Raw genomic sequence first — 57,069 nt, forward strand, 5'->3', positions numbered from 1 at the left:
AACTACGTACCTTAAGAGCGCTGAAGCGCAACTACGTACCTTAAGAGCGCTGAAGCGCAACTACGTACCTTAAGAGCGCTGAAGCGCAACTACGTACCTGTAGCTTTACTTATTCTTATTGAACGACTGTTTGCCAAACCCAAGACAAAGCAATCGATCGCCCTCAGCGACATTTGGGTCATTCTGTAAATAATCCCCCAACCACTCGCAACTCCGAGCAATAATATTATTTAGCTCCAAATTCTCCACAGGTAACAGAATTACAGTCCGATCCCTGCTAGCAAAACCCAGAGTTTTGCTGTCAGAACTAAAAGTAACGCTCAACACCCGATCGCTCGATTCCAAAGTCTTCGATAGCAGCGCCTTCTTGCCGTCAAAATTCCACAGCTTAACAGTATTTCCCGCACTCGCTGCCGCAATCAATTTGCCGTCTGCGCTGAAACTCACGCTTTCCACAGTATCGCTGTGGTTGAGTTTTTCAGTTAAATTAGCTGTCTTACCATCAAAAGCCCACAAGTAAACTTTTTTGTCAGCACAACCAGCAGCAATAGTCTTACCATCTGGACTGAAACTGACATTTCTTACACTGTCTGCGTGATCGAGAGATTTCAGCATCTTCGCCGATGTACCGTTAAATTGCCAGAGGTAAACTCTCTTTTCTCCAGCCATTTCAGCATCATTTTGTGTTTCACTTGCTTTATTCTCAGCAGCGGTAGCAGTAGCAATTGTTTTGCCGTCAGGGCTGAAACTAACGCTAATTACTGGATTGCTGTGATCGAGTTTTGCAAGCATTGTTGCTTTAGTACCGTTCCAGCGCCAGAGATACAATTTGCGATCGGCACTGGCGGCGGCAATTATCTTGCCATCTGGACTAAAACTCACGCTTCTCACAAGGCCACTATGACGCAGGGTATCTAACAGTTTCCCGTTTAAACTCCAGACTTTCACGGTTTTGTCATCGCTGGCAGAAGCCACAGTTTTATTGTCTGGCGAAAAGCTCGTCCAGGTAACAGAATCCTTGTGGTCTGTTAAGGTTTTGATTAAACTCCCATCAGGGCGCCAAAGTCTTACCGTATTGTCGCCACTAGCAGATGCAATTGTTTTGCCGTCCCCACTAAAACTGACTTTATAAACCCAATCTCCATGCCCGGATAAAATCTTATTCAACGGAGTGCTGTTTGGTTGCCAAAGTTTCACCATCTTGTCCTTGCTGGCGGAAGCAATCGTGCCGTCGCTGCTGAAAGTTACGGCCCTCACGTCGTCTTGATGTCCTCGAAAAGTGTTGAGCAAATTGCCGCTGCGACTCCAAATTTTTACGGTATCGTCGGCGCTGCCTGTAACTATTTTTTCGCCGTCGCGACTGAAACTCGCGCTGACAACTCCGTCGTTGTGTCCTTTGAGAGTTTTGATTTCCTCACCCTTTCGATTCCAAATTTTGGCTGTGGTGTCGGCACTGGCTGAGACGATTTGTTGGCTGTCGGGACTGAACTTCACGCTGTAAACAATGTCAGAATGTTTGGTTAATGTTTTGGGATTAATTTGAAATTTCTGGGTTTTACCTTTGCGATTCCAAAGTTTGATAGTTTTGTCAACACTTGCGGTCGCAATTGTTTTGCCGTCGGGGCTGAAACTGACGCCGAGCACCCAGTCTTTGTGTTTGGTTAAGGTTTGCAGCAATTTTTTTGTTTCCAGGTTCCAGATTTTGACGGTGTTGTCGTGACTCCCGGAAGCTAGGGTTTTGCCGTCGGGGCTGAAACTGACGCTGGTAACAATTTTGGTGTGGCCGGATAAAGTTACGATCGCACTTTTGTCGTTATCCACTTGCCAAATTTTAATTGTGCGATCGGCGCCACCAGTTGCGATCGTTTTCCCATCCGGGCTAAAACTAACACTCGTCACGCTATCGCCGTGCTTGAAAGTCTTTAATAACTTACCTTCTTTGCTCCACAATTTAACCGTTTTGTCAGCACTTGCCGAAGCAACTGAATTGCCATCTGGACTCACACTCACATCCAAAACAAACTTGCTGTGCTGCTCAAAACGGTTGCGTTCTTGCACCCCCGAAACTGCTTGTCTGAGCCTCTCAGCAATCTTATTTTTAGTATCCACAGGCAGCGCCGTACTTTTCAGAGAATCGCGACCGATTTTGATACTATTTTCCAACACTCCTAATTGATTTTTTTCATTAGAAAGCACCAAAGCCTCCGATGCGGAATTTAGGGCATCAGTCCGACTTGTTTCTGCTTCTTGCCGCGCGCTTTCTGCTAATTTTGCTTGCTCGAATCCTATCCAAGAAACACCTCCGAGTACCAGCACTCCTAGAATCGCCGCCCGCAATTGCCATCTCCGAGTTTGATAAAGTTGAGCTTCCGCTTGGTGCTGTTTGTCTCTAGCTAAGCGCTGGTTGTCTCTAGCTTCCGACAGCAAAGCATCTCGCTCTCTGTCTTTACGAATTTGTTCAATTTCATCTCGGTTAATTTGGTTTTGCTTGCGTAGTTCCTCAAATTCTGCTTTTTTATCTAATTCCTGCTGCTGGCGGATGAAGCTAACTAGATAGTCGTGAACGAGCTGATAAAGCTCTGCCGGCAGTTCAGTCCACCGAAAAACTAAACCGGATTTGACTAACAGTTCTAAGACTAAATCTAATTTATCAGTGGCTGCAAATATCGCTAGATCGGAGGCTAATTCGGCGCGGGTTTTCAGGGGGCGAATCTCATCTTCATCTGTGAGAAAATACAATATTCGGCGAGCAGCCCCTTCATTTTCTGGCCCGCAATCTTTGATGACTTCTTCGAGAAATCTTTCGACTAATTTTTGTTGGGGACTGTTGCCCAGTTCCTGATATTGAGTTAAAGTTCTAATGTCCTCTTGTTGGAGTTGAGCGCCCACAAGTTGCAGTTCGATCGGGCGGACTTCTCCCAATTCTCCAGCTAAATCTTTGACTAATTCTTCGATCAGCTCCGGTTCTAAGTAAAACTGCGATCGTTCAGTTAAAGTGCGAATTACCGCTCGCGCATCGCCCTGGGAAAAATTACCCAAATAAAACAGAATATCTTTGCTGAGAACGTCCGCCAAAATATCATTGTTGATAAATTTTGTTGGGTTTTTGGGTCGGGAAAATTCCAGCAAATAGTGCAGGTAATCTTCCCGCAAAGACAGGACGACTTTTAAATACTTGATTGTCAAGCATTCCCGCAAAAAATCAAAGAATATCTGTCTTTCCGCAGGCTCTTTCCACACGAAAAAGAATTCTTCAAATTGGTCAAATATCAGAACAGTTACTAGATGTTCTGAGTTTGTTTGCAACTCTTTGATGATTTTCTCATATTCGATCGCCTGTTTTTCGACAATTACTTCTACAGGCTGTGACTGCTCAATCCGATCCTGATTTACTCCAACCGAGCCGCCGTTAAATTCCTGCCGCAGATTGCCGTTGGCTGCGCCTGCTGCGCTCAAATCTCCCGAAGCCGATCCCGGTACTGCATCGAAAATGTCGCGATCGAATATTTCAGCTTTCCCGGCAGATAACTGTCTGGTCAATTCCCGCGGCCAGTTGTTGTAAACTTGCAGCACTACAGGCAAAACAGTCCGCATTTCGATCTTTTTTTGCTTGAGAGCCGGCACTAATCCCCCGGTGACAATTGAACTTTTGCCAACTCCAGACTGACCGTAAATTACTGTCAGTTTGTCCGGGGTATTGTTCATCCTATATATCAAGCGATTGAGGTCTGCTTCTCTACCGGAAGCGGTAATTTCGTCAGCAATAGTAGGAGCGGCGGCAACTGTTTCGGCGGGATTAATCGCTTCTCTGTGTGGCTGCAATTTTCCGGCTCCAATAAAAGCTCGGAAGCGATACGTATGTTCTACCGCTCGATAATCTTGCTTAAGCTGAAATGCTTTGAGATATTCTCCCCGCTGAAAATAGAATCCTCGCAGCATTTCTAAAACCCGCAAATACAGTTGCGGGTTGTAGCAAGGTTCGGTTTGCGATCGAGCTAGCTCTAAATGTGCGATCGCCTCCTCAATCTCGCCCAACTCGCTCTGAGCCTCTGCTAAAATTAACAGATATAAGCCTAGATGCTGCGATGTTAGAGGCGTTGCGTGTCCCGTCGCTTCAAATTTTGAGTTGAGAGCTTGTAGGGCGACTAAAGCCCATTCTTTCGCCCCTTGCCAATTCTTTTGCTCTAAGGCTACTCTAGCCAAAAAGCCGTAATCTTGAGCCAAATTAACTGTTGAGTTTTCCATATTTTCATGTAACCTCCGAGCTTTCAGAGCTAAATTCCAGAGTGCATCCCAATCTTCTAAATGCTGCAATACTTCGCCGAGTTGATTGATGAATATACCGACGGCATCCGGCTGTCCCGCACGTTCGAGAACATCAATACATTGCTGAAAATAATTTTTAGCTTCCGTCCAGTAAGGACGGTTGCCACTGCGGTGTTTTTCTGCTTGAAAACGGTAGCAAAGACCGATGTGAAATACTAGAATTCCCTCTAATACTGGTGCAGGGTGAACGGTAAATAACAAATCACTAAATTCTGTTTTGGGGCCGATAAATGCTACTTGATACTTCCAAAAACTGAGACTTTTTTGATACAATTCAAGAGCTGCATGGATGCGGTTACTAGCATATTCGTCTCGGGCGCGAATAAATTGCAAGCTTGCTTCAATAGCTGGTTCTAACCTGATGTTGCAAGTTTGCAAGTCTTGTCTCGCCGACTCTAATTCAGCTAAAGAATTGGCTCCGAGAATGGCAGAGTTACTTAAACGCCATTTGCCGCTTTCTAAAATCTTAGCAAAAATGCGATCGCAACTTTTGCCCAAAAAATCCACCAACTCGTCTGGGCCCAGCACAAATTCAACACTTGTCGTCCAAGTCTCGATATCTGTGACTAACCGAATCAGTTTTTTTAAGATTTTGTCTGTCACCCACAGCACCACTGGGAAGGGAAAATTATTGCGAAATTCTTCCCTGACGTAGTTGGTAGATGTCAGTACGCGATCGATCGCACTTACCGATTCCAATCCAAACACCATTAAAGCTTGAGGCTGGCTGCCTTCAAGTTCGGTTTCTATCGTCGTGTACAGAGTTTTAACAGATTTCGGGAGGACAATTTCTCGAATCTCGACACCAGACTGCTGCCGCAATTGCCGTACAGTTTGTTCTCGCATCGCACTGTAATTGCACCGCACCAAAATCAGCGAAAATTGCCCCTGAGACATTGAAAGAGTCCGGGAGAGAGTTTGCAGCGCACTTTTATTTTGCTCTGCTGCGGTGTCTTGGTGGCAGTGCGAATTAACCATAATATTTGAAAATCCTGATAGATATAGATGCTTTCAGTTGACAGTTGATAGTTGACAGTTGACAGTTGACAGTTGACAGTTGACTGTTGATACCAATTTAATGTGAAGTTGCATATATCTCGATCCCCCTAAATCCCCCTTAAGAAGGGGGACTTTGAGGATATTTCTTGTCCCCCCCCCTTATTAAGGGGGGTTAGGGGGGATCGGATTCGGGAGTAGCCTCTAACATCACAATTATTCAGAGTTCTATTCTCTCTCTGTGTCCTCTGTGTTCTCTGCGGTTAAATCATTCCTATGCAACGGTCAACGATATAATAAATATAGCCTTTCTCAAAAAGATGAGGTATGCCTGACAGCTTATATAACCAATTAAACTCTTAGGGCTAAAGCCCAACAACGTACCTTGTTTTTAGCTGCCCGTACCTCAGCTCTGAAACTGTCCGATTATATTAGCCGATCGCCCTTAAAACATACCCGAAGAAATACATACTCTGTTATTATCATAATCTCAGGAAAATCAACCGGATTTTACTGATTTTTTTTACCCTCGGTGGCTCACATTCTCCCGAGCAAAAAAGTCGTGAAGCGTAGCTATCCCGTAGGGAATCGCCAAAAATCCCACAAATCTGATGCAGTTATTCGCAAACGGCTGAAATCTTGCATTCCCTGCTTTGCTGGCCCCTCGCCGCACTGAGATAAACTACGGGCGGCGGTTCCTCAATGACAACTTGCACATTTTCGATCGCATTTTCGATCAGAATTTTATCAATCTCCATATCTAAATTAGTAGCTGAAAAATCAGGTCGATCCCAATCTTCGCTTTCTTCAATGAGGATTGTTGTGGTTGGTGCCGCCATCTCTAAATCAAGCTCATCACCTAAATTAGAAACTTGCTTGTTTGGCTCGATTTTCTGACCGGTATCAGTAGCTAAAACTTGAGTGTTATTGGCAATTAGTACGATCGGCAGTGCTACCATTGCACTTATCGTTTGTCGCGCCGTGCTTTTCCTCATAATCTCCTCCTAGTATCAACTAAATTTTGGTGCTGCTATAAATTTAAACATCGGCCGCTACTTGACTGCGCTGCTATTATTTAATCGTCGCTTATTTTCGAGAAAATATACCCGATATGTGACACTTCGGGGCAAGTTTGCCTGACGGAGGGTATCCGGCTAACTCTTCCCGTTTCTATTGATTACTTGAAAACTCTTAAACAATCAGGTTTTCCTGTAAGTAATTTTGGAAAGGAGGGTAAATAGGTACGTAGTTGGGCTTTAGCCCTCTTGGGACATATAGCCTTTCTCTAAAAGGTTCGCGGAGCAATTTTGTGAGAAAAAGCTTGACATCGTAAGGGTTGCAGCATACATCGGCATACCTCATCTTTCGCTCGAAAGGCTATATATCTAAAGAGGGCTGAAGCCCAACTACGTACCTTGATTGATTGGACAGAATTCTCGTTACCAGGAAGAGTCTGGTAATGCAGAGTGGCGAGGAAGAGCCACCAGCAAAATCGAGACGGTTGCTACTTAGTCAAACCGTGTTCGAGAGCGTAGCGAACCAACTCAGTACGGCTGTTAGTACCAGTTTTGCTAAACAAACGGCTGACGTACTTTTCCACATTCCGCACGCTAGTTTCCAAGCGGCGGGCAATTTCCTTATTCATCAAACCTTGAGCAACCAAATCCAAAACACTTTGCTCTCGCGGAGTCAAATCAATTTTAACCGACGAACTACTTTGGACGATCGCACTCCGCCCGCTTAGCAAAGACTCAATTCTCGCCATTTGGCTGGCCAAAGCAGCAATATCAGGACTTTCAGCATTGCCACCCGTCTCCTTAGCCGCCGCGCGGCGGGCGAGCAAATTCGTGACAATTGCCACTAACTCGTCGGGATCGAAGGGTTTAGAAAGATAAGCATCGCAGCCTGCTTGATAGCCTTGAATGCGATCGCCCGTCATCCCCTTAGCCGTCAAAAACACCACCGGCAAAGCCTTATAGCGAGGATCTTCCCGCACTTGCTTGAGAAACTGATAGCCGTCCACCTGCGGCATCATAATATCTGAAATCACCAAATCCGGATTCATCTGCTGCAAGAGTTCCCAGCCATCCCGAGCATTACTGGCAACCTCAACCGAAAAATCGCTATCTTCCAAATAAGCTTGTACTGCTTCCCGCAAGCCCGGTTCATCATCTACCAATAATAGTCTTGCTGACATATCCCTTACCCTTACGTTTTACCACTATTATCTTTTAATTTAGCCGAATTCAACTATTTTTTCACTCCATCTATAGAAGCAACTCCAAAAATTGCGATTAAACTCAAAAGTTTTGAGTTGGGTTTCGATCCAACAGACAAGATTACAAAAATAGTTAGGACTGGCTTTCCGGCCCATCCCACAACAATCATTTTTTCTGGGGCGATTCTCCAGATCGTCGTCCCACAAAAATGATTGTTGTGGGACGATGCTCAGATCGTCGCCCGAAAAATTGATCAAAAAGACTTTTACCAGAAAGAATTGGTTGAAAGCCCGATCGGGAGGAATTAAAATCAGACTATTGATTATTCCAATCCTCGGACTTAAAGGTAGAGGTCGTTCTTCAACTGTCAACTGTCAACTGTTGAAAATCTTGTCTATTCTTAAAGCCTTCCCAATTAAACTTTTGATCGATCGGTCAAAATTTCATAACCGGTATCCGTCACCAACACAGTATGCTCGAACTGAGCAGACATAGCATTGTCAACCGTTACAGCAGTCCACTTGTCAGCAAGCGTCCGAGTGTACTTAGAACCTGCATTCAAAATCGGTTCGATCGCCAATGTCATACCCGATCGCAATTTCACGTTAGGCATTTCGCGGGTGCGGAAATTGAAAACCGACGGTTCCTCGTGCAAATTGCGCCCGACACCGTGGCCTGTAAACTCCTCAACAATGCTAAAACCGTTGCTTTTGACATGATCTTCGATCGCACCAGCGAGATCGAGCAAATAAGCACCAGCCTTGACTTGTTCGATACCTTTATAGAGAGCTTCTTCTGCAACTCTAATTAATTTTGCCGATTCCGGTGTCACTTCCACAACTGCGATCGTGATGCAAGAATCGCCGTGAAAACCTTGATAATATGCTCCCGTATCTACTTTGAGAACATCTCCGGATCGAATTACTTTTTTAGGGCTGGGGATGCCGTGAACAACTTCGTTATTAATGCTAGAACAAATTGAACCAGTAAAACCGTGATAACCTTTAAAACTCGGAGTTGCACCCATTTCACGGATGCGTCTTTCGGCATAAACATCCAAATCAGCAGTAGTCATTCCCGGTTTTACAAGTTGAGAAATTTCTTTCAGAACCGTGGCGACAATTTTCGCTGCTTGCCGCATTATTTCGATTTCGCGTTCAGACTTAATTTCAATGCCTCGACGCTGTTTTGTGACTTGGGGTTCTTTAGTTGGGCCAGAAAGCAGACTGCTAAAAATATTCATGTATTGAATGTCAGGTAATTTTGTGATTTGAGGGCGGGTATAGCAGTGGACAGTTGACAGTGGACAGTTGACAGTTGCACAGTCAGGAAATCAAACCGTTGATGCTATGGGTTAGGAGGCTCTATTCATGAGGTTATTTATGTCCTCATCGCTGGGGCGATTGCTATAAAAGCAAAAAACGGCAAATATTGGGTTTTTTGGGGAAAAACGGGTTTGTTGTTCCGAGCTGTCGATCGCTTGTCCTTTAGCTAGCTTAATATTTTTCTGGGTAATCTGCACGGGAGAGGGGGAGAGGGGGAGAGGGGGAGAGGGGGGACAGGGGGGACAGGGGGAGAATGGGAACAATCCTCTTTTTTCCTTCTTCCCTCTTCCTTCTGACTAATGACAACTGACTAATGACTTCTTATTTATTTCCAGTTTTGCCACGAACTATTGAAGATAGAAGTACCCGGAAATGCGATCGGATTCTTATTTTGCTGCAACCGCAACTGCAACGCCTCCAAATTTGGCTCGCGGGAGGGCAATTCGTCCACCAATTCATAGGGTAAAATCCCCTTTTCTAGGGAAAAAGCAGCCGTAACTCCCGCAGCAGCCCCAGCAGACCATTCAAAGGAATGCACTCGATAAGCAGCCGCTGCCGTGTGGCTGACAGCAATACTTTTACCCGCCACTAACATATTGTCAATCTTCTGAGGAATCATTGCCCGCAGGGGAATTTGGAACGGATAAGCCGATCCTTGACCTTTGCGAGTGCCTTCGCGTTCGGTGTTTCCCGGTGCTTCTGGCGGGCTGTTGGTCATGCAGGGGTGAAAGTCGATCGCATAATGACCGATACCTACACTATCAGGATAAATCGTGGCGCGCGATCGCGATTTTGTCTCCTCAACAGACTGAATTCCCACAGCCAAAGCCGGCGCATTCAAGCCTCCCAAAGCCAGCCACAAATTGCGATACTCTTGTTCCGACAAATTCTGGCGGTAAAAATCCGTCTTAAAATCATTGCGAGACATATCAACTTCCCACACCGTAAAACCTTGAGGTTGAGTAAAAGTCGGCCGCCCAATAATCCGCCGCCCCTCCCGCATATAAGGATACTTAGAAAGTCCGTGAACCGTCCCCATGGGCGAATCCAAGCCGCTCAAAAAGCGATTGTTAGGATAAGGCTTTTTCACTCCATTACCTAATTGCGAGTCAGTGGTTCCTGCTACCAGCCAGTAGAAATATCCTTTCGCATTCTCTTCACCGCGGCGCAAAGTTTCCGCGCGCAAACCGCCCATCCAGCCACCCGGTTGCAGTTGACCGTTTGCTGCCAATTGCGATCGAGAATAAATTAAATTATCCTCGGCAGAACCGGGACGGTAATCATTCCCCCACGTCCAGTTTTGCATGGAAATATCCCCAGGATAAATCGGGAATTGCTTCGGGTCGGCAGGGCGCGGCTCATCCGGTCTCATGCTCCTAATTTGGCGGTAGCTAAAAACTAGCGGAAAACTAGCTAATCTCGCTAATTCATAACTGTAGTAAGGAGCGTATTGTTGATAGAAAGACGGCTGTTGGTGCTGCTGCGGTTCCTTCGTTGCCTCCATGGCAAAAGTGTAGGTAAAACCTTGGGTGCAGTAAGTGTCGCCGTTGGGGCTGGCGGAGGAAGGTTCCAGAGGAGAACGCGGGTCAATTCCCAGGCGGTAGGGAACATCGGCAAGTCCGATTAATTCGCCTGTTTCAGTCGCATCTACCACGAACCAATCTGCACCTCTCGGTTGGGATTTTGACTGGTTTGGTGGTTTGGAAGTAAACCGAATAATAGTTTTGTTAAATCGCGCCGAGTTTTCGTAGCGATAGGCATCTTCGATGGTTTGAGACAGAGTTTCGGTGTTGATTGGCGGGGTGTTGGCGGCTGGTTTGTGTTGAATGCCGATCGCACTTTTAATCTGTTGGCCCCCAACCGCATTCCCCGCCGAGGCCGGAGTAACTGCTAGTTCTTTAATCACCGTATTGGGAAACCATTTCAGCTTCCCTTTGCCTTTTTCTGCGGCATCTTGCAAAATGTCAGATAGAATTTTGTGGCCGTTGTAGGGCATAAAACAGGAATAGCTAACCCAACAGCCGCCGGGATTTAGTCTCCCGTAATGTTCCTTGATGCGCTGCCGCAGTTCTAGGTAGCCGCGCGGGTAAAATAAGAGCGATCGCTGAGTGTCTCTTTCATCTAGTGCGGAGGTTCCCTGGGAGGAAATTTGACCGCCCAGCCAGTCAGTAATTTCGGTGATGCAAACGGTGCGCCCCGCCAGCAAACCTTCGTAGGCGGTAGCAGCACCTGCTAGCCCGCCACCGGCTACGAGAATGTCGCAAGTTTCCTCTTTGTCGGGATTGCGAGGAAGCGCAGCCAAGGCTGGGGTAATAGCCGAGAGGGAGGTAATCAGGCTGAGGGTGAAGGTGACGAGCGATCGACCTTTGAGCGAAGAAAATAGATACCGTCGCAGTTTAATCGGAGATTGTGGAATCAATTTAGACATAAGTGAACAACACTCATCGCATCCAAATGTTTATTTTGCAGTATACTGGTATTTCGCCGTGTTGTCAGGGCAAACTTTTTTATACAAGAGGCATAAATACCATCAACAACTATATAAAAGCAGGATAAACCTTATGCTTAAAATCGTCAAATTTTTTAGATCTTTGATTCCTTTTGAGAGTTTAACAATTACGACAAGTTTAACTTTTTCGGAAGTTTTGCACAGGTTGGACGAAGTTGTCACTCCTCCCAAACTTTTTAGAGTAACTCTACCCTTCGGCCCGCCACCTGCAAAACCTTACGAAGGAACAATTTCTGGCAATACCTTCAAAATCAGTCGCATCATCACGGGCCGCAATTCATTTTTGCCAATTATCGAAGGAGATATCCATTCTCAACCGTTTGGTTGTTCCATCAAAATTAGGCTGACTTTACATAAAATAGTCCTAGCATTTATGATTCTTTGGCTGTGGACAACGGGCAGTATTGGAATGTTTGCTTTATTTGCTTGGTTAGTAGAACCCTCTGTGGGCCCAATATTTTTACCGATATTAGGAATGTTTATTTTTGCATGGCTTTTGTGTTTGATTCCTTTTAAAATAGAAGCAAAATCAGCTATAAAATTTATGTCAATTCTCTTAACATAAAGTAACTTGTTGCGGGATTTTGTGAGCTATAAGGCAATACCGTTTACTGATATAGCGCCCTGGGGGTAAAATCCGATGAGAAATAGATACGGAGATTGCTTCGTTCCTCTCTTCGGACTATCTTAAGTAAACCGTATTGAGCTATAAGGCGTGCATCTGGTTGTTGAAGCCTGAAGAAGCATGACCGCATATAAGTTATTAGTTATAATTTTATATTTACTGCGGTCATGCTTCGCCCCTACGGATATATTTGCTAAAACCAGATGCACCCGTTATAAGATTTAAAATAATCCGCGTCAATCGCCGTTCATCTGCGGTTAAAAATTCCAAACTTATGCGTCAAAACGAACTCAAACAAAAAATCAAACAAGGCGAAACAGTCCTCGGCTTATTTATGAACTGCGCCTATCCCGCATTCATGGAAATCTGCGGTCATGCTGGATTTGATTTCGCCGTCATCGACATGGAACACGGCCCCCTGCACCCGCTAGCGGCTGAAGATTTGTGCCGCGCCGCCGACTGCGTCGGAATTGCACCCATCGTCCGCGTCCGCAAAAACGACGGCCCACAAATTCAACGAGCTCTCGACATCGGCAGCGCAGGGGTTCAAATACCTCAAATTGAAAGCAAAATCGATGCCGAAATCGCTGTCAAAAGCGCTAAATACAGTCCTCTGGGCGCGCGCGGCCTTTCTTTCGCTACGCGGGCGGGACGTTATACTGCTGCGGGCGTTGATATCACGGACAAACTCAATGAAGAATCCTTGGTGGTGATTCACATCGAAGGTAAAGGTGGCATCGAGAACCTGGCAGAAATTGTGACAGTCCCTCATATTGATGTGATTTTTTTGGGGCCTTACGATCTGTCACAGTCGATCGGCATTCCGGGCCAAGTTCGCGATCGGCGAGTCATCGACATGATGCAGGAAGCAGTGCAAACCATCCGCAAAGCAGGTAAAGCGGCGGGTACTTTTGCCGACAACCCCGAAATCGCCAAGCAGTGGATTGATGCTGGCGTTCAGTACGTTGCAGTTGGGGTCGATGTTGCCGTCTTCCTGCGGGCTTGTCAGTCGCTAGTCAAAGCAGTGCGGAATTAAGTTGCTAAGTAAATCCACTTAATTAAATGTGAAATAGCGATCGCTAAAAAGCTTGCTGTGTATGTCTTTTTACCTCTTCCCTCTTCCTTCTTCCCTCTTCCCTCTTCCCTCTTCCTTCTTCCTTCTTTACGATATCTTTGCAAATTTTGTAGTATTTTTTACGACTCATTCAAAAAACCTGAGCTAGAGTAGAAGTATAAACCTTCTTAAGGCAAAACTTAGGAGGGGAGCAAGGCTTAAAGGAGAATAATCCATGAAAACCGTATTAGAATCCATTCATTTGGACTATGCTTTCATGTTTACTTTTAAGAAGGTAAACTCGATTAAGCTAGAAGGTTTCAAGCCATTTTTTAACGATATGCCTGTAGATCCTTATATTAAAGGCAAGTATCGTTCGAGAAGATTGTCGCGGTTTGTCGTGAACGGGAATGAGTTAGTTAAGTTACCTCACGGCTATTTGTTTCAAAGCAAAGAGTACAATCCGGTGGTGGGCGACATCCGGCGGGAATTTGCTGAATTGGACGATCGGCTAATTGCGCTCGATAACTTCAAACAACTGATTTTTGCTTTCTTCGATTCATGCAAAATTCACCCGGAAGCTGAAATCGGAGTGCATCAAATCAGGACGAGTTGTTCGCCGAAAAATTTCGGCAACCCCGCACCGGAAGGCATTCACCAAGACGGTACTGATTTTATCGCGATTTTCTCGGTCGATCGCACTAATATTGTGGGCGGGGAAACGCATTTGTATTTGGCGAAGAAAGAGAAGCCTGTTTTTAATAAAATTCTGCATCCGGGAGAATTGCTGTTAGTTAACGATCACGAGTTTTTTCACTTTACTACGCCGATTAAACCGGAAGTGGAAGGAGTCGGAACTAGGGATGTCTTTGTGATCACTTCTCCGAGTTTGCTTACTGATTGAGGATGAGGTATGTTGTTGCGCTTTAGCGCTAAAGCGCAACTATAGCGGTTCTCAGAAAGGTGAGGTACGTTGTTGGGCTTCAGCCCTCTTAGCGGGACTGGTTACATAACGTATCAGTCATACCTCACTTTTTGAAAAAGGCTATACCTTTGGAGCGCTGAAGCGCAACTACGTACCTTTGGAGCGCTGAAGCGCAACTACGTACCTTTGGAGCGCTGAAGCGCAACTACGTACCTTTGGAGCCTACGTACCTAAGAGCGCTGAAGCGCAACTACGTACCTAAGAGCGCTGAAGCGCAACTACGTACCTTTGGAGCGCTGAAGCGCAACTACGTACCTTTAGATAGGTTTAGGAGTTATCGAAATTTGCGTTCAGACTCTAGAATTGGAACATCATTAATGCTGGCTTCACGTCTTCGCATTAACCCATTTTCGGCAAATTCCCACTGTTCGTTTCCATAGGCGCGATACCAGTAGCCTGAATCATCGTGCCATTCATACTCGAAGCGGACAGAAATCCGATTATCTGTAAAACTCCACAGTTCTTTCTTTAAACGGTAATCTAATTCTTTAGCCCATTTTCGTGTTAAAAAAGCTTTGATTTGTTCCCGTCCGCTGAAGAATTCCGCGCGGTTTCTCCACTCAGAATCTTCTGTATAAGCTAGGGCTACTCGTTCGGGATCGCGGGTATTCCAGGCATCTTCGGCAGCTTGAACTTTGGCTTTTGCTGTTTCTAGCGTAAAGGGCGGTAGAGGTGGTTTGGTTTCCATAAGCTTTGTGGTTTGTGACTGGAAGGAAGTCCGCTAGACTTACGATTTGTGCGAAATAATTGGGATTGCCCTAGTATAGAACTCGAATTGCGATCGTTCCCAATCCCAAATCTAAAATCGTACTAAGTTCCTACTTTTAATTTCTGCATAGTTTTCTGAAATCTCCTCAGCAGAAATGCTAGAAACAGCCATTGAGCAAGAATTCCCAATCCCACAAAAGGTATTGCTGTTGGTTTGTAGAACTGCCAAAACCCATAGCCGAATAGCGTCCAAAGTGCGGCGGTTGCAGGAATGCGATCGGGGATGAGTTCCCAATATAGGAGCATTCCGGGAGCAAGGAGCAACCAAATGCTGAATCCACAGCTCGCCCATCCCATTGGATTGCGAACTTTCGTCGCACAAACTTGTTGCACGAAGGTGGCGGATATTAAGATCGTATTTGTCGTACACAGAACTAAAAGACCTGTTTCTACAAGTTTTTTAGTGCCGATACCTATCCAAAATAGCCAAGGTACTAACAGCGCACTTGCTACGATTAGATGGATAATAACAGCCACTAACAGAGGGCTTCGATCCGACCAAATTAAGCTTTGCCAGCCGGGAGAATCATAGCGTACCCACTCTAATAAAGCTTGGCGTTGAGGGCAGATAGCAAGCATTAAAACCAGCAGCAGCATAACGGTCAAAACGTACATCGAGATAGCTGCCAAGGTGGCGTTCTGCTCATCCACCACGCTTGTGGGTAGGAAAAAGCCTAGAGCGAGAACTTCTACACCAGCTAAAATGGCATAACTTTGCCGTTTGCCGATCGCAGTCGATCGAGGTTTGTTGAAATTCCGCAACAATATTCGCCACAGCAAAAACGCAGTAGTGCCTAACACCACTAAACTAAAAGTATGAGACACCACACCTATGTTGTTAATCGGGAGCAAAAACCACGAAACAACAGGATGTGGGTATCCGAATATTTCTGAATTCGCCAACAGCGGCCGCCATGTGATGGCGGTGTTCCAGCTCATGTACAATGGGGCGATCGCGCAACAGGCGATCGCCCCAACTCCAAAGGCTGTTGCCTGTGGTGGGTTCCCTGTTCTCTGTGTTTCACTTACCAGCCCGCAGAGCATCACTACGCTGTAGCATATAGCGCATCCAAGTGCGAGCATCAGATAGACGCTGGCAATCAGGGGCAGCGAAATCCCCGCTTGCAAGCCGGCCAAGCAGTGCAGGGGAACCATCAGCCCTAGGAAAATATACAGCAGTACGGGAACGCCCAGCATTTTACCCAGCAGAATCTGCCACGCCGGACACGGACTCAGCCGAATAAAATTCAGAGTTCCCCGTTTCTGTTCCTGTCCGATGTCGTTGACTATCCAATAACTTCCGAGGGTAAATGTTACATAGGGCAGCATCCAAGTGATGATTTGCCACAAGTCCAGCCAGCCGTCTGAAAAGAGGCGGGAATTTGGCGAGGCAATCAGCAGTAAAATAATTTGGAAGATGACCGAAAATGAGACCGCTGCAATGACTGTGTGGGGTTTGAGTCTACCGCGAAGTTCCCGCAGCAGTTGCGGGTTCCAGTTACCTAAACGATCGATCAAAACTGAGTTTGTCATCGGGGAATAGATAGATAGGATTGTTGGCTGTTTCTGTTCGCTTTGCTGTCTGTTCCTCAGTCCCGGTAAAACCAATTCAAATTTTTTCGGTACTGGAAGCGGGCGATCGCACGCTCAGTATAACTCCGAGGCCATCAGATTCGATCTCAATCCTCAGCATCCGGATCGATGCCCATTGCTCGCAGTCGATCGGCTAACTGGGCGGCTTTTCGCTCCGCTTGTTCGGCTTTTCGCTCTGCTTGCTCGGCTTTTCGCTCTGCTTGCTCGACTCTAGCCCGCTCAATTTCAACTTGTTCGGAGCCAATTAACAGCAAATTACCCTGGGAATCCCACCACCGCAGCCAAAGCATTTCTTGATTTTGATAACTTCCCTGCCAAAGTCCCAATTCTACATCTAATACAGGAATGGGATAGTGACCGCGTTCGTTTGGCTCGATCCTGCGATAGACAAAATCTATCAGGTGATAGACTTCTAAATTGCCCGTTTTAATTTCATAAATGCCGTAGTAAGGAATGCGGATAATTCTTTCGTAAACCCAAAACTTACCCGGTTTAGTTGTAGTACCGTCAGCGGCTACAGCTAGCGGAGTGCGATCGCGCTCTTCATCTCCATTCCCGCTAGCAAACTCTAAAGCAATGAACGGAGCCATGTGTTCCCGCCAAAGTACATAAGAACGGCGATAACCGTCGATTGTTGGCGGTACGTTGGGCACATAAAACCAATCCGGTGCTTCTGCGCCTCGCTCTGGCGGGTCAGTTTCTCGCCAGTAAATGCCGCAATCTTGCCCGATCGCATATTGTCCGTCTGGATGCAGCCGCTCTACCACCGACGCGATCGAATCTGTCAGAATGATACTCTGCGGATGCTCCTGAAAATTCTTCACAAATGTACCGTCTTCCTCTGGCAGTTGGGTATGATCGGGGAATGCAGGAGGCAAACCTGTAGCAGTTATTGTCTCGTTCATCGTCGTTTCCCGTGCATTTATTGTCAATTGTAATCCGAAATTTTAGAGTCATCTAATTTGACAATTCAGCTAATATTAGCAACCGCCAGCTATTGTCATGGTAAAATTGCACGCTGCACACCCTACAGACAGATTATGTGCATCAAGGACTATTTTTCCTTCTTCCCTCTTCCTTCGAGCAACAGTCAACAGTCAACAGTCAACAGCCAACTCAGTTAATATCAAATAAAGCAAGCCAACCACAGCGGAAGCATCAACAGCAAACCGACAGAAGTGAGGGCGATACTGCTAGCTAACAAATCGCGATCGAGTTCATATATTTCTGCTAAAATCAGCACCGAAAGAGCCGTGGGCGTTCCCGACATCAACACCAAAACCAACCTCGGATCGCCGCTCAATCCGAAAAAACTAGCACCCAATCCGATCAGCACCGGCACAATTACCACTTTTAACAGCGACGGGATTAACGCTAGTTCAAAACTTTGCCATGTTTTAATAGCTCTCAGCCGGATACCAACCAACACCAAAGCACTAGCAATTACCCCTAAAACTGCCGTCTGCAATCCCGATTCTACAGTCTCAGGCAGGGGGACACTTCTGGTAAAAAAACCAATGATAAATGCCCACAGGGCGGGAACTGTTAGCACGTCCCGAAGCTGAATCCACCAGTGATTTTTTCCATCGGAATGCCCGAAATAGCTAGCAAGAAATACACCAAATCCGTAGCTTCCCATCACGTTGTTGGTGACGCTGTACAAGACGGCCCAGTTGTTGTTATCGCTGCTGATGATCGCGGGGGTGATTGCTAATCCGACAAAGCCGGTATTCCCTAACATCGCAGCTAGGATAAAACTGCCTTGGCTCGATCGCGTCAGGGAATTTATATTTAATAGAAATAAATTAACTACAGAATGTTTGCCGTCAAAATATGGCTTTTTGACGTGGCGGGTGCTCAGCCGCCGTAATAATACCCAAGTCAACCAAGCTAAACTCGTACTGACAAATAATACGAATATGGCGATCGCCGGTGTGAATCCGACAGCACCGGAAAAATCGCTCTGACGGGCTAAAACTGCAATTTGCAGGGGTATCCCAATCCAGAACAGAAAGCGGCTCAGCAGCTTAGGAAAATCAACTGGGATGTACCGAAATACCAGCAGTCCCAACCCAGTCCAGATCACTAGAGGCGTATAAGCGTGAAATAATGTCTCAATCATAAAAACTTAACTTGACAATTTGAAATGCCTCTATTGACTAATAGTAAGGCTAAAACCAGTTTGAAAAATGCGATTTGTCGTTAGCGGAACTTGCAGCTATGGGATCGCAGGATGCAGGCTGTTTCACCCTCCCGCCGGGGAACTGCGCCCCCGCAATTTCCCGCCCAAATTCCCGCAGCCAGGAGGACACAATTTTGAGAGTATCAGACATCAACGATTGCAGCATTGTACTTTCAGATACACTTTCACCAGATTTGTTTGAATTTTACAAAAGTGCGATCGTCTTAGAAGGCTCTGCTAACGAGTTATCTGGCATTTTCCGAAATTATATGCTGTGTTTTCCGGCAGTTGCGATCGCACCTCAATACAGCGAGACTAAATCTGCTGATAAGTCAACCAAAAACGCATATTAAGCGCCAACACGACGGAGGGTATCGATCAAAATTTTAGACGAAAGTTCAAACTCCCAAATTGCATCTGTGGAGTCAATCTAAAATCTAAAATCTAAAATCTAAAATCGACTAACTTGCCCTCATCAATTCAATTTCAAAGAATTAACAGGCACCTCATCCCAAGAAGTAACTGTTCGCAATGTAGCAACCCAGCCCTGCTGTTTTTGCTCTGCCGTCAAATTCTGCTCAAAAGATTCGTGGCATTGCTTGGCTTGAGTCTCATCGCCACAAGCAATGCAAGCATAAAGAATACCCGACGGATCGATTTGCTCGTTTACCCAAATAATCACGATCTACTCTCTCAGTCAAAATCTACTGTCACTTAAATTTTCCTATATTTTTGCCAATTATTTACTAGGATTTACCCAACCCAAAATTGACCCACGAGGTGCCCAGAAACCGGGTTTTTCGGGAAAAGACGGGTTACAGACGGCAGATTCAGCAAAAAGCCCGGTTTCTGAGAGTCGTTTTTGAGAGTCGTAGTGCGATCGCCAACTGATAAAATCACTTCGAGGCCAAACTCGCCAAAGACTCCCCCGCCACCCGGCAAATCCGCCAGTCGGGCATCACATCAGCACCTATACCCTTGTAAAATCCGATCGCCAATTCATTCCAATCAAGCACACTCCACTCCAAGCGCCCGCAGCCCCTTTCCACCGTCAACCGCGCCAAATAAACAATCAAAGACTTGCCAATTCCCCGCCCGCGAAACTCAGGGAGCACAAACAAATCCTCCAAATAAATCCCCGGCTGAGTCAAAAAAGTAGAATAATTGTAAAAAAATAGCGCCCAGCCGACAATCCGATCTTCGCATTCTGCTAGAATCGCTTCAGCAAAAGGGCGATCGGCAAACAAATGATTTTCCAAATCTACCGCATTACCTGTTACCGCATCAGATAACTTTTCGTACTCAGCTAAAGCCTTAATCAAATCAAACAGCACCGGCACATCGGCGCGGGTAGCTGGACGCAAAATCACCTCATCAGACATAAATCAATCAGTAGTAAGCGACAATCAACAATTTAAAATACCACATCAAGATATTTTTAATTCTACTCGTTACCAGGCTCCTGCCTAGTAACGCAGATCTGGAGGCTCTGCCTCCTTTTTTCCCAGCCGAGGCAGAGCCTCTGAATATCTGTTCCAAGGCTCTGCCTTGGGGGAGGATCTCAGTTTTGCATTTAATAGTGCGAGCGGGGGCGATCGCGTATTATACGATACGCGAGCGGGGGCGATCGCGTATTATACGATACGCGAGCGGGGGCGATCGCGTATTATACGATACGCGAGCGGGGACGCTCGCACTATAAGAAAAAAATGCTTTTTACAAAAATAAGATGCTCCCCTGCCTTGGAACCAGTTAAACCAATTAAACCCGCCTCCGCGGGTTTTGTTTGTATAGACGCGAATTTCATTCGCCGTCCAATATTTAAGACTTTTCACAATGCAAACTCAATGTTTTGAAGCTTATTTCAACCAGCCCTTCAATCGTTCCGTCACTTGAGGGCGGCGCAGCTTTCGCATTGCCTTATTTTGAATTTGACGGACTCGTTCGCGGGACAGATTGAACAAACTACTGACTTCTTCTAAAGTGTAAGGTTCGCCAGTTATCAAACCGTAACGCATAGCAACAATCTCTTTTTCCCGCTCAGTCAAAATATTATCCAACACCTCCAAAATATCTTGGCGCATCATCATCTCATTCATCTGAGCTTCGGGAGATTGCGTTGCATTATCTTCAATAACATCCAAAAGTTCCGAACTTTCTTCCGTGCCGATGCGGTGGTTGAGAGATAAAGATTGGCGGCGCACTTGCTGGAGGTAACGAAGCTGTTCGGAAGTAACTTCCATTTCTTTAGCAAGTTCAAGTTCAGTGGGATTGCGTTGAAGAGAACGCCTCAAATCCCGATAAACTCTTTTGAGTTTATTTAACTGTTCGACAATGTGAACCGGCAACCGAATTGTCCGCCCTTGATTGGCAATTGTGCGGGTAATTCCTTGGCGAATCCACCAATAGGCATAGGTAGAAAATTTATAACCCTTCTCAGGATCGAACTTTTCGGCGGCTCGGTTCAAACCCAAAGATCCTTCCTGAATTAAATCAAGAAAAGGCACGCCCCGGTTGAGATAGCGTTTGGCAATCGAAACCACCAAGCGCAAATTAGAGCTGATCATTTTCCGTTTCGCCGACTGACACTGGTAGCGGATCTGTTGCAGTTGAGTTTCGCTCACCCCCAAAGCCGTGGCTAGTTCAGCTTTTGTGGGCACTCTGTCCAATTCCTGCTTTAAACGCTCTTCTAGTTCCTGAAGGGCTACCAATTCTTGAACGCGGCGCGCCAACTCTACCTCTTCGGTGGCAGTCAGTAGGGGATAGCGAGCCATTTCTTTGAACAAAGCTCCCACGGGATCGTCGGCAGACCAACTGTTGTATGCTGACGATCTACTTACCGTCGGACGATCGATCTCGGTGTCCTCATCCTCTGCGATTTCGAGTGAGGCTTCGGATGCCACCGCAAAACTGCCTAAGTCAGATTTTGCCATATTTGCTTGGTGTCCGTGGGATGATTTGAAAAGTATCCCTTCACTGTAACGAATTTAATCAGAAATTTCCGAAATCCATATAGAAGTTGCTGACTAATATCTGATTGCGCTAATTTTATACATTTTTATTGAGTTCGAGCCAGTAAAGGAGCAGCCTGCAATAACTCCTGAGTATAAGGGTGCTGCGGATTAGTAAAAATATCCCTAGTTTTCCCGATTTCCACAATTTTTCCCGAATTCATTACCGCAATGCGATCGCAAAAAAACCTCGCCACCCACAAATCGTGCGTAATAAACAGATAAGTCAAATTAAATTCCTGCTTCAACTCCAGCATCAGCTCTAATACCTGAGTCTGTACGCTAGCATCCAGCATACTCACCGGTTCGTCGCAAATAATCAGTTGCGGCCGAGTAATCAAAGCTCGGGCGATGGAAACCCGCTGCTGTTGTCCCCCCGACAGTTCCCCCGGATAACGGCGAAAGAAATCCTCCCCAGGAGTCAAACCCACCCGCTCTAACATTTGGATTACTTGTTTTTTAGCTTCTTCTCCCTTAGCTAATTTGTGAATCAACAAAGGGTCAGCAATACTTTGCCCGACAGTCATCATCGGATTCAAGCAAGCGTGGGGATCTTGAAATACCATTTGCATTTGGCGACGGTGTTTCCTGACAGCATCGCGACTCAGGGCAGTGATATCTATGCCTTGAAATTCCACTTTGCCACCTGTCGGGGGAATTAGCCGCAAAATTGTGCGCGATAACGTACTTTTGCCGCAGCCGGACTCCCCTACAAGCCCGAGGATTTCTCCCCGCTCCAGCTCTAAACTAACGCCGTCTACGGCTTTAATTACCTGGCGGTTCCTCGAAAATAACTGGTCTAATAAATTGCTTTCTAAACTGTAGTGCTGCTGTAAATTCGTCACAGTCAACAGAGGTGAATTTGTTAAGTTTGTAGTGAGGACTTCAGTCCTTCTTTCCTCCGATGTTAACCCTTTACCCGAATCAGCTTGAATGTGCAAAGCTGCTTTCAGGAGCGATCGAGTATATTCGTGTTGCGGCCGTTCAAACACATCCAACACCGGCCCCGTTTCCACGACTTTGCCGCCGTACATCACCGCAATGCGATCGCAATACTCAGCCACCATCGCCAAATCGTGAGAAATCAATAAAATCGCCGTTCCTCTTGAAGCGCAAAGTCGGGTTAACTCCTGCAAAATCTGAGCAGCGACAGTTACATCCAAACTCGTCGTCGGTTCATCCGCCACAATTAATTTAGGATCGAGCAAAAGAGCCAAAGCAATTGCCACTCTTTGGCGCATTCCACCGCTAAATTCGTGGGGAAATTGCGACCAGCGAGACGCCGGAATTTTCACAGCATCCAAAATCTCGATCGCCCGTTTCTTAGCTTCCTTGCGATTCAAATTCGGTCTGTGAGCCTGCAAAGTCTCAATGCAGTGTTCCCCAACAGTCATCAAAGGATCGAGACGAGTCATCGGATCTTGAAAAATCAATGCCACAGCTTCGCCCCGAAAGCGTCTGAGCCGCGAAGCATTCATCTCAAACACCGACTCTCCACCAAAACCAACCCGCCCCTCAACCAAAGTCGAATCCGGCAGCAACCGCATCGCCGCCCTACCCAAAGTTGACTTACCGCACCCAGACTCCCCAACTAATCCCAGTTTTTCCCCCGGTTCCAACGCCAGGGAAACCCCATCAACGGCCCAACCGGATTGGCCCCGCCGCTGAGGATAAGCTACTCGCAGATTTTCAACCGAAAATAGAGAAGAGTCATTAGTCATTAGTCCTTAGTCCTTAGTCCTTAGTTATTGGTTATTGGTTATTGGTTATTGGTTATTGGTTATTGGTTATTGGTTATTGGTTATTGGTTATTGGTTATTGGTTATTGGTTATTGGTTGTTAATTATTAGTTGTTAGTTATTAGTTGTTAGTTATTGGTTATTGGTTATTGGTCATATCATGTCCCGTCATATAATCCTAAATCGTTCGTAGTGAGGACGGCGAGTCATCAATCGGGGTGACGGGATAAATTTCATCCTTACTACAAACAATTTTATTAATGACAATCGACCAGACATGATAGCAGTTAATTATTAGTTGTCAGTTAGTTGTCAGTTGTTAGTCAGTATTTGATAACTAATGACCACAGCCAACTGCCAACTGCCAACTGCCAACTGCCAACTGCCAACTGCCAACTGCCAACTGCCAACTGCCAACTGCCAACTGCCAACTGCCAACTGCCAACTGAACTGCCAACTGCCAACTGCCAACTGCCAACTGCCAACTGCCAACTGCCAACTGACTAAATTTCCTTTCGTTTCAACTCAGCTCTCCGCAATATGTAAGTAGCCGCACAATCAGCATGGGGATGGTCTGCTAAAACTTCCGCTAGTTCCAACACATATCCGGCGATATCCGGGCCCAGCTTCTCAGTCAGCACCTGACGTTCCCGAGCAGCGAGTTCTTGCACGCGGGCCTTAGCTTGCCAGTTGGGAGAAAACATCTTGTCAATCTCGGTGTGGAATCCCAGACTTTCGAGAATATCCCACTCGCCGTTATCGCACCAAATTCCTCCGCACAGCATACAGCGCTCTATGTAAAAGGGCACTCTGCTAAACGGAACCTTTGCCCGCGACAGATAGTGACCGTCTTCGGGACACAGTGCTGCTTTGCTGTCGTAGGGAGACGGCGTGAATTCTATGCCGAGAGTGCCAGTCGGCTGAGGCTTCTCGGATTTGTTGTACCAGAGGCTGTGTTCTTTCTGCCAAGCTTCGTATTCTTTGCCCGGAATCCAGATACCGTAACAGTTGGGACACCACTGCACCGACATACTGCCGGCTAAGGTGCCACCGTCTAAGTTGGGATGCTTGCATTTTGGACATTCCACCGCTTTATTTCTCCTTGCCTTATCTATATTCCCTGTTAATTCAGATACATTTAACCCGGTAAATCTAGGAATCCACCCAAATCTACTGTGTATGGCATAATCTGGAAAGCTTGCAGCTTACCAGACATGGAGGTATCCCTCAAAGCTTTCAACAGAATATTGAAAGCGCCGTTTAAATCCCTGTCCAGAGTGTGTCCGCATTCGGGACATTTAAACGTTTTTAAGCCGCCCAACTTGCTATGGATATGACCGCATTTTGAACAAGTCTTACTGGTGTACTCTTCTGTCACGTCTACTACAACACAACCGTACTTGGATGCTTGATGCTTCAACGTTTGTTTAAAACGATAATGACTCAAAGTCACCATCGCTCTAGCTGTCTTCGTGGCAAGTTTTCGCTTACCCTTTTTTACCATTTGCTGCGTTTCAAATGTTGGCAAGAAAATTAACTTATACTTGCTAACTAGGTAATTAGCCGCCTTATTGTGCAATTCCGAAACTAAGTTCTTAATCTTAACACGAATCCTTGCTGCTACTTTTCTCAATCGATACCGCAGCCGCTTAAACTGACTACCTTTGCTTTTTCCGAGCCGAGACATTAACTTGTCTAAATGTCTGGCTAACCGATAAATGCGACCGATATCACTTTTGCCTAATTTCAGTATATTATGACCGTCAAATCCTGTCATAAATGTTCTGATTCCCGGGTCTAAGGCAATCGCTAATTCGGATTGAGTCGGAGGCGGTGCAACAGTGTCAACCGCATAGCAGATAAACCATTGATCGTTGATAATACTAAGGGTTGGTTCGTGTTGCATTACCTCCACTATTGCTTCAGACGCTTTAAAAGACAAGCCTTTGGTTTCGCGCGGATAGAATGTGTTTGATTTCCAGTTCGCTGTTTGAAACCTAATAGTTTGAGTTGGTTCTTGACAACTTCTAAACTTGGCTGTACCTTGGGATTTACAAGCTGCTTTGTGTGCTTCGCAGGCTTGAAATACTGCTAGTTGACGCGGGTTGTATGGCTGTTGAGACACCCATTCAGGTGCTGAATCCATGATGCGTTTACGCAATTCATATTTACCGATTTTTTCATTTTTGAGAATGGCAATTGCTTGATTGTAACACCATCTGCTTGCGGCTATCCATGTCCGCCATTTCTGAGCTAGTTTTGTTTCCGGGTAGACTCTGATCTTTTTGGATAGTAGATTTGTCTTGACGCTGGGAGTAGAGTCCGCAATCGTCAGCCTGGATGATTCATAGGATATCTTCAACCATTTCTGGTTGGGGAGATAAGTCTGTTCGGCACAGAACCAGGAGTTAGCAATTTTGCTGTTGACAGATCCACTTGATAATATGGATCTGTCAACTCCTGGGCGCGAGTAGGTCAAAGCGATCGACGACCACAACTGTCTCGATATCTCCTGACATGACTTGTCCCAAAAAGGCAAGAATTTCTTTGCGTGTGAAGTTGAGTCCGTATCCAATGTATTGGAATTCGTCATACACGGTGGTTTTTTATTGATTACATACTATCAATGTCTACCGCTATCTTCAAGGAATTTACAAGAAATCGTTTACTATACGAAAACAGTTATTAATTTTGCATCTCGACGGGCCCGGGCGCACCAGAATTTTTTTGGAGCACCACACCGCAGTAGCCAATTAGCGTGTTAAGTCGCTCCGCCGTCGCAGTTTGCCTTGCGGATGCTGTTGCTGGCTGCTTCGCTACTTGCAAAAACGTGACATCTGTTCCCAATAACCGCAGTTGCTTGTGAATTTCCGTCAAATATGACTGTTCTGGGGGGGGTTCTGAGGCGTCTAACTCAGTGCTGGGGACTCTCATAATTTGGTTTCCGAAAAATTGTTGCACTTTTTTGTATTCGATCGCCAGCGCTGCCCGATCGACCTTATCCTGTGTAACAGTTCTTTGTAGCTGTTCGAGTGCTTGCTGTAATTCTTCGTAGCAATGGCGGCGGTCTTCGGACAATATCATGATTTTGTGAACAAATTTATATTTATAATCAAAGTAGATTCTTGCTTAAGGTTGGCTCAGATGAAGGAAAGCCGTGCCTTTTTGCAGCAATTCCCTGTTTTTTGAGAAAATTTCATCACTGGGGGCGTGACTCGATCGCTCTGGCTTCTGCTTTGAGTTTAGCGTTGCCTGTAAATGCCGATCGCCCGCTCCACCAAAAACAGGTACAGTGTCCTAATGCTCGCTAGAGTGGATATCTTCAAATTTTAGACCCTAGTTCCAGATTCATCTGTCGAGTCAAATCTCAAATCTCAAATCTCAAATCGACTGACCTCCACTGCTACCGCCAAAATATCCCCATTTTACCCGATCGATCGACCGCAGTGGCGGCAGTGGAGTCACTATATTTTCCTACCTGCGAGGGGGGGCGACTCGCAATTAGATAGGTATAGTTAACAGAAAAATTGACTATTTTTTTGAATTGCAAATTGTGGCATTCAATTAGTTTAGTATAACTAAACACATAATTTCGGCAATTCAACCGAAAACTGGCATTTAACCATTTGTATTTCTAATTTTTAAAGGTGTACCCCATGAACGCAAACACTCTGACTCCCTCGAATGCGATCGATCCTTGCATAGTTCCCGACTGGCTGCAAGAATGTCTGAATGCTCGATCGCAACCTGACGAAGCCCCAAATCCGAATTGTACGACGGACAACGGCTTAATTTGTCGGGCCTTTGAATTTGCCCGCGACTTGCACGAAGGACAGTACCGCAAATCGGGAGAACCTTATATTTGCCATCCCGTAGCTGTAGCTGGAATACTCCGATATATGGGCGGAAACAGCGCTATGATTGCTGCTGGTTTCCTCCATGACATTGTGGAAGATACAGATATTACTCTCGAAGAAATAGAACAGCGGTTTGGGGCAGAAGTGCGACAGTTAGTCGAAGGAGTCACCAAGCTTTCTAAGTTTAATTTTTCCAGCAAAACAGAGCGCCTTGCCGAAAATTTCCGCCGAATGTTCCTAGCAATGGCTAAAGATATTCGCGTGATTGTCGTCAAACTCGCAGATAGGCTGCACAATATGAGGACTTTGGAGCATTTGTCCGAAGAAAAGCAGCGCACCATTGCCCTAGAAACCCGAGAGATTTTTGCTCCCCTGGCGAACCGTTTGGGTATCGGGCGCTTTAAGTGGGAATTGGAAGATTTAGCCTTTAAATACCTGGAACCGGAAGCTTACCGCGAAATTCAGGACTTGGTGGCGGTGAAGCGGGGCGATCGAGAAACCCAACTTGCAGAAGTCACAGATTGTTTGCGAGAAAGGCTTGACAATTTAGGCATTAAATGCTATGAAGTCAGCGGCCGTCCCAAACATTTGTACGGGATTTATGGGAAGATGCAGCGCAGGCAAAAAGGCTTTAACCAAGTGTACGATATTGCTGCGGTGCGGATCATAGTAGAAAGCAATGATGACTGTTATCGCGCATTGGCGATCGTCCACGATTCATTCCGCCCGATTCCCGGCCGCTTCAAAGACTATATTGGTTTACCAAAAGCCAACCGCTATCAATCGTTGCACACCGGAGTCATCGGCACCAGCGGCCGCCCCATCGAAGTACAAATTCGCACCGTAGCAATGCACCACATTGCCGAATACGGCATAGCAGCCCACTGGAAATACAAAGAAACCGGCGGTTCCAATACCACAGTAACCGGCGACGACGAAAAATTTACCTGGCTGCGACAACTGCTAGAATGGCAAACCGATCTCAAAGACGATCGCGAATATTTACAAAGCATTAAAGACAACTTATTCGACGAAGATATCTACGTTTTCACTCCTAACGGAGACGTAATTGCTCTCAATAGCGGGTCAACACCCGTAGATTTTGCTTACCGCATTCACACAGAAATAGGCAATCGCTGCACCGGCGCCAGAGTCAACGGGCGGATGGTGACACTAGACAAGGTTTTAAAGAACGGTGATATTGTAGAAATCTTGAATCAAAAAAACGGCCATCCCAGCTCCGATTGGCTGAATTTTGTCAAGACAAACGGAGCAAAAAACCGAATTCGCCAGTGGTTAAAGCGATCGCACCGAGATGAAAATCTCGCTCGCGGGCGGGAATTGCTGGAAAAAGAATTAGGTAAAAACGGCTTAGAATCCTTGCTGAAATCTGAACCCATGCAATCAGTAGCTCAGCGCTGCAACTACCACAGCGTCGAAGATTTAATCGCAGGTTTGGGCTACGGCGAAGTCACCCTAAATCTCGTAGTCAACCGACTGCGAGATTTAGTCAAAGTGCAGCAAAAAATAGAAGCTGCACCCGCAGGAATCCAGGAATCGCCAGTACAAATACCTGCATCAGCCGCACCCAAACCCGTACCGAGTTCATCTCCGAGCAAATCGCCGATCGCAGGTGTAGAAGGATTGCTGTATCATTTAGCCGGCTGTTGCTGTCCGATTCCCGGCGAATCAATTATTGGAGTAGTGACTCGCATCCGAGGAATTTCGATTCACCGACAAGGCTGTTCAAATGTTGAGAGTGTACCGGGTGATAGATTAGTTCCTGTGAGTTGGAATTCCACCAACCGCAATGAATCTCGCCCCAATACTTATCCGGTTAACATTCAAGTCGAAGCGCTCGATCGAGTGGGAGTTCTCAATGATGTATTATCGCATTTAAAAGACAACAAAGTGAACGTCCGCAGCGCTCAAGTCAAAACATATCCAGGATTGCCGGCATTAATTGACTTGTGCATGGATATCCAGGATAAAGAACAGTTCGAGCGGACTTGTATGCAGATTAAAAATATGAGCGATATTTTGAATTTGCGGAGGCTGAGTGAAGCTGAGTGAAGGAACTTAAGAAAGACGGCGGTTGAAACCAGGTTTAGAAAAAATGAAGAAAGACGGCGGTTAAAACCGCGGAGTTTACGGGCACACAAACAAAGTCCGCCTCCGCGGACTGAAGAAGATCACATAATTTTAACCGTTCCTTCTTCAACCTGCGAAGGCAGGTTTTGTCTGTATAGACGCGAATTCTATTCGCCCGGTCTTCTGAAGAAGATCACATAATTTTAACCGTTCGTTCTTCAACCTGCGGAGGCAGGTTTTGCTTGTATAGACGCGAATTCTATTCGCCCGGTCTTCTTCAACTTTAGTCCGCAGGGTGCTTAGAGACGCACCCGATTGTAGGTTTGTAGTGAGGACTTTAGTCCGCAAAAAGAAGGACTAAAGTTCTCACTACAAACCTATAGTTGATATTTTGCTCGACATGATATCCAACCATTTTTTGCATAATTCGTGCCTTTATTTCGCCGGAGTTGCAGGCTTGGACTCACCCAATTTTTGCTGCAAAAACTGCCGCGCTAATTGTGCGGCATCCTGCTGTTTCCCATCAACTTGATAGTTGAGTTGGCGCATATCTTCCTCGGAGATTTTGCCGCCCAACTCTGCGAGCACTGGACGCAATTCGGGATATTTTTCCAAAATTTGCGATCGCACAACCGGCACAGCTTCATAGGGCGGGAAATAGTTCTTATCATCTTTGAGCACTACCAAACCCAAACTTTGAATCAAACCATCGGTTGTGCCTCCAGCAATCACATCTACTTCTTTTTGTTGCAGTGCTTGATAAAGCAATCCTAACAGCAACTCCTTCGGTTCTTCCGCAAATCTAATCCCGTAAGTTTTAGCCAATCCGGGAAATCCATCTTCTCTATCTTTGAATTCCGGCCCGAAACCAGCGCGCAATTTTGGTGCAGCTTTACCCAATTGCGAGAGATTTTGCAAGTTAAGTTTTTTGGCATCGTCTCCCCGCACAATAATCGCAAAACCGTTATTAAATCCCAGGGGTTCAGTCCATTCGGCTTTAAACTGTTTGGGATATTCTTGTTTGAGGTAGGCGAGGACTTTTTTGGGGTCAGAAATCGGCTTTTGTTTGAGAATGTTGGTAAAACCTGTACCCGTATATTCGACGTACAAGTCAATTTTTCCTGCTGTTAGGGATTGATGGCAAAGCGAGCCTCCGAGGTTGAGTTCGCGTTCTACTTTAATATCTGTTTTGGCTTCGATGTGCTGTGCTAAAATTTCTGCAAGGATGACTTGTTCGCTAAAGTCTTTTGAGCAAATAACAACTTGTTTTTGAGAACTCGAATTGCAGCTTGTAACTGCGAACAAGCAAAGCAATGATAAACAGGAAGATAAAAAATTGATTTTTGATATTTTCATTTTTTTATTGTAACATTTATGTAGATAGATACAGGAGAAAATATGCTATTGAGTGTCAGGGATACGATCCGGGAGCAGCGACAATTTTTTGCTACTGGGAAAACTAAAGATGTGGATTTTCGGATCGAACAACTCAAAAATCTCAAAAGTGCGATCGTCTCCAATCAATCACGGATTGTGGATGCTGTCAAGGCTGATTTGAACAGGCCGGAGTATGAGGCTTATTTTGAAATTGCTGCGCTCGCAGAAGTTAATTATGCCATCAAAAACGTTGAATCGTGGGCCAAGCCCAAAAAAGTGCCAACACCGATCGATCAATTCCCCGCCTCAGCCCGGATTTACCCGGAACCTTTGGGCGTCGTTTTAATCATCGGGCCTTGGAATTACCCGTTTCAGCTCATGATATCACCTTTAGTCGGGGCGATCGCCGCCGGCAACTGCGCCATCCTCAAACCCTCAGAAATCGCCTCGCACACGTCGAAAGTTGTCGCGGATATGATTCTCACAGCCTTCGATCCCGCCTACATCGCAGCCATCGAAGGAGGAGTTGAAATCAGCCAACAATTATTAGCCGAAAAATTCGACCACATCTTCTTTACCGGAGGCACAAAAATCGGTAAAGTAGTCATGGAAGCCGCCGCCAAACACCTCACACCTGTCACATTAGAATTGGGTGGCAAAAGTCCTTGCATTGTAGACTCAGACATTCAAGTTGAATATACTGCAAGACGCATTGCGTGGGGCAAATTTATCAATGCCGGTCAAACTTGTATTGCTCCAGATTACCTGTTAGTTGACAAAAAAGTTAAACCCGCTTTGATGCAAGCAATTAAAACATCAATTCACGAATTTTACGGCGAAGATCCGCAGAAAAGTCCCGACTATTCCCGAATTATCAATCAGCATCATTTAGGACGTTTGGCAGAGTTTATCAAAGATGGTGAAATTGTCGCGGGCGGTCAAACTAACGTCGAAGACAAATATATTGCGCCGACGGTAATTGACAAGGTTTCCTGGGATTCGCCGGTGATGCAGGATGAGATTTTTGGCCCGATTTTGCCCGTTTTGGAGTATGAAGAGTTCTCAGAGGCGATCGCCCAAATCAACGCCCACCCCAAACCGCTAGCTTTGTATTTGTTCTCAAAGGATAAGGAGAAACAAGAACGAGTTTTGCGCGAAACTTCTTCCGGCGGAGTTTGCATCAACGACACGGTGATGCAAGTCGGAGTTACAACTTTACCTTTTGGCGGAGTTGGCGACAGCGGTATTGGTAGCTATCATGGGAAAGCCAGTTTTGATACTTTTTCACATCAAAAAAGCGTGCTGCAAAAGTCATTTTTACTTGACTTTAAATGGCGGTACGCTCCCTATCTAGGCAAGTTGGATTTGATTAAGAAAATTATCGGTTGAGCGAACGACTACTTGTTTCAATATCATCGGGGCGTGATTTCACCAACATCTACAATACAAATAAGATCGCGGTGTTATTCCGCCCAGATTATCCATAATCTGACAATATATAGCCTTTCTCAAAAAGATGAGGTATGACTGATAGCTTATATAACCAGTTCCACTAAGAGGGCTGAAGCCCAACAACGTACCTCATATGAGAGCTAGATCCGCTATAACTTGATAAACCAACAATATGAACGAGAATTTACCAGAAATATTAGCTGAACTGCGCCACTACTTTAATGATTTGTACGGCGACAGACTTGTACAGTTAATTCTCTACGGTTCCCAAGCCAGAGGAGATGCGAAACCAGATTCTGATATTGATATTTTGGTTGTATTGGACGAACCTGTGAGTGCTGGCAAAGAAATCGCTCGCACGAGTGAATTTGTTGCTGCTTTGTGCTTAGATCGTACTGTAGTAATTTCTAGTGCTTTCGCCTCCGCAGCACGTTTTCAGCAAGAGAAAAGTCCTTTCTTTCTAAATGTTCGCAGAGAAGGAGTATTGATTTGATACCAGAACAAATTGCTCTTTTAACCAAAGCCGTTGAAAGCTTACGAGCAGCTAAGTTGTTAGCTGGATCGAATAGGTTTGTAGTGCGGACTTTAGTCCGCAGAATTTGATGCGGACTAAAGTCCTCACTACAAACCTTTTGAATTTAACGAAATTAGATGCTGGGAAATCAGCCACCTGCTTAATATTGCTTGAGTTAAAATAAAGTCAGTTATTCCCCTAAATTCTTATGTTTCCTAAATATCCCGTGCCTCAAACAGAACCGCCCCGATCGCCAAAAGAAACACTTCCCACGATGTACGATCTACCTAGCGAAAATCCGGAGGAACCTGGTTTGCCTGATGAATTTCACGGCTTGCAACCGCAGTTGCTGAGCTACACTTTCCGCCCTTCCACCTATTCAGCTTCCCAAATATTTACCGGGAGCGACATGAATCTTTATTATGACGTGCGTCACCCGCTTTGGTACAAGCGCCCGGATTGGTTTGGAGTTGTGGGAGTTTCCCGATTGTATGATGAAGTTGATATGCGGCTGAGTTATGTCATTTGGCAAGAGGGTGTGAATCCTTTTGTGATTGTAGAATTGCTCTCGCCGGGAACAGAAAAAGAAGATTTGGGAGAAAATGAGGGGGAAAATATACCGTCTGCGCCTGAACAAATAGCAGGAAATGGTAATATTAACCACGAACCGAGTTCGGAAAAGCCGCTCAGAAAATGGGAGGTTTACGAGCAGGTTTTGCGAATTCCTTATTATGTTGTTTTCAGTCGCTACACCAATCGATTGAGGGCTTTTAAATTGGATGGCGCTCGCTATGAAGAATTGGAACTGTCTGACTCGCGCCTGTGGATGCCTGAGATTGATTTAGGCTTGGGTTTGTGGCACGGGGATTATCTGGGAGTCGATCGACTGTGGTTGCGCTGGTACGATAGTGAAGGCAATTGGATTCCGACTCCCGAGGAGCGAGCCGAGCAGGCACAAGAGCGTGCCGATGAGGCACAAGAGCGCGCCGATGAGGCACAGGAGCGTGCAGAGATTGCCGAAACTCGCTTACAATCTTTGATCGAAAGGCTGCGGGAATCTGGCATCGATCCCGATCAATTTTTGAACGGTTAATACTGAATTGGGCGGAAAAAGAGAGTGCGATCGCTCTTTGATGAATTATCCGAAAAAACGGGCGATCGAACATTTATTTACATCAGGCTGACGCACAACGATCGTGCTATAATTAAAATTGGTAAGTGTTCGATAGCGAGCCAGAGACAATGAGTAAAACTGTAGAAGTAACTGTAGTCAAGAAACCAAAGCAATTAAAAGACTATTTTGATTTTTGGGCGGCTGATGATATTCGCATTAAAGAGACCCGCATTGGGATCGAGGATATTCTCGATGAATACATTTATGGTAAGAAATCACCAGAAGTCATAGCAGAGCTGTTTCCCACAGTAACTTTAGAGCAAATTTACGCTACAATTTTTTACTATCTACAAAATCCAGAAATTGTAGAAAAGTATGTAGAAGATTGGTTAGAGTACACTCTAAAAGCACAGGCAGAACACGATAAAAATCCTCCGCCTGTTGTCTTACGGCTTCGGAAGTTAAAAGCAGAAGGCGATGCGAATCGGGCAGCAGCACAATAAATGGCAATTCAGTACCTTATAGATGAAAATATGCCGTCCTTGTATCGCGAACAGCTATTGCGTCATCTACCAAATTTAATTATCCACACGGTTGGCGATTCAGGTGTGCCACCTAGAGGTACACTAGATCCAGAAATTATAGTTTGGTGTGAAAAAAATGGTTTTTTACTCATTACTAAGAACCGCCGCTCAATGCCATTTCACTTGGCAGATCATTTAAGCACAGGTCATCATTTACCAGGAATTTTGGTACTTCGCCGTCAAGCAGATGTTGGTCAAGTGATTGCTGATTTAGTATTAATTGCAGAAGCGGCTGATGATGATGAATATCTAGATCGCATTAGTTATGTACCTTTAGCTTAATCCTAATAGAATACCCAGAAAACTATCATCGAACTAAAAAGCAATTTATGCCCACCCTATTGCAAGAAAAATGTGCCGCCTGCCTCCCAAACTCTCCCCGCGTCACAGCTTACGAAATTGTCCAACTCAAACCTCAAATTCCCGACTGGAATTTGATTGAAAAAAATGGTATTCCCCAGTTAGAGCGCACTTACAAGTTCCCGGATTTCAAAAGTGCGATCGCCTTTACTAACAGTGTAGGCGAAGCAGCAGAAACTGAAGGGCATCACCCCGCACTGTTAACCGAATGGGGAAAAGTTACCGTTACTTGGTGGACTCACTCGATTTCGGGACTGCACCGCAATGATTTTATTATGGCCGCGAGAACAGATGCGATCGCACATCAATTCTCAACCTAAAATCAGATCTATCGGCTAATGATAGTTTCAGATGTCGGAGCGCCGAATACGGGTGAATGTTGTTGATTCGTATTCAACAATTCCAGATTCAGGCGGTAGCCGACATTCCGCACAGTTTGAATTAGACTCGGCTGTCGCGGGTCGATTTCGATTTTTTTCCGCAGAGAGAGTACGTGAGTGTCGATCGTGCGCGGGTTGTCAATCGCATCCGGCCACGCCCGACGCAGCAAATCGGAGCGCGACAAAGGCACTCCTCCAGCTTGAGCCAGCACGTACAGCAGGCTGAATTCCTGGGGAGTAAGCTCGATGTGTTCCTCATGCAGCCTGACTCGGCGCTGTACCAAGTCAATTTTTAGCCGCCCGCACTCCAGCATCGCGGGCGGTACCATCGTGCGGTTGCGGCGCATCAGGGCTTCCACCCTAGCCATAAATTCTTGCATCCCAAACGGTTTAGTCAGGTAATCGTCGGCGCCCGACTTCAAACCCTCCACAATATCCGCTTCTGAATTTCGCGCTGATAGCATCAAAATCAGCGATTGCTGCTGCTGTTGAAGCCAGCGGCAAAATTCCAAACCGTCCCCATCAGGCAATTGGGCATCGAGAATAACTAGGGTTGGCTGGCGGCTGAAAAATATTTCCCTAGCATGACTGATATCCGCTGATTGGTGCACCCAGTGACCGACTTGCTGTAGATGCCAGCCCAAGAGCGATCGCAGGTGCGGATTTCCTTCAACAATTGAAATACTTGCAGATCCCACAACGGCGAGCTTCCCTTATCACTAATGGGTACCAGGTTAACAGAGCTTTTGTCAAGGTTTTGTAACCATGGCTACTCAAGCATAAGCTGCGTTTAAAGCGACGAACAAACTTCTAGTATCAATTTTAAAGATTTGGTCAAATTGCGATCGTCAGACCTGAGAAAGGTTAAATCATTCTGGCGGTGAGCTTACAATGAAAATAATATAGCTTACAGCCGATCGAGCCTATGACCTAGCCACCTGCTTTGACCGAACCCCCCGACAGGGTATCCACTCCCAGGAAGTTGACAAATCGCGTAACTGAAACTAAAATGCGTGCAACCGTTCGCTCGGTAGCCGGAACACTCACTCAGTTCGATCGCCAAATTCAGCAACATCCCGATTCTATTAAACGCACGGTGAATTATTTAGGTGCGCGCCAAAGAGTCGAGCCACTGCATAGCAGCAAGTGAAATTTTTTATGGAGGGTAGCCTGTTGAGCAGGGTAAAAGCTTTTATTTAGCAATCGCCTCTCTTCTGAGCTTGCTCAGTATGAATCCGGGCAGTTCCTAAATCCCGCCGTCATTATACACCACAAAGGATTTCAAACTCAGACCATGCTACAAGATACCCAAACAATCCGGCACTACCAAAAACTCACCGACGCTCTCGTCGAAATGTGGAATAGAGGTTATCGTTTCGATGACCTGCGGCTTTACTTAGATGGCTACCTCGCAGCCCTGCGACATTGTAACAGCCTGGAACCCTATCTGATTCACAGATTAGAGGAAGAAGCAGCGCGTTACATTCACGATACTTCCAATTTTGAAATGCCACAGACACAAACGCAAGCTGAATCAGACTATTATTAAACACCAAATTTGGTTTAATAAACCCGCTGATTATTTGGGCATCGGGCATCGGCAAAAGAGGGAATCGGGAATCGGGAATTGGTTATTTGTGATTTCCTGCTTTTTCCTTCTTCCTTCTTGCTTCTGCTATAAATGAACCTAATTCAACGTAAAACCCGGTTGCTATTAGATCCCCGGCTTCTTGAAGAAGTCGGGGCTATGTTTGTTCTGTCTGATTTTAAACAGTGGGCAATTGACAATTGTCCGCTAGCGGGTTTAACTTCCCCACTTCAGGAATGTGGCGTGGGGGAGTGGAGTTTAAATCCCCATAAAAAAACCTCACGCTTCACACTTTACTGTCAACTGTCAACTGTCAACTGTCAACTGTCAACTGTCAATTGTTTAAGAAGCCAAAGCGACTTCTACAACTTCTTGCAATTCGCCCTTTTGATACATCTCGATCAGAATATCCGAGCCGCCAAGAAACTCGCCATTGATATAAACTTGGGGAATTGTCGGCCAGTTGGAATACTCTTTAACGCCTTGACGAATTTCTTGGTCTGCCAAAACATCAACTGTTTCGTAAGGCACTCCCATCGTATTGAGAATTTGCACCACAGTATTAGAGAAACCGCACTGTGGCATTAACTTATTGCCCTTCATGAACACCATGATTTTGTTTTGCTTAACCAATTCGTCAATTCTTTCATGTGCTGTACTCATGGTATCTCCTAATATTGTTTGAAAATTTTTAAACGTTGACAGTAGTTTCTGATGAGGCAGAAACCGGGTTTTTAACGAAAATTTCTCGTTACCAGAAAGAATTGGTTGAAAGCCCCAAGTCTTTGAGGGAGAAATTAAAATCAGACTATTGATTACTCCAATCCTCGGACTTAAGGGTAGAGGTCGCTATCAAACTGTCAACTGTCAACTGTCAACTGTCAACTGTCAACTGTTGAAAGCCATAGATTCCGGTGCAAAAGCCGATTTCTTTGGTTAGCAACTGTTTCTCAAGCGACTATTGACACAAGCACAAACTTGCGATAATTGCGACTAAAAAACTAAGCAACTTCACTTTTGGCTGCCCATTCTGCCGGAGTTAAGGTTTCCAACGCCAAAGCGTGGATAGCTTCACTAGCCATTGCCTGTTTGAGAGCTCCGTAAACCAGTTGGTGTTGCTGTACTCGGGTTTTCCCTTCAAAGGCAGCAGAGACTACTCTCACCTGGTAGTGATCGCCGCCTCTCAAATCCTCAACTTTTAGCTTAGCGTCTGGTAATCCAGTCTGAATCATTTCTGCTACTTGAGACGGTGTAACCATTGGTATTTGTGATAAAGGGCTGTATTGAGTATTTTAGTGGAACTATTTGTTGGACGATCGCGGTTGAGTTGCAGCAGGCCGGGGATAGGGGGCATCCACAAAGCCCAATTCCAGTAATTGCTGGTAAGCTTTTTTACCCAAGTCGCGAGTTGGCTGTTGCGATCGAATAATCTGAATCAGTAGGGGAACAGCCAGTTCCGGCTTATTTTGTGCGCGGTGTACCAACGCCAGCCGGTAGGTAGCTTCGTCGCGCATTTGGGCTGTTTCCACAGCTTTGGTGCGGTTGCTGTCGGCCAAGCGGATGTCAATTCCGGCAAAACTGCTGCCCAGTTGCTGGTAGAAGTTGGAGAGTTGATTGAAAATTTGGCGGGATTCTTGAAGTTTTTGAGCCGCCAGCGTGTAATTTTGACTGGAAATAGCACCACTGGCTTCTGTCATCAAACGCTGACCTCCGGCAATGCTCAGTACGCTGCTGTCTGGGGTGACAGGGCGGAGGTTGTTGGGGTCTGTGGGGTCGTCGGCGGGTTCGACTTGCGGTTGGTTATCTGGCCGAGAAGGTTGTTGTGCTTGGGCTTGGAGCGGTTGCAACAGGGTCAAAACTGCGATCGCCCCGATCGTCATCCGGGCGGTGAAGCGAAGCCAGCAAACAGTTGCAGAGTATACCATGAAATTACTTTGCGCCTCGGCGCTTTAAAAAGATATTTAGCTTGAGCCGATCTTACCATTGGCGATCGCAACCGGCTAAGTGTAAACCAAATTTGTTCAAATGTCAAAGGGTGCGATCGATTTTGGATTAAACAAAGGAAATCGCGGGGGATTGGACATATCCCGGCGATTTAGTCCCGGAGGCAGAAACCGGGTTTTTTTACCTAAATACTGCATTTGAGGCTTTAAAATTGGTGAAAAACCCGGTTTCTTTGGTTTTGATGCGTAAGTTTCGATCTAATTTAACAATAAAATGAACCATGAATATCACAATCGAGAAAACAGTCTACGGTCAACTGCTGGCGAAATCGCAGCCTAAGCCCATCCTGAACGAAGAAGATAACGATCTTGCCCTCGCAGAAGTCGATTTTCTGATGTCTAAGGAAGAATTAACACTAGAAGAAGAAACTTTACTGAGTCTCTGGGGAATCTTGATCGAAGAATACGAATCAAAATATTACCCAGATCCAGAAGTGACTCCCCGGGATGTTCTATTGCATTTCATGGAAATTCGCGAACTCAAACAAGCTGATTTAGTCGGCGTGATTGGTTCCAAAGGAGTAGTCTCTGAGGTGGTTAATGGGAAACGGGCGATTAGCAAGGCGCAAGCTAAGGCGCTGGGAGATTTTTTTAACGTTAATCCTAGCGTATTTATTTGATGGTAGTTGTTCGATCTTTGTCGATCGGCATTTTTGGGGCGGGCAGGATGCCCACCCCACAAGAAGATTCAGTCTTTTTTTGGGGCGGGTTCAAAGCCCAACCCCTACTCCCCACAAGAAGATTCAGTCTTTGTGGAACAGGCATCTTGCCTGTTCTTCAGAAATATAGTAAATACTGGATGAAAACTGAACAGGGGCATTTCTAATGACACAACCGATCGCACTTTCCGCAAATACCTTACAAAATTATCAAGGTATCGGAGTTCCCGAAGCAAGTCTGGCAGTGATTTTGCAGCGCGGCGGCGATGAGTTGTTGCTGTCAAAAGTTCCAAACCGCTTTACAGTCCGTCCGTCAGCGACAGCATCGACATCAAATAATTGGGCTGCAACAAATCAGGCAAAACTTAACCGTCGCGTCGGCCAAAGTAATCTGGAAGAATATCTAGTGGCGCCGGAAAACCTAGATGCAGCAATGCAAGCCGCCCGCGCCAGCGATGCTGTAGTTTTTGCTAGCCATGTCTATTGTCCCGCAAACAATCCGAGCACATTCTTTTATTTAACCGATCGCATTACTATTCAATTTGGCGAACAAGTAAACGAAGAATCGCGAAAGTCGATCGCCAATGCAGCAAATTTAACAATAATCCGGCCAGTCGAAGGCATTCCCAATACCTTCGTCTGCGAAGTCACCAAACAAGCAACCGAAAACCCGATTAAAATTGCCAACCGCTTGACAAGATATCCAGAAGTTTTGGTGGCGGAACCCAATATTATCCTAGAAACTCAGCAACATTATACACCCCGCGATCCGCTTTATCCCAAACAGTGGTATCTCAATAACAAAGGCGGTGACGGAGTTGTCAGCGGCGCTCAAATTTATGCAGAACCAGCTTGGGATATGACTCGCGGCGTGCGATCGATCGTAATTGCGATCGCCGATGATTCAGTCGATCTGACGCACCCCGATTTTCAAGGCCAAGGCAAAATCGTCTCGCCCATCGATTTCAAAGACGGCGACACTTCCCCGATGCCGGTTGCTGAATCGGACAACCACGGGACAAGTTGCGCCGGTGTCGCCGCTGCGGAAGAAAACGGTAAAGGTACTGTCGGCGTCGCCCCCGGATGCGCCGTGATGCCGATCCGTACCACGGGTTTTCTCGATGACGAGTCGATCGAAAAAATCTTCAATTGGGCGATCGACAAAGGCGCCGCCGTCATCTCTTGCAGTTGGGGGCCTGGGGCAGTTTACTATCCGCTTTCCCTACGCCAAAGCGCCGCTATCACCAAAGCAGCAACCCAAGGGCGGGGCGGCAGAGGCTGCGTGATTCTGTTTGCTGCGGGGAATGCCAACCGCCCCGTTAACGGGACTGTGGACGAGAAAGGCTGGCCAAATAACGTTGTGGGCGGCATTCCACTTCCCTCAACAAAAAAGCAGCCTACAGCAATTGGGGCACCAGCATCTCGGTTTGCGCGCCCAGCAACAACGCACCGCCTGGAACCTGGCTACCAGAAACCGGATTTATTGCGACTGCGCCGGAGGTGTCGGAGTATTTGCCAGGTTTGGGGGTGTTTACTGCCGATCGCGTCGGGGTTGCCGGCTACGACTCGGGGGACTACACCGATAGCTTTGGCGGCACTTCCAGCGCCACTCCAGTAGTCGCTGGAGTGGCAGGTTTAGTGCTTTCGGCAAACCCTCGTTTGACGGCGCGGGAAGTGCGGGGAATTCTCGAACAAACTGCTGACAAAATTGTCGATGCCGATGCCGATCCGCAGTTGGGGAATCGCCTGGGAAATTACGATGCTAATACTCGCCGCAGCGATTGGTTCGGTTACGGGAAAGTGAATGCTTTAAAAGCTGTGCAAGCTGCGGTGAGAAAGGCTGGCGGCAATCCAAATATCGGCGGTTCCAGGTTCAGCGATATTTCTGGACATTGGGCAGAAAAGTTTATTGAAGCTTTGGCTGCGGCGAATATAATTAGCGGTTTTCCTGATGGTTCTTTCGGGCCTGACAACAGTTTAAATCGCGCTCAATATGCGGCGCTTTTGGTGAGTGCATTTAGTCCGATTCCGAAGGCGGCGGCTACCAATTTTATTGATGTTTCGGCGAGTTTTTGGGCGAGAAGTGCGATCGATCGGGCGAATCGGGCGGGGTTTTTGTCGGGGTTTCCGGGGTTGAAGTTTGGCCCGAATCAGAATTTGACGAAGACAGAGGCGATCGTATCTTTGGTTAATGGTTTACAACTTAAGGGTGGCAATCCCGATATTTTGAAAGTTTACACCGATCGCAATCAAATTCCTAATTTTGCTTTAAGCGCCGCAGCCACAGCAACAGCTTTGAAGATTGTAGTAAACTATCCGGCGCGCGATCGGCTTTCTGGGCAGCGAGACATCACCCGGGCTGAGATTTCGGCTTTGATTTACCAGACATTGGTAGCAATTAATCGCGCCAAGGCGATCGACTCTCCCTACATTGTCTAGCCACTCCCGAACCGCTGTTGGGCATACCGAATTATTCTGGTCATCTTCAGGCGGTTCGCGAGTAATATCGCCGTTCGTAGTGCGGACTTCAGTCCGCAGCATATTGCGGACTGAAGTCCGCACTACGAACAGTTTTTTGTTATGGTAATCGACCCCACATGATATTAAGATATATCCACAAAAAAGACGGTCGAATAATTCTATTGTGTCCGATCTGCGATCGATTAATCGCAGTAAAGTGTCGCCAGTCAGATACACTAATGGCGATCGCCCTCAAAACCATTTGATGCTATGTGGCACAAAATTGCAGCACACATCTCCCAAGCAACCGGAGACACATTTTCAATAGACAACCGCCGTTCAGTCAGCGGTGGCTGCATCAACCAAGGCTATGCTATCAACAGCAGTACCCGCACTTATTTCGCCAAAATCAATCAAGCTTCCCAAGTCGCCATGTTTGAAACTGAGGCGCTGGGTTTGCAGCAAATGGCCCAAACTCAGACTATTCGCCTTCCTCAACCGATTTGCTGGGGAACTGAGGGCAATTCTGCTTATATTGTATTGGAATGGCTGGATTTGCGAAGTGGCGGGAGCGAGATAGCCTGGGCCCAAATGGGACGCAAACTGGCTCAAATGCACAAATACACCCCCCCCAGCCCCCCCTTGCTAAGGGGGGGAGAAAAGGCGAATTCATCCTTGCTAACGGGGGGAGAAAAGGCGAATTCATCCTTGCTAAGGGGATGTTTTGGTTGGGATAGGAATAATGCGATCGGCTCAACTCCTCAAATTAATAACTGGACTGCTGATTGGGCAGAATTTTGGACAGAACATCGGATTGGTTATCAGTTACAGTTGGCTAGGCGTCGTGGTGGAAATTTCAGTCGAGGGGAAACTTTGCTAGCAGCTATTCCCAAGTTATTGGAGGGTTACAAACCTCAACCTTCCTTAGTTCATGGGGATTTGTGGGGAGGAAATGCCTCGGTAACTGCTGCGGGGGAACCAGTAATTTTTGACCCCGCGACTTATTGGGGCGACAGAGAAGTCGATATTGCGATGACGGAACTTTTCGGCGGTTTTTCCCCAGCATTTTATCGAGGTTATAATGAAGTTTGGTTGCTGGATTCAGGCTATGAAAAGCGCAAAACGCTTTACAACTTATATCATATTTTGAATCACTTTAATTTGTTTGGCGGGAGTTACGAGTCGCAGGCAAATCAAATAATTAATAAAATTTTGGGTTAAGATTTCAATATTAATTGGATTAGAGGGAATCACAAATGAAGTTTTGGCACTGTTGTACCAAACTGGGATTTATAGTTTTGTTTTTGAGCAGCATCGGGGCTGAGAATGCTTTAGCTGCTTTACCGTTACAGGTGGGAATTTATCACGGCGGCGGTTCTCGATACATTCAGATTGCTCAAACAGAAAAGAGAATCTGCTTCAAAGGCTTTTCTTCTAACGGAGTTACTGTGGCTTCCGTTACGGCGGATACTAACCGCAAAGATTTTTACAAAATCAACGGATTTGACGGTACGTTTCTGTCGCAACAAGATACAGATACTGTCTTATTAGGCCCGGTAAATCAGTTGATTAAGTATGTGGCAGATTATGGTTTTGCTAGAGATTTAGATGATGATTTGCAGGAGTGTCTTAGTTCCCAGAAGCCATTCTTTAAACAAAAATCAGGGGGCAGAGGTTCTCGCTAAAATTATTAATTGCTGTGGCTGTCATCACGAGTTACAGGCAAGTCAAATGATTAATAGAATTTTGGGTTAAACTATTAATGAGTTTTTCTATGATAAGCTGTTCTACATTTAAATTGTGGATTAAAAATCAATAAAGATATTGTGGAATGGGCTTCTAGCCCGTTCCGAGCATCCTATTTAAATGCTGCCCCAGCTTAGAAGCGCTCTAATATTGAAATTGACTCAATTCAATATCGGGACACGACATTGCCGTGTCCCTACCAGTCAAGTTACTTACTTTTGTTTAGCCGCCGCTTTCTTCTTCGCTTCCTTCTCGGATTTCTTGGCAGCTTTCTCAGCTTCAAGTTTGGCGAACTTGGCTAGTTCTTTCTCTTCAGTTATTTTGTCCAGATAGTAATGGTAATCTCCCAGATAAGTCCGAAACTCGCCGTCTCGAACTTCTACTATTTTGTTAGCGACTTGAGAGATAAAATAGCGATCGTGCGAAACGATAATTACAGTGCCGTCGTAATTCTTAATCGCCTCTTCCATCATCTCCTTCGCGGGAATGTCGAGGTGATTTGTCGGTTCGTCCAAAATTAGCAAGTTCACAGGTTCCAGCAGCATTTTTGCCAAAGCCAGACGGGCTTTTTCTCCACCACTTAAAGCGCCAACGTGTTTGAATACTGTTTCACCGTTAAACAAGAACCGCCCCAACAAAGTCCGAACTTCTTCATTTTTCCAGTCGGGTACTTCGTCGTGAATGGTTTGCATCACGCTTTTATTCAAATCTAAGGCTTCTGCTTGATTCTGTTCAAAGTAACCGGGGATGACGTTGTGGCCTCCCATTTTTACCGTACCTTCGGTGGGCGTTTCTAAACCCATGATCAGGCGCAGCAATGTAGATTTTCCGGCACCGTTGGGGCCGAGAAAGGCTATGCGATCGCCTCTTTCAATTAATAAGTCTGCTCCCAAAAATAGGATTTTCTCGCCGTAGGTGTGTACTAAGTTTTCAATTATGGCTACTTCGCGGCCGCTGCGGGGTGCGGGGGGAAACCGGAAATGCAAGGTTTTTAAGCCGCCGGTGGGGGCTTCGATGCGTTCAATTTTGTCTAACTGCTTCTCGCGACTTTTGGCTTGGGTACTGCGTGTGGCGCTGGCGCGGAATTTTTCAACGAATGCTTGCTGTTTGTCGAGTTCTTTTTGCTGGTTTTCGTAGGCGCTGAGTTGGGCTTCGCGCGCTTCTGCTTTTTGCAGGAGGTAGGATGAGTAGTTGCCGAGGTAGGTGCTGGAAACGCCACGTTCTGTTTCGACTATTTGGGTGCAGAGTCGATCGAGAAATTCGCGGTCATGGGATACGATTACCATTGGGGTTGTCAGCCCTTTGAGGTAAACTTCCAGCCATTCGATCGTTTCTAAGTCGAGGTGGTTGGTAGGTTCGTCTAACAGCAGGATATCGGGTTTTTGGAGGAGAATTTTACCTAAACTCATCCGCATTTGCCAGCCGCCGCTGAAAGCGCTGACTAGCCGATCGCCATCTTCTTGCTCAAATCCGATTTCTGGTAAAATTTTCTCGATTTGGGCTTCTAAACCGTAGCCGTTTAAGCCTTCAAATTGCCGTTGTAGCCGATCCATTTTGTGGATCATGTTGTCGAGATTTTCTGGGGTGGCGGCTTCGAGCTCTCGGTGCACCTCCATTAGGGATTCGTGGACTTCGTTGGCTTCGCTGAATGCGCGCCAAAATTCCTCTTTAACGGTGCGGGTGGGGTCGATTTCAAATTCTTGGGAGAGGTAGGCGATGTGGAGGCTGGCGGGGCGAATGACTTCGCCTGAGGTGGGTTCCATTTCGCCGGCGATGATTTTGAGTTGGGTGGATTTGCCGGCACCGTTGACGCCTACTAAGCCGATGCGATCGCCCGGTTTGACTTCCCAGGTGACATCTTTGAGTACGACGCCTGTGGGGTAAATTTTACTGATGTGTTCGAGTCGCAGCATTGTTGTGGGGACTGGGGAAGGGGAGGTTTAGCGGCGGATGGGATGCCGGCGCTGAGGTCGAGTTAATCTTAACAAATTTTAATTAAATTTAGTCATTGGCAAGATTTGGGTTTGGGCGGGCGATCGGATTTTGGATTTTAGATTTTAGATTTTGGATTTTATAGCCCTGGGCGCGCGGGTAGCGAGAAACCGGGTTTTTTAGGAAAATACTTGTCACAAAGCCCCAGATTCTCGAAAAACCCGGTTTCGAGGAGTGTATGAGTGCGATCGCACTTGGGATTTGAGATTTTATTACCATAGTCAGAAACCGGGTTTTTTACAAAAATACTTCGTACAGAGTCGCAGATTCACGAAAAAACCCGGTTTCTGTGGTGTGTGAGTGCGATCGCGAACTGTTTGATATGGATGCGTAAGTCCTATTCTGTTGTAGTTGATGCAATACATTACAATAGTCAGTATCAACCTCGATCGCTCTCTTAAAGCGATCGTGCCAGCAAAAGACATTTATCATCAAGTTGTCAAACAGGGTCTGATTAAGGCTGGCTGGACAATTACCCACGATCCCTATCCCTTGGCTTGGGCGAAGAGAAACCTATCGATCGATCTTGGTGCAGAACAGCTATTAGCTGCTGAGAACAACGATCGCAAAATAGCGGTTGAAGTTAAAAGTTTTATCAGAGAGTCGAGAATTGCAGATTTAGAGCAAGCTTTGGGTCAATACACTCTTTATCATGATATTTTACAACGGACGGAATCAGAAAGACAACTGTATCTTGCAATTCCACTAAATGCTTTTACCGAGCTTTTTGAAGGACAAAAATTTGGTCAGATTTTGCTAGATAATAACCGCCTAAATCTTGTTGTTTTCAACCCAAAAACAGAGGAAATAGTACAATGGATAGCTTAAATACTTATCGCCAACTTGTTAAGCAGCTCCTGACTGAATACGCTGAGATTCCCGTTTGTGAAAGTGGGACGCAAAACGCCACAATTTTTGATTTGGAAAATGACCACTATATGTTAATAAATATAGGTTGGTTTAACGACCAGCGCATTCACCATTGCGTGATTCATATTGATATTATTGACTCTCAGGTGTGGATTCAAGCAAATAATACCGATCGCCTGATTGCTGAGGAGTTAGTTGCAGCGGGAATTCCGGCTAAATCAATTGTTTTGGGGCTTCAACCGCCTGATGTTAGACCTTATACTGCTTATGGAGTTCCTTGTAGGGAGCAGCAGCGAGAATCCTTGAAAGTATGATGGAGTGGAAGGGATTTGCATTGGAGAGCGATCGGGCTTCAAAAACTGTCAAAGCAGGCGAAACGTGCCTACAAAGCCCTCATTCATCAAGCATTTCACTGTAATGGTACAAAATCATAACCAGTACCAGAACGAGAATTTTCATCGCGAATAATTTTCACCAGTTGAATAGGCCCATTGCGATCGCCCGTTGGCAAAAACGTTACCATTCCCGAAGCACCTTGAGCAGAGAATTTGGTTGCTGAAAGTGCTTTTTGGACACCACTGCGAGTGGGATTTTGTTGCAAAGCAGCAATCAATGCTTTAGTTGCATCATAAGCCATTGCGCTGCGCCAGTTGACATCTGCACCCCAGAGGCGATCGGCATCTTTAGTAAACTCAGCTTGGGGATCTGCCTCTCTGTGCCAAGGAATTGCTAATACCATCCCTTCGACATCCTGTTTACCTATTTCCAAAGTTTTAATCTGGTAGGGGCTGTCTCCACCCAGTAGTGGTAATTGATTCTGATTCACTCTCGCTACCTGTAAAGCTTTATCGAGAGATGCTGCATCTGGTAAAAGGATAATTACTTCTGCTCCCTGACTAATTGCTTGTTTTACATTATCATTTGCCTTGAAAGTAGAACTAGCAAAGTCAAACTGCTCTGTTACTTTCACACCGTTTTGATTTAGAGCATCCGTCAATTCATTTTTCAGCGATTTGCTGTAGTTGCTAGCAGAATTAAAAAATACTGCTATTCTTTGCAATCGTAACTGCCCAGTTGTATAATTTGCTAGAGATTGACCTGCTAATTTATCACTCGGTACTGTGCGAAAGATATAGTTACCCAGCCCAGAAATTTTTACTGAGGTGCTGGTAGGTGAAATCGCCAAGAGTTGATTTTTCTGGTAAACCTCTCCTGCTGCTATTGTTGCATCACTGCTAAAATGACCGACTACGCCCAATACAGATAGATTTTTGGCTAAGGCATCTGCAATTTCTGTCGCTACTTTGGAATCGTTGCCATCATTAGCAATCATTACTTTTAAAGGAATGTTCTGAATGCCGCCAGCTTTATTGACTTCATCTTGTGCCTGTGCAACACCCCGCATAATTTCATTAGCTGTATCTAGGCTTTGTCCGCCTTGCCCAATGGGTGCAGCTACAGCGATGGTATGAGATTTACTGTTCCCAATACGAGCGTTATTGAGGTAAATTAGTGCTTCGGGAGCGTTCCGATTAGCTTTTATGTAGAACTCTAGCTGGGTTACAGCAGTAGCAAAATCACCCTTTGCAAAGGCTGCTATACCAGCTTGTTTTTGGGTATTGGCATTCCCTGGAATTAAAGATCGTTCTCCCAAACTCAGGCTTTGACTTTGATTTTTTTGGTTTATTGCTGGCTGAACTCTTCCAACAGAAGAAGGTGAAACAGCTAATTTTACTTGAGAACCTGCTGTTATCCACCAAAAGCCTATGAATGCTAAAATTGCACTCATGAGAAAAGCTAAAGGAAAAACTACAGAATTAGTAATCTGTGATATACCTCGCCTATCAATTTCCTCTCTCAAACCATTAAAAGTAAATTTAAATGATAATACGAAGTATGTGATACTAGCTATTATATTTACGGGAAATGCAATCAACCACTGCCAAAATCCATCGAATCTAAAACCTAAGACAGAAGCTCTCAGAGTGTACCACCAATAGTCTAAGAAGTTATTTATTTTCACTCCATCTTGTCTCATCCAGTCGGTAAAATCATTAACATAAGCAACATTTTTTATGAACTTAATACTTGTATCTGTGAAAACATCTATATAAATACTTTGACTAATTCCCGAAGATAAATTTGCAATCAAGTTTCCATAATCTAAAATTGTATTCAAAAAGCACAAAACAATTACAAATGGACAGATCAATAAATCTACAGCAGCAATTCCAATTATATAACATAAAGGAGCAGCTCCCGCTCCCAAACAAAAAAATGATGCCAATACAATATACCAAAATATTTGGAACGGTAAACCACTTATTCCAGCTTCTCTATCAATTTCTTGAAAACCAGCTCCAATTATGACTATGACAATAAAAGCAATTAAAGCAATAACAATATCCAGCCACCATATGCCTGTTACTTGAGTTATGTTTGATATATTTTGCCAAGAAAAGTTAGTATTAAAATCCTTGATAAATGCAAAAAATGGTCTAACTATGAACAATAAAAATAAACGTGCTAACAGCATTATTATAACAGAACCAATAACGCCTAATATAGGGAAAATTACAGGTTCCCAACTTTTTGATGTTGCTGACATTTTTAACCTCTAAACAACTTAATTGTGCAATTTTGTTTGTGCCGTTATCTACTGCAATAATCTATAGTTGCTTTTAGATAAGGCACTAATCCTCCAAACCAAGTACCCCAAGCCTGTTTTCCTTCACTGCTATTGATGAAAGAATTAACAGAATTTTGCCACTGAGAATCGTTAGCGGGAAGTATCATCCCATATACGTCACAGGAAAGAGGTTGACTGGGCAATAAAGCAAAATTATCTACAGATAATCCTTGTCTGACGGCTTCTCCTATCAAAAGAATCGTATCGCCCGCAAATGCAGTGATTTTACCGTTCGACACTGCTGTTAAGCCTAAATATCTTTCAGGAAATTGTACTATTTCAGCACGAGGATATACTCTGGCAACTGCGGCTAAATTAGCAGATCCTTGCAGGACGCCAATACTTGTATTTGCTAAGTTGACATTTCTATTTTGATTTTTGACCATCAACTGTGTTCCCGTAATAAAAAATGCTTGAGAATATTTGATATTTTCGACTTGTTCTTTAGTACCGCTTATTGTGTTAGGACCACACTCTATATGCACAGTTCCATTTCTCACAATCGCCTCGCGATTTTGAATTGTAGAACGCACAGCCGCTACAGTAACAGTTCTGTTGAGTTGTCGGCTGAGGCTGTTTGCTAGTGAATCTGCAAAAGTAGTACAATAGCCTTTCCAGCCTTGTCCATCTTCATAGCCAAAAAGCACAGCATCTTTTCTAATCCCAACTTTTAAAACTCCTGTTTGCTGAATTTGTTGCAAAACGGTCTGCGCCCAGCTTGCAGTAGAAAAAAGCACAGCATATATAATGCTAGATGTGATAAGTATCAGCTTGAATTGCTTATTCATTATGTTATATTGCTACTTGTTGTGAATCCGTGCTCGCTAGCTATTGGTAAAATAGTTTACCAACACGATCTCATCTTTGTCAGTGATAAAAAGTGATAAAAAGTGATAAAAAGTAATGACTTTCCCCAAATCGCCCTAAAATCCCTTCTCAGGTAGATGCCGCTAGAGCTAAACTCTTCTAAATAACCCCTCACAACCCAACTTCCTTGGCCTACGACAACACCTGCAAATATCTAGCAGAAAAATTCCCCGCCGCCTTCGTGAGCTGGCTACTACCAATAGACGAGCCCACCGACGTTCAGGTACTCAAAACCGAACTAATTCAAGAACCCATCCGAGCCGATTCTCTCGTTTTCCTGCAAACGGATAACCAAATCCTACATCTGGAATTTGAAACCCGACCCTACTCCGACCCGCCGATCGCCTTCAGAATGCTAGACTACTACGTCAGGCTCAAACGGCAATACTCCTGTTCCATCAATCAAGTAGTAATCTTTTTGCAGCAAACAGCCTCTGAACAAGTTTTTGTATCGGAGTACACAGATACGAACACCCGACACGGCTATCGAGTTATCCGCCTGTGGGAACAAGACCCCGCTTTACTGCTGTCCGTCCCCGGCTTGCTCCCATTCGCGACACTATCTCAAACCGACTCGCCGCGAACTTTATTAGAGCAAATCGCTACTCAGATTGCTACAATAGAGGAACCGAATCAACAAGCAGATTTACTCGCTTGTACCCAAGTGCTCGCAGGTTTGAGATTTGAAAAAGACTTAATCAGACAACTATTTAGGAAAGAAACTATGCGCGGTTCTGTGATTTACCAAGAAATTCGCGAAGATGGCCTCCTTGAAGGAAGACAACTAGGCCTCCTTGAAGGAAGGAAAGATGAGGCGCTGTCGTTGCTCACTCGCCTGTTGATTCGACGGATTGGTCCGATCGCCCCTCCAATCCAAGAACAAATTCAGACTTTATCCGTAGAAGAATTAGAGGATTTAGGAGAAGCGCTTTTGGACTTTTCCGAAGCCTCAGATTTAACCAATTGGTTGAATGAACATCAGCCTTAATTCCTAAGATATAGCCTCCTATTGTCAAAATTTCACCAGATATATACTTTAAGGAAACTTAAGCCATGACCGTTGATGAAGCAATCGCGATCGCAGAAACTCTCCTCGATGGCGAAGGCTTAAACGACGTGCAAGAGCTGATCTTTAGACAATGCTGGGAAGGCAGACATTCCTATGAGGAAATTTCTCAACTCTCTCAATATAATGATGAATACATAAAAGCGCTGGCGGCTAAACTCTGGAAACAACTCTCAGAGGCTTTTGATGAAAAAGTAAAAAAAAGTAATTTACGCTCTGTTTTTAAGCGATACTTGCGACGACATCAAGTGACATTACATCGAACTCAAGTAATTGGAGTTAACCTCAGCGGTGCTAATTTAACCGGAGCCAGAATATCATTCGCCAACTTAAGTGAATCTGATTCATCAACAGATTTACAGGGTGCAACTATATCTGATTATAATACAGTATCAGATGAAACTATCAAGCCTGAAAACGCGCATAACCAGGGAATCTTGTCAAGCATAAAAGAACGGATTTATCACTGGAACGATCTGCGCTTTCGCTGCGAAGAACAAGTAAAAATAGCCGAAGCGCTCGATCGCACAAACACCCTCTTTTTCCCCAACTCCAAAGCCCGCCTCACCACACCCGCAGGTAGACAAAACCAAGAACCAGATTTCCTCATATTCCACCAAGGCAAATGGGGAATTCTGGAAATATGGCATCCAGATACAGAAAAAGATGAAACGCGCGATCGCCAGTTTGCATCTCACGGTATCAGCATCATCCACTACTGCGACGCTAACAGATGCCGCGAAGAACCCGATCGCATTGTCCAAGAGTTTTTAGACATATTGAGTCAGAGATAGGGCGAGTGTTTTTTTCGTAAGGGCGATGATAGGAGTCCAGAAACCGGGTTTTTTACGAAAAGACGCGTTGTCACCGACAGATTAGGTAAAAACCCGGTTTCTTTGTCGGAGTGCGTCAGTCCATAAGGGCGATCGCACTCTACTTCGCAAAAGTGGCGATCGCGATCGATCCTAACTCATTCCCCAGCAGCCTCAGCCGACGCAGCGAATCTATCCGCTACAGCCTTGCCAATTAGCGCCACCTGACTCAGAGGCAAAAACTGAATTTTTTTGACAATATCGTTAATTTCTGGTGGTTGCGAGACTGGATTGCCATCCAAAATGCTGAGAAACTCTTCCAGAGTATAGCCTGCTCTCGCTGCGAGCTTACCCAAGTTTTCAGTATCGGGAACCGTATCGCCTCTTTCCCAAAGTTGAACAGCAGTAGCAGAAACGCCTAAAAGCTTACCAAACGCTCGTTGACTCATTGTTCCACGAGCAGTTTTGATGATTTCACTAAGTTTTTGTCTATTTTGGATGTTCACAAGTTAAAAGCTAGTCGATCGCATCTACCAGTCTACCTACAAACTGATAAATCAACTATATTTCCCAGACGATTCAGCCGCCGCCGCGAGTCTATCCATCACGGCTCTACCAATCACCGCCAACTCACTAATCGGCATACATTGAATTTTCTTCAGCAGCTCGTTGGTATTTACAGGTTCCGGCATTGGCTTACCTTCGAGATGAGCCATCAACTCTTCCATTGTAAAGCCCGCTTTTGCCGCAATCTGAGTCAAATTTTTCGTATCCGGGAGTACCTGACCCTTTTCCCAATACTGAACAGCAGACCCAGAGACTCCCAATAGCCTACCAAAAGCGCTAAAACTCAGGTCGCCACGGGCTAGCTTAACAACTTCGCTCAGTTTCTTCCTAGCTTCTGCGTCCACAGTATTAGTCACCAGATCAACACAACTCCTAGTTTACTTATCTACCAAAAAATCTGTCTTTCTTGCTTGACAGCAAAAAGTTTACCAGTTAGAGTATAAATACTTTTGAAATCGTAATTGTATTTGTAGCCAATCAGGGGCAGTAAAAATGACTCGCAAGACACGCAACACCCGTCAAAGCCTCACAGCCTCTGGTTGGCTAAAACCCCAGCGCTGGCAAATCTCCAAAACAGAAACAGCCGCAGCCCTGAGAATGCCTGTCAACCGCATAGTCAAAGTTTACCCCAAACAACATCAAGTAATAGTCGTTTACCTGAACAAGAAAGGACAAAAATGCAGTTCCTTTTTCAGCTACAGACTATTTGCCAGATGGCAACAGGAGACGATCGCAGCAATTGCCAGTTGTCGAAACCAGCAAACCTTAGCTCCCCTTGAAATAATCGTACAGTATGACCTCGAACATTTCAAGTATCCAGTCGCGATCGCCGATGCAATTTGGGAAGCCCTACTCAACCACATCCGTCAAGTCATCAGGGAACAAAGGCTCAGCAAACAATGCGCCTAAGTTCCCCATCAACCAATCAATTAGAAGTAGAAGCAGCCAACTCGACCAAACGTTCCTGCTGATCCTGAGAAATGCAAGTCTGAATAATCTCCTCAATATCCCCTTCCAAAACACTATTGAGCGAAAAATTTTCCCCCAAACGGTGGTCGGTAGCCCGGTTATCCTTATAGTTGTACGTGCGAATCTTCTCCGATCGCGAACCAGTACCAACCTGAGCCAAACGCCGCGACTTCACCTCATCCTGCTGCTCCCGCAACTTCATATCATAGAGCTTAGCCCGCAAAATCTGCATCGCCCGCTCCTTATTCTGCAACTGACTGCGCTCCTCAGTACAGAAAATCCGAATCCCCGTCGGCTTGTGAAACAAATCCGCAGCAGTTTCAACCTTGTTCACGTTTTGGCCGCCAGCACCGCCCGATCGAGCCGTACTCATCTCAATATCCTTCGGATCGATATGAATCTCCACCTCATCCACCTCCGGCATCACCGCCACCGTCGCCGTCGAAGTATGCACCCGGCCACCAGCTTCAGTCACCGGCACTCGCTGCACCCGGTGCACTCCAGCCTCAAACTTCAGCTTGCTATAAACGCTATCCCCCGTGATTTCCAGAATCACCTCTTTAAAACCACCCATGTCCGCCAGTGACTCGCTCACCAACTTCACCTGCCAGCCTTCAGTTTGAGCGTAGCGCGAATACAGCCGCAGCAAATCACCCGCCCAAATACTAGCCTCATCTCCGCCAGTACCCGCCCGAATTTCCAGCATAATATTCTTGTCATCGTTCGGATCGCGCGGTAGCAGCAACACCTTCAAACGACTTTCCAAACTCTCCAGCTTCGACTCAAGTTCCTCAACTTCCATCCCGGCCATAAGCTGCATTTCTCGATCGCTCGCAGCTTCCTTAAGAACTTGCCGCGCGCCCACCAAATCTTCCTGAGTAGTTTTCCACAGGTCAAAAGTATCGACCACTTCCTCCAAGGACGATCGAGCTTTTGCCACCCGTTGGAACTCATAATTATCCCTGGCGACATCCGGGTCAGCCATGCGGCGAGTCAACTCATGAAAAGTTTGCTCCACCGACTTCAATTTATCCAGCAAATAAGATTCAGCCATGTCAAATGTCCTCCGTCAATCGATTTTAGATTTTAGATTTTAGATTTTAGATATTGAAGAGAAGTTGGGATAGAATCGCGATCTTTCCTCAGCGGAAGGGCCGTAGCAACTCTTCAGTCTAAGCTCTCCAATCCGAGGGCGGATAGATTTTAGATTTTAGATTTTAGAATTGAAGAGAAGTTGGGATAGAATCGCGATCTTTCCTCAGCGGAAGGGCCGTAGCAATCTCAAATCTCAAATCCAAAATCCGAGAGCAGTCAGTTACCAGTAGAAAAAAACTACTTCCAACCGACTGCGGACAAATGACAATCCGGCTACTTCTTCTTTTTGCCTTTAGCAGCAGCCTTAGCAGCATCTGCTTTCGGGTCTTCCATTTTCAGCGGCCCCGACATAGCATCTGCCTTCGGCATTTCTACTTCCGTCATGCCGTATTTCCGCATAAAGCGTTCCACACGACCTTCAGTATCAATAATCTTCTGAGTGCCAGTATAAAAAGGATGATTTCCCGACCAGACATCAACTTGAAGCTTTGGTCTAGTCGAACCAACAGTCATCACAAGTTCGCCGTTGCAATAAACCTGAGCTTCGGGATACCACTCAGGGTGAATGCCTTCTTTCGCCATTTTTTTTACTCTCTAATTTTTGACTTTACAACCATTTTAGCCGTCATCGGACTTGTACGCCAACAACAGCCGTAATTTTGCCCTATCTGCTTTGAAAACCAGAATCAGGAATCTGAAAAAAACCTTGAAAAAAGGAGGATGGAATCTAGAAAATTTTTCTTTCTTCCCTCTTCCCTCTTCCTTGCTCTTAGCAAATATTCAGGGTTTAAAACCTCCACTCCAGGAAGCCGAATTGTTTTGAGAACTACGCTAGGGCTTAGCGGAGAGTTAAATCCCAGTATTAAAAAGCTCAACTGTCAACTGTCAACTGTCAACTGTCAACTGTCAACTGTTTAACGTTTCGAGTATTGAGGAGCCTTGCGAGCTTTCCGCAAACCGTACTTTTTACGTTCTTTAGCCCGCGGGTCGCGAGTCAAATAGCCCTCAATCTTCAGAGGTTTCCGGTTGTCCGGGTCTAACTGACAAAGTGCTCTAGCGACACCCAAACGAATCGAGTCAGCTTGACCTGTCAGGCCGCCGCCTTCGACTTTCACCAAAATGTCGTACTCATTTTCTAGACCCAAAGTTTCCAAAGGAGCCTTAGCGAGTGCCAAATAAGTGGGGTTGAATTGCAGGTACAAATCTCCCTCTTTACCATTGACAGTCAGTACGCCTGTGCCGGGAACCAAACGTACCCGCGCTACGGAACACTTGCGGCGGCCTGTACCCCAGTACACAGCGCGGCCGGTATCTGTTGCTTGCATTACTCATTTCCTCCCGGAATCGTGTGAACAATTAATTCTTCTGGTTGTTGAGCTGCGTGCGGGTGGTTAGGGCCAGCGTACACTTTCAACTTAGTAAACAGTTGTCTGCCCAGAGATGTGTGAGGCAGCATTCCCCGAATCGCTTCTTCGACAATTCTTTCGGGCAAACGTGCTTGCAATTTGGCAAAAGTTTCTGTTTTCATGCCGCCCGGTCTGCCAGAGTGGCGGCGGTAGATTTTTTGGGTGCGTTTTTTGCCAGTAACAGCGATTTTGTCAGCATTGATGACAATTACGAAATCGCCGGTATCCATTGAAGGAGTGTAAGTGGGTTTGTGTTTACCCCGGAGGTACATGGCAACTTCAGTTGCGAGACGGCCCAGCCGCTGGTCGGCGGCATCGACCACGTACCACTTGTGCTCTAGGGAGTCTTTAGTAGGGACGTAAGTTTTGTTCATTGTTAGTTGTCAGTTGTTATTTGTTAATTGTTATTTGTTAGTTGTCAGTTGTTATTTGTTAGTTGTTATTTGTTAGTTGTTGCCAATAACTAATAACCAATAACTAATAACTAATAACTAATAACCAATAACTAATTTGGGCTGAGTGTCGTACCAAACATCGGTGGGAAAGGGAAAGTCCTGATAGCCAACCCGCAACAGGCATAAACCTTGAGCGGGAGCGGCGTATTTTACCATTTCTCGGCGTTCGTTGACCCAGATATCAGTGAAATTGTCGATCGCCCTTTCCCCCCGACCCACCTGCACCAGCAACCCCACCAGCAGGCGCATCATCCCGTACAGAAACCCGCTCGCCTGAACCTCAATATAGATAAGAGGCCCAGAACGGTGACACTCTGCCGCTTGTACGTCCACCCAAGAATGGGGGCGTGCAGACCCCGCGCGGTGGAAAGCCGCCAAGTGATGCCGCCCGATCAGCGGTGTCAAAGCTGCCTGAATCAAAGATTCGTCCACAGGTGCGTGATAGCAGTGCCAAGCATAAGGACGCACAAACAGATTAGGAATCGGGTCTGTATAAAGGGTGTAGCGATAGCGCCGCCAACTGGCTGAGAACCGAGCGTGCCAGGTAGGTTCCACCTTTGCCGAAGCTCGAATTAAAATATCTTTTGCCAGTCGAGAGTTGAGAACGCTTGCCCAGCGGTGAGCCGGAATTGGGCCATCAGCATCAAAATGGGCTACTTGAGCAGCGGCGTGAACTCCCGCATCCGTTCTCCCGGCCGCGTACAGCGTTACCGGGCGTTCCAGCACATTCGATATTGTTGTTTCAATTTCTTCTTGTACTGTAC

At 45.7% G+C, this 57,069-nt stretch carries 57 protein-coding genes and 1 pseudogene (1 of these 58 only partly in view); 24 read left to right on the forward strand and 34 right to left on the reverse strand.

Annotated features, from left to right (window positions below; all coding sequences use genetic code 11):
- Positions 1-105: 105 nt before the first annotated feature.
- The 5 genes from JGK07_RS03330 to JGK07_RS03350 all read right to left on the reverse strand — a co-directional run bounded on the left by JGK07_RS03330 (position 106) and on the right by JGK07_RS03350 (position 11,294).
- Positions 106-5,304, reverse strand: a complete 5,199-nt coding sequence (locus JGK07_RS03330; protein ID WP_293175859.1) for a hypothetical protein — start codon at positions 5,302-5,304, stop codon at positions 106-108.
- A gap of 635 nt (positions 5,305-5,939) precedes the next feature.
- Positions 5,940-6,317, reverse strand: coding sequence for a hypothetical protein (locus JGK07_RS03335; protein ID WP_293175861.1), 378 nt, complete (start codon positions 6,315-6,317; stop codon positions 5,940-5,942).
- A gap of 509 nt (positions 6,318-6,826) precedes the next feature.
- A complete protein-coding gene (locus tag JGK07_RS03340; RefSeq protein WP_293155027.1) occupies positions 6,827-7,519 on the reverse strand; it encodes a response regulator transcription factor in 693 nt (230 codons plus the stop codon).
- 437 nt (positions 7,520-7,956) lie between these two features.
- The gene (gene map / locus JGK07_RS03345; protein ID WP_293175863.1) at positions 7,957-8,784 is read right to left on the reverse strand and encodes a type I methionyl aminopeptidase; all 828 of its coding nucleotides are present in this window, start codon (positions 8,782-8,784) and stop codon (positions 7,957-7,959) included.
- Between the two features lie 407 nt (positions 8,785-9,191).
- On the reverse strand, positions 9,192-11,294 hold the full coding sequence (locus JGK07_RS03350) for an FAD-dependent oxidoreductase (protein WP_293175865.1): 2,103 nt from the start codon (positions 11,292-11,294) through the stop codon (positions 9,192-9,194).
- A gap of 133 nt (positions 11,295-11,427) precedes the next feature.
- On the opposite strand from JGK07_RS03350, the gene JGK07_RS03355 reads away from it, so the two are divergent.
- Both JGK07_RS03355 and JGK07_RS03360 read left to right on the forward strand, forming a co-directional pair.
- Positions 11,428-11,940, forward strand: a complete 513-nt coding sequence (locus tag JGK07_RS03355) for a hypothetical protein (RefSeq protein WP_293175867.1) — start codon at positions 11,428-11,430, stop codon at positions 11,938-11,940.
- A gap of 334 nt (positions 11,941-12,274) precedes the next feature.
- Positions 12,275-13,036, forward strand: a complete 762-nt coding sequence (locus JGK07_RS03360; protein ID WP_293175869.1) for an aldolase/citrate lyase family protein — start codon at positions 12,275-12,277, stop codon at positions 13,034-13,036.
- 43 nt (positions 13,037-13,079) lie between these two features.
- Here JGK07_RS03360 and JGK07_RS03365 read toward each other — a convergent pair whose 3' ends face one another.
- The gene (locus JGK07_RS03365; protein ID WP_293175871.1) at positions 13,080-13,205 is read right to left on the reverse strand and encodes a hypothetical protein; all 126 of its coding nucleotides are present in this window, start codon (positions 13,203-13,205) and stop codon (positions 13,080-13,082) included.
- A gap of 84 nt (positions 13,206-13,289) precedes the next feature.
- Between JGK07_RS03365 and JGK07_RS03370 the strand changes: the two genes are divergently transcribed.
- Positions 13,290-13,958, forward strand: a complete 669-nt coding sequence (locus tag JGK07_RS03370; protein ID WP_293155048.1) for a 2OG-Fe dioxygenase family protein — start codon at positions 13,290-13,292, stop codon at positions 13,956-13,958.
- A 355-nt stretch (positions 13,959-14,313) separates the two neighbouring features.
- Here the strand turns inward: JGK07_RS03370 and JGK07_RS03375 are convergent, their stop codons facing one another.
- From JGK07_RS03375 to JGK07_RS03390, 4 genes are all read right to left on the reverse strand, one after another.
- Positions 14,314-14,727, reverse strand: a complete 414-nt coding sequence (locus tag JGK07_RS03375) for a nuclear transport factor 2 family protein (protein ID WP_293175875.1) — start codon at positions 14,725-14,727, stop codon at positions 14,314-14,316.
- Positions 14,728-14,849: 122 nt separating this feature from the next.
- Positions 14,850-16,340: a hypothetical protein gene (locus JGK07_RS03380; protein ID WP_293175876.1), complete on the reverse strand. Its 1,491-nt coding sequence runs from the start codon at positions 16,338-16,340 to the stop codon at positions 14,850-14,852.
- Positions 16,341-16,486: 146 nt separating this feature from the next.
- A complete protein-coding gene (locus JGK07_RS03385; protein WP_293189621.1) occupies positions 16,487-17,305 on the reverse strand; it encodes a Uma2 family endonuclease in 819 nt (272 codons plus the stop codon).
- A gap of 221 nt (positions 17,306-17,526) precedes the next feature.
- Positions 17,527-18,522 (reverse strand): AEC family transporter, encoded by a 996-nt coding sequence (locus JGK07_RS03390; RefSeq protein WP_293175880.1) that lies wholly within the window; start codon positions 18,520-18,522, stop codon positions 17,527-17,529.
- A gap of 98 nt (positions 18,523-18,620) precedes the next feature.
- On the opposite strand from JGK07_RS03390, the gene JGK07_RS03395 reads away from it, so the two are divergent.
- Positions 18,621-18,935, forward strand: a complete 315-nt coding sequence (locus JGK07_RS03395; protein ID WP_293175882.1) for a hypothetical protein — start codon at positions 18,621-18,623, stop codon at positions 18,933-18,935.
- A 122-nt stretch (positions 18,936-19,057) separates the two neighbouring features.
- On the opposite strand, the gene JGK07_RS03400 is transcribed toward JGK07_RS03395, so the two are convergent.
- From JGK07_RS03400 to patD, 8 genes are all read right to left on the reverse strand, one after another.
- Entirely contained in the window at positions 19,058-19,264 is a 207-nt protein-coding gene (locus JGK07_RS03400; RefSeq protein WP_293175884.1) for a glycogen debranching protein, read from the reverse strand.
- A gap of 214 nt (positions 19,265-19,478) precedes the next feature.
- Positions 19,479-19,964 (reverse strand): GNAT family N-acetyltransferase, encoded by a 486-nt coding sequence (locus tag JGK07_RS03405; RefSeq protein WP_293189619.1) that lies wholly within the window; start codon positions 19,962-19,964, stop codon positions 19,479-19,481.
- 477 nt (positions 19,965-20,441) lie between these two features.
- Positions 20,442-21,515, reverse strand: coding sequence for an RNA polymerase sigma factor, RpoD/SigA family (locus JGK07_RS03410; protein ID WP_293175888.1), 1,074 nt, complete (start codon positions 21,513-21,515; stop codon positions 20,442-20,444).
- Positions 21,516-21,640: 125 nt separating this feature from the next.
- Positions 21,641-23,314 (reverse strand): ABC transporter ATP-binding protein, encoded by a 1,674-nt coding sequence (locus JGK07_RS03415; protein WP_293175890.1) that lies wholly within the window; start codon positions 23,312-23,314, stop codon positions 21,641-21,643.
- A 355-nt stretch (positions 23,315-23,669) separates the two neighbouring features.
- Positions 23,670-23,831, reverse strand: coding sequence for a hypothetical protein (locus JGK07_RS03420; protein ID WP_293290732.1), 162 nt, complete (start codon positions 23,829-23,831; stop codon positions 23,670-23,672).
- Positions 23,832-23,835: 4 nt separating this feature from the next.
- Positions 23,836-24,420 carry a zf-TFIIB domain-containing protein gene (locus JGK07_RS03425; RefSeq protein WP_293175894.1) on the reverse strand — a complete coding sequence of 195 codons (585 nt, stop codon included), beginning with the start codon at positions 24,418-24,420 and terminating at the stop codon, positions 23,836-23,838.
- Positions 24,421-24,470: 50 nt separating this feature from the next.
- Positions 24,471-25,925: a transposase gene (locus tag JGK07_RS03430; protein ID WP_293175895.1), complete on the reverse strand. Its 1,455-nt coding sequence runs from the start codon at positions 25,923-25,925 to the stop codon at positions 24,471-24,473.
- 92 nt (positions 25,926-26,017) lie between these two features.
- A complete protein-coding gene (gene patD / locus JGK07_RS03435) occupies positions 26,018-26,416 on the reverse strand; it encodes a heterocyst frequency control protein PatD (RefSeq protein ID WP_293210339.1) in 399 nt (132 codons plus the stop codon).
- 101 nt (positions 26,417-26,517) lie between these two features.
- Between patD and JGK07_RS03440 the strand changes: the two genes are divergently transcribed.
- On the forward strand, positions 26,518-26,643 hold the full coding sequence (locus JGK07_RS03440) for a hypothetical protein (RefSeq protein WP_293175899.1): 126 nt from the start codon (positions 26,518-26,520) through the stop codon (positions 26,641-26,643).
- Positions 26,644-26,988: 345 nt separating this feature from the next.
- A complete protein-coding gene (locus tag JGK07_RS03445; protein ID WP_293175901.1) occupies positions 26,989-29,262 on the forward strand; it encodes a bifunctional (p)ppGpp synthetase/guanosine-3',5'-bis(diphosphate) 3'-pyrophosphohydrolase in 2,274 nt (757 codons plus the stop codon).
- Between the two features lie 453 nt (positions 29,263-29,715).
- On the opposite strand, the gene JGK07_RS03450 is transcribed toward JGK07_RS03445, so the two are convergent.
- Positions 29,716-30,585 (reverse strand): glycine betaine ABC transporter substrate-binding protein, encoded by an 870-nt coding sequence (locus JGK07_RS03450; RefSeq protein WP_293189607.1) that lies wholly within the window; start codon positions 30,583-30,585, stop codon positions 29,716-29,718.
- 93 nt (positions 30,586-30,678) lie between these two features.
- Here JGK07_RS03450 and JGK07_RS03455 point away from each other — a divergent pair, with 93 nt between their 5' ends.
- The 6 genes from JGK07_RS03455 (at position 30,679) to JGK07_RS03480 (ending at position 35,001) form a co-directional block, all read left to right on the forward strand.
- Complete coding sequence (locus JGK07_RS03455) at positions 30,679-32,046, forward strand: aldehyde dehydrogenase (protein WP_293175905.1); 1,368 nt, start codon at positions 30,679-30,681, stop codon at positions 32,044-32,046.
- A gap of 235 nt (positions 32,047-32,281) precedes the next feature.
- Positions 32,282-32,602, forward strand: coding sequence for a nucleotidyltransferase domain-containing protein (locus JGK07_RS03460; protein WP_293189605.1), 321 nt, complete (start codon positions 32,282-32,284; stop codon positions 32,600-32,602).
- Positions 32,603-32,831: 229 nt separating this feature from the next.
- On the forward strand, positions 32,832-33,716 hold the full coding sequence (locus JGK07_RS03465; RefSeq protein WP_293175909.1) for a Uma2 family endonuclease: 885 nt from the start codon (positions 32,832-32,834) through the stop codon (positions 33,714-33,716).
- 149 nt (positions 33,717-33,865) lie between these two features.
- A complete protein-coding gene (locus tag JGK07_RS03470; protein ID WP_293175912.1) occupies positions 33,866-34,240 on the forward strand; it encodes a DUF433 domain-containing protein in 375 nt (124 codons plus the stop codon).
- A complete protein-coding gene (locus JGK07_RS03475; protein ID WP_293175914.1) occupies positions 34,241-34,603 on the forward strand; it encodes a DUF5615 family PIN-like protein in 363 nt (120 codons plus the stop codon).
- Between the two features lie 47 nt (positions 34,604-34,650).
- Positions 34,651-35,001 carry a 4a-hydroxytetrahydrobiopterin dehydratase gene (locus tag JGK07_RS03480; protein WP_293175916.1) on the forward strand — a complete coding sequence of 117 codons (351 nt, stop codon included), beginning with the start codon at positions 34,651-34,653 and terminating at the stop codon, positions 34,999-35,001.
- Between the two features lie 8 nt (positions 35,002-35,009).
- Here JGK07_RS03480 and JGK07_RS03485 read toward each other — a convergent pair whose 3' ends face one another.
- Positions 35,010-35,759: a response regulator transcription factor gene (locus JGK07_RS03485; RefSeq protein WP_293175918.1), complete on the reverse strand. Its 750-nt coding sequence runs from the start codon at positions 35,757-35,759 to the stop codon at positions 35,010-35,012.
- A gap of 311 nt (positions 35,760-36,070) precedes the next feature.
- Here JGK07_RS03485 and JGK07_RS03490 point away from each other — a divergent pair, with 311 nt between their 5' ends.
- Complete coding sequence (locus JGK07_RS03490) at positions 36,071-36,211, forward strand: hypothetical protein (protein ID WP_293175920.1); 141 nt, start codon at positions 36,071-36,073, stop codon at positions 36,209-36,211.
- A gap of 144 nt (positions 36,212-36,355) precedes the next feature.
- Positions 36,356-36,610, forward strand: coding sequence for a DUF6761 family protein (locus tag JGK07_RS03495; protein ID WP_293175922.1), 255 nt, complete (start codon positions 36,356-36,358; stop codon positions 36,608-36,610).
- 381 nt (positions 36,611-36,991) lie between these two features.
- Here JGK07_RS03495 and grxD read toward each other — a convergent pair whose 3' ends face one another.
- Positions 36,992-37,312 (reverse strand): Grx4 family monothiol glutaredoxin, encoded by a 321-nt coding sequence (grxD, locus tag JGK07_RS03500; protein ID WP_293175924.1) that lies wholly within the window; start codon positions 37,310-37,312, stop codon positions 36,992-36,994.
- 148 nt (positions 37,313-37,460) lie between these two features.
- Between grxD and JGK07_RS03505 the strand changes: the two genes are divergently transcribed.
- Positions 37,461-37,589 (forward strand): hypothetical protein, encoded by a 129-nt coding sequence (locus JGK07_RS03505; protein WP_293202733.1) that lies wholly within the window; start codon positions 37,461-37,463, stop codon positions 37,587-37,589.
- Positions 37,590-37,650: 61 nt separating this feature from the next.
- Here JGK07_RS03505 and JGK07_RS03510 read toward each other — a convergent pair whose 3' ends face one another.
- A complete protein-coding gene (locus JGK07_RS03510) occupies positions 37,651-37,908 on the reverse strand; it encodes a BolA family protein (RefSeq protein WP_293175926.1) in 258 nt (85 codons plus the stop codon).
- A 42-nt stretch (positions 37,909-37,950) separates the two neighbouring features.
- Positions 37,951-38,574, reverse strand: a complete 624-nt coding sequence (locus tag JGK07_RS03515) for a hypothetical protein (protein ID WP_293175928.1) — start codon at positions 38,572-38,574, stop codon at positions 37,951-37,953.
- Between the two features lie 299 nt (positions 38,575-38,873).
- Here JGK07_RS03515 and JGK07_RS03520 point away from each other — a divergent pair, with 299 nt between their 5' ends.
- From JGK07_RS03520 to JGK07_RS03535, 4 genes and pseudogenes are all read left to right on the forward strand, one after another.
- On the forward strand, positions 38,874-39,272 hold the full coding sequence (locus tag JGK07_RS03520) for a transcriptional regulator (protein ID WP_293175930.1): 399 nt from the start codon (positions 38,874-38,876) through the stop codon (positions 39,270-39,272).
- Between the two features lie 205 nt (positions 39,273-39,477).
- Positions 39,478-41,750 (forward strand): annotated as a pseudogene (locus tag JGK07_RS03525) (S8 family serine peptidase).
- 291 nt (positions 41,751-42,041) lie between these two features.
- Entirely contained in the window at positions 42,042-42,992 is a 951-nt protein-coding gene (locus JGK07_RS03530; RefSeq protein WP_293175934.1) for a fructosamine kinase family protein, read from the forward strand.
- A gap of 35 nt (positions 42,993-43,027) precedes the next feature.
- A complete protein-coding gene (locus tag JGK07_RS03535; protein WP_293175936.1) occupies positions 43,028-43,456 on the forward strand; it encodes a hypothetical protein in 429 nt (142 codons plus the stop codon).
- 273 nt (positions 43,457-43,729) lie between these two features.
- Here JGK07_RS03535 and JGK07_RS03540 read toward each other — a convergent pair whose 3' ends face one another.
- Entirely contained in the window at positions 43,730-45,430 is a 1,701-nt protein-coding gene (locus tag JGK07_RS03540; protein ID WP_293205441.1) for an ABC-F family ATP-binding cassette domain-containing protein, read from the reverse strand.
- Positions 45,431-45,518: 88 nt separating this feature from the next.
- Positions 45,519-45,728 carry a hypothetical protein gene (locus JGK07_RS03545; protein ID WP_293210330.1) on the reverse strand — a complete coding sequence of 70 codons (210 nt, stop codon included), beginning with the start codon at positions 45,726-45,728 and terminating at the stop codon, positions 45,519-45,521.
- Positions 45,729-45,863: 135 nt separating this feature from the next.
- Here JGK07_RS03545 and JGK07_RS03550 point away from each other — a divergent pair, with 135 nt between their 5' ends.
- Complete coding sequence (locus JGK07_RS03550; RefSeq protein ID WP_293210328.1) at positions 45,864-46,337, forward strand: element excision factor XisH family protein; 474 nt, start codon at positions 45,864-45,866, stop codon at positions 46,335-46,337.
- The gene (locus tag JGK07_RS03555; protein WP_293210326.1) at positions 46,325-46,693 is read left to right on the forward strand and encodes a XisI protein; all 369 of its coding nucleotides are present in this window, start codon (positions 46,325-46,327) and stop codon (positions 46,691-46,693) included. The genes JGK07_RS03550 and JGK07_RS03555 overlap by 13 nt, the downstream gene beginning before the upstream one ends.
- Positions 46,694-46,788: 95 nt before the next feature.
- Here the strand turns inward: JGK07_RS03555 and JGK07_RS03560 are convergent, their stop codons facing one another.
- Positions 46,789-48,987, reverse strand: a complete 2,199-nt coding sequence (locus tag JGK07_RS03560; protein WP_293210324.1) for an ABC transporter substrate-binding protein — start codon at positions 48,985-48,987, stop codon at positions 46,789-46,791.
- Positions 48,988-49,031: 44 nt separating this feature from the next.
- Positions 49,032-49,856, reverse strand: a complete 825-nt coding sequence (locus tag JGK07_RS03565) for a transporter substrate-binding domain-containing protein (protein ID WP_293210322.1) — start codon at positions 49,854-49,856, stop codon at positions 49,032-49,034.
- A gap of 206 nt (positions 49,857-50,062) precedes the next feature.
- On the opposite strand from JGK07_RS03565, the gene JGK07_RS03570 reads away from it, so the two are divergent.
- Together JGK07_RS03570 and JGK07_RS03575 are read left to right on the forward strand one after the other, a co-directional pair.
- Complete coding sequence (locus tag JGK07_RS03570; protein ID WP_293210320.1) at positions 50,063-50,923, forward strand: Rpn family recombination-promoting nuclease/putative transposase; 861 nt, start codon at positions 50,063-50,065, stop codon at positions 50,921-50,923.
- A 65-nt stretch (positions 50,924-50,988) separates the two neighbouring features.
- The gene (locus JGK07_RS03575) at positions 50,989-51,795 is read left to right on the forward strand and encodes a pentapeptide repeat-containing protein (protein WP_293223815.1); all 807 of its coding nucleotides are present in this window, start codon (positions 50,989-50,991) and stop codon (positions 51,793-51,795) included.
- 176 nt (positions 51,796-51,971) lie between these two features.
- Here JGK07_RS03575 and JGK07_RS03580 read toward each other — a convergent pair whose 3' ends face one another.
- Positions 51,972-52,262 (reverse strand): helix-turn-helix transcriptional regulator, encoded by a 291-nt coding sequence (locus JGK07_RS03580; protein ID WP_293223813.1) that lies wholly within the window; start codon positions 52,260-52,262, stop codon positions 51,972-51,974.
- Between the two features lie 108 nt (positions 52,263-52,370).
- Positions 52,371-52,736: a helix-turn-helix transcriptional regulator gene (locus tag JGK07_RS03585; protein ID WP_293223811.1), complete on the reverse strand. Its 366-nt coding sequence runs from the start codon at positions 52,734-52,736 to the stop codon at positions 52,371-52,373.
- Positions 52,737-52,872: 136 nt separating this feature from the next.
- On the opposite strand from JGK07_RS03585, the gene JGK07_RS03590 reads away from it, so the two are divergent.
- A complete protein-coding gene (locus tag JGK07_RS03590) occupies positions 52,873-53,289 on the forward strand; it encodes a hypothetical protein (RefSeq protein ID WP_293223809.1) in 417 nt (138 codons plus the stop codon).
- 16 nt (positions 53,290-53,305) lie between these two features.
- On the opposite strand, the gene prfA is transcribed toward JGK07_RS03590, so the two are convergent.
- From prfA to truA, 5 genes are all read right to left on the reverse strand, one after another.
- Positions 53,306-54,403, reverse strand: a complete 1,098-nt coding sequence (gene prfA / locus JGK07_RS03595) for a peptide chain release factor 1 (RefSeq protein ID WP_293175967.1) — start codon at positions 54,401-54,403, stop codon at positions 53,306-53,308.
- A gap of 314 nt (positions 54,404-54,717) precedes the next feature.
- Positions 54,718-55,026, reverse strand: a complete 309-nt coding sequence (gene rpmE, locus JGK07_RS03600) for a 50S ribosomal protein L31 (RefSeq protein WP_293175969.1) — start codon at positions 55,024-55,026, stop codon at positions 54,718-54,720.
- 332 nt (positions 55,027-55,358) lie between these two features.
- Complete coding sequence (rpsI, locus tag JGK07_RS03605) at positions 55,359-55,769, reverse strand: 30S ribosomal protein S9 (RefSeq protein ID WP_236504525.1); 411 nt, start codon at positions 55,767-55,769, stop codon at positions 55,359-55,361.
- The gene (rplM, locus tag JGK07_RS03610) at positions 55,769-56,224 is read right to left on the reverse strand and encodes a 50S ribosomal protein L13 (protein WP_293175972.1); all 456 of its coding nucleotides are present in this window, start codon (positions 56,222-56,224) and stop codon (positions 55,769-55,771) included. The genes rpsI and rplM overlap by 1 nt, the downstream gene beginning before the upstream one ends.
- 117 nt (positions 56,225-56,341) lie before the next feature.
- Positions 56,342-57,069, reverse strand: the 3' portion of a protein-coding gene (gene truA / locus JGK07_RS03615) for a tRNA pseudouridine(38-40) synthase TruA (RefSeq protein WP_293175974.1). 115 nt of this gene lie beyond the right edge of the window; only the last 728 of its 843 coding nucleotides appear in the window; the start codon falls outside the window, past its right edge; it ends in the stop codon at positions 56,342-56,344.

The sequence above is a fragment of the Microcoleus sp. PH2017_24_DOB_U_A genome (genome assembly GCF_020738205.1).
Taxonomy (GTDB): Bacteria; Cyanobacteriota; Cyanobacteriia; order Cyanobacteriales; family Microcoleaceae; genus Microcoleus.

What these genes read in the sequence shown, in the direction of transcription:
- JGK07_RS03330 (WP_293175859.1), bottom strand. Translation starts at nt 5,304, where the DNA reads ATGGTTAATTCGCACTGCCACCAAGACACCGCAGCAGAGCAAAATAAA.
- JGK07_RS03335 (WP_293175861.1), bottom strand. Translation starts at nt 6,317, where the DNA reads ATGAGGAAAAGCACGGCGCGACAAACGATAAGTGCAATGGTAGCACTG.
- JGK07_RS03340 (WP_293155027.1), bottom strand. Translation starts at nt 7,519, where the DNA reads ATGTCAGCAAGACTATTATTGGTAGATGATGAACCGGGCTTGCGGGAA.
- map (WP_293175863.1), bottom strand. Translation starts at nt 8,784, where the DNA reads ATGAATATTTTTAGCAGTCTGCTTTCTGGCCCAACTAAAGAACCCCAA.
- JGK07_RS03350 (WP_293175865.1), bottom strand. Translation starts at nt 11,294, where the DNA reads ATGTCTAAATTGATTCCACAATCTCCGATTAAACTGCGACGGTATCTA.
- JGK07_RS03355 (WP_293175867.1), top strand. Translation starts at nt 11,428, where the DNA reads ATGCTTAAAATCGTCAAATTTTTTAGATCTTTGATTCCTTTTGAGAGT.
- JGK07_RS03360 (WP_293175869.1), top strand. Translation starts at nt 12,275, where the DNA reads ATGCGTCAAAACGAACTCAAACAAAAAATCAAACAAGGCGAAACAGTC.
- JGK07_RS03365 (WP_293175871.1), bottom strand. Translation starts at nt 13,205, where the DNA reads ATGAGTCGTAAAAAATACTACAAAATTTGCAAAGATATCGTAAAGAAG.
- JGK07_RS03370 (WP_293155048.1), top strand. Translation starts at nt 13,290, where the DNA reads ATGAAAACCGTATTAGAATCCATTCATTTGGACTATGCTTTCATGTTT.
- JGK07_RS03375 (WP_293175875.1), bottom strand. Translation starts at nt 14,727, where the DNA reads ATGGAAACCAAACCACCTCTACCGCCCTTTACGCTAGAAACAGCAAAA.
- JGK07_RS03380 (WP_293175876.1), bottom strand. Translation starts at nt 16,340, where the DNA reads ATGACAAACTCAGTTTTGATCGATCGTTTAGGTAACTGGAACCCGCAA.
- JGK07_RS03385 (WP_293189621.1), bottom strand. Translation starts at nt 17,305, where the DNA reads ATGAACGAGACAATAACTGCTACAGGTTTGCCTCCTGCATTCCCCGAT.
- JGK07_RS03390 (WP_293175880.1), bottom strand. Translation starts at nt 18,522, where the DNA reads ATGATTGAGACATTATTTCACGCTTATACGCCTCTAGTGATCTGGACT.
- JGK07_RS03395 (WP_293175882.1), top strand. Translation starts at nt 18,621, where the DNA reads ATGGGATCGCAGGATGCAGGCTGTTTCACCCTCCCGCCGGGGAACTGC.
- JGK07_RS03405 (WP_293189619.1), bottom strand. Translation starts at nt 19,964, where the DNA reads ATGTCTGATGAGGTGATTTTGCGTCCAGCTACCCGCGCCGATGTGCCG.
- JGK07_RS03410 (WP_293175888.1), bottom strand. Translation starts at nt 21,515, where the DNA reads ATGGCAAAATCTGACTTAGGCAGTTTTGCGGTGGCATCCGAAGCCTCA.
- JGK07_RS03415 (WP_293175890.1), bottom strand. Translation starts at nt 23,314, where the DNA reads ATGACTAATGACTCTTCTCTATTTTCGGTTGAAAATCTGCGAGTAGCT.
- JGK07_RS03430 (WP_293175895.1), bottom strand. Translation starts at nt 25,925, where the DNA reads ATGACGAATTCCAATACATTGGATACGGACTCAACTTCACACGCAAAG.
- patD (WP_293210339.1), bottom strand. Translation starts at nt 26,416, where the DNA reads ATGATATTGTCCGAAGACCGCCGCCATTGCTACGAAGAATTACAGCAA.
- JGK07_RS03445 (WP_293175901.1), top strand. Translation starts at nt 26,989, where the DNA reads ATGAACGCAAACACTCTGACTCCCTCGAATGCGATCGATCCTTGCATA.
- JGK07_RS03455 (WP_293175905.1), top strand. Translation starts at nt 30,679, where the DNA reads ATGCTATTGAGTGTCAGGGATACGATCCGGGAGCAGCGACAATTTTTT.
- JGK07_RS03460 (WP_293189605.1), top strand. Translation starts at nt 32,282, where the DNA reads ATGAACGAGAATTTACCAGAAATATTAGCTGAACTGCGCCACTACTTT.
- JGK07_RS03465 (WP_293175909.1), top strand. Translation starts at nt 32,832, where the DNA reads ATGTTTCCTAAATATCCCGTGCCTCAAACAGAACCGCCCCGATCGCCA.
- JGK07_RS03470 (WP_293175912.1), top strand. Translation starts at nt 33,866, where the DNA reads ATGAGTAAAACTGTAGAAGTAACTGTAGTCAAGAAACCAAAGCAATTA.
- JGK07_RS03475 (WP_293175914.1), top strand. Translation starts at nt 34,241, where the DNA reads ATGGCAATTCAGTACCTTATAGATGAAAATATGCCGTCCTTGTATCGC.
- JGK07_RS03480 (WP_293175916.1), top strand. Translation starts at nt 34,651, where the DNA reads ATGCCCACCCTATTGCAAGAAAAATGTGCCGCCTGCCTCCCAAACTCT.
- JGK07_RS03490 (WP_293175920.1), top strand. Translation starts at nt 36,071, where the DNA reads ATGCGTGCAACCGTTCGCTCGGTAGCCGGAACACTCACTCAGTTCGAT.
- JGK07_RS03495 (WP_293175922.1), top strand. Translation starts at nt 36,356, where the DNA reads ATGCTACAAGATACCCAAACAATCCGGCACTACCAAAAACTCACCGAC.
- grxD (WP_293175924.1), bottom strand. Translation starts at nt 37,312, where the DNA reads ATGAGTACAGCACATGAAAGAATTGACGAATTGGTTAAGCAAAACAAA.
- JGK07_RS03510 (WP_293175926.1), bottom strand. Translation starts at nt 37,908, where the DNA reads ATGGTTACACCGTCTCAAGTAGCAGAAATGATTCAGACTGGATTACCA.
- JGK07_RS03515 (WP_293175928.1), bottom strand. Translation starts at nt 38,574, where the DNA reads ATGGTATACTCTGCAACTGTTTGCTGGCTTCGCTTCACCGCCCGGATG.
- JGK07_RS03520 (WP_293175930.1), top strand. Translation starts at nt 38,874, where the DNA reads ATGAATATCACAATCGAGAAAACAGTCTACGGTCAACTGCTGGCGAAA.
- JGK07_RS03530 (WP_293175934.1), top strand. Translation starts at nt 42,042, where the DNA reads ATGTGGCACAAAATTGCAGCACACATCTCCCAAGCAACCGGAGACACA.
- JGK07_RS03535 (WP_293175936.1), top strand. Translation starts at nt 43,028, where the DNA reads ATGAAGTTTTGGCACTGTTGTACCAAACTGGGATTTATAGTTTTGTTT.
- JGK07_RS03540 (WP_293205441.1), bottom strand. Translation starts at nt 45,430, where the DNA reads ATGCTGCGACTCGAACACATCAGTAAAATTTACCCCACAGGCGTCGTA.
- JGK07_RS03545 (WP_293210330.1), bottom strand. Translation starts at nt 45,728, where the DNA reads ATGGTAATAAAATCTCAAATCCCAAGTGCGATCGCACTCATACACTCC.
- JGK07_RS03550 (WP_293210328.1), top strand. Translation starts at nt 45,864, where the DNA reads ATGCAATACATTACAATAGTCAGTATCAACCTCGATCGCTCTCTTAAA.
- JGK07_RS03555 (WP_293210326.1), top strand. Translation starts at nt 46,325, where the DNA reads ATGGATAGCTTAAATACTTATCGCCAACTTGTTAAGCAGCTCCTGACT.
- JGK07_RS03560 (WP_293210324.1), bottom strand. Translation starts at nt 48,987, where the DNA reads ATGTCAGCAACATCAAAAAGTTGGGAACCTGTAATTTTCCCTATATTA.
- JGK07_RS03565 (WP_293210322.1), bottom strand. Translation starts at nt 49,856, where the DNA reads ATGAATAAGCAATTCAAGCTGATACTTATCACATCTAGCATTATATAT.
- JGK07_RS03575 (WP_293223815.1), top strand. Translation starts at nt 50,989, where the DNA reads ATGACCGTTGATGAAGCAATCGCGATCGCAGAAACTCTCCTCGATGGC.
- JGK07_RS03580 (WP_293223813.1), bottom strand. Translation starts at nt 52,262, where the DNA reads ATGAGTCAACGAGCGTTTGGTAAGCTTTTAGGCGTTTCTGCTACTGCT.
- JGK07_RS03590 (WP_293223809.1), top strand. Translation starts at nt 52,873, where the DNA reads ATGACTCGCAAGACACGCAACACCCGTCAAAGCCTCACAGCCTCTGGT.
- prfA (WP_293175967.1), bottom strand. Translation starts at nt 54,403, where the DNA reads ATGGCTGAATCTTATTTGCTGGATAAATTGAAGTCGGTGGAGCAAACT.
- rpmE (WP_293175969.1), bottom strand. Translation starts at nt 55,026, where the DNA reads ATGGCGAAAGAAGGCATTCACCCTGAGTGGTATCCCGAAGCTCAGGTT.
- rpsI (WP_236504525.1), bottom strand. Translation starts at nt 55,769, where the DNA reads ATGCAAGCAACAGATACCGGCCGCGCTGTGTACTGGGGTACAGGCCGC.
- rplM (WP_293175972.1), bottom strand. Translation starts at nt 56,224, where the DNA reads ATGAACAAAACTTACGTCCCTACTAAAGACTCCCTAGAGCACAAGTGG.